Source organism: Achromobacter sp. GbtcB20, from assembly GCF_019091095.1.
In the GTDB taxonomy this organism is placed as follows: Bacteria; Pseudomonadota; Gammaproteobacteria; order Burkholderiales; family Burkholderiaceae_B; genus Achromobacter; species Achromobacter mucicolens.
In genome coordinates this window covers 1-55,985 of sequence record NZ_JAGXJZ010000025.1, presented here as the reverse complement: position 1 = coordinate 55,985, position 55,985 = coordinate 1, and the positions used below count along the sequence as shown (strand labels likewise).

At 65.4% G+C, this 55,985-nt stretch carries 51 protein-coding genes (1 of these 51 running past the window's edge); 32 read left to right on the top strand and 19 right to left on the bottom strand.

Annotated features, from left to right (window positions below):
• Nucleotides 1-806: the 3' portion of an amidohydrolase family protein gene (locus KVT32_RS24400; RefSeq protein WP_056327762.1), read on the top strand. It extends 403 nt beyond the left edge of the window; 806 of the gene's 1,209 nt are visible here — the last part of the coding sequence; its start codon lies off the left edge, out of view; its stop codon occupies nt 804-806.
• 3 nt (nt 807-809) lie between these two features.
• Here KVT32_RS24400 and KVT32_RS24395 read toward each other — a convergent pair whose 3' ends face one another.
• Both KVT32_RS24395 and KVT32_RS24390 read right to left on the bottom strand, forming a co-directional pair.
• Nucleotides 810-2,261 carry a YdgA family protein gene (locus KVT32_RS24395; protein ID WP_217618950.1) on the bottom strand — a complete coding sequence of 484 codons (1,452 nt, stop codon included), beginning with the start codon at nt 2,259-2,261 and terminating at the stop codon, nt 810-812.
• 131 nt (nt 2,262-2,392) lie between these two features.
• Nucleotides 2,393-3,865 (bottom strand): YdgA family protein, encoded by a 1,473-nt coding sequence (locus tag KVT32_RS24390; RefSeq protein ID WP_217618949.1) that lies wholly within the window; start codon nt 3,863-3,865, stop codon nt 2,393-2,395.
• A 305-nt stretch (nt 3,866-4,170) separates the two neighbouring features.
• On the opposite strand from KVT32_RS24390, the gene KVT32_RS24385 reads away from it, so the two are divergent.
• The 4 genes from KVT32_RS24385 to KVT32_RS24370 all read left to right on the top strand — a co-directional run bounded on the left by KVT32_RS24385 (nt 4,171) and on the right by KVT32_RS24370 (nt 8,810).
• A complete protein-coding gene (locus tag KVT32_RS24385) occupies nt 4,171-5,706 on the top strand; it encodes a DEAD/DEAH box helicase (protein WP_175156347.1) in 1,536 nt (511 codons plus the stop codon).
• Between the two features lie 45 nt (nt 5,707-5,751).
• The gene (locus tag KVT32_RS24380; protein WP_062840156.1) at nt 5,752-6,381 is read left to right on the top strand and encodes a LysE family translocator; all 630 of its coding nucleotides are present in this window, start codon (nt 5,752-5,754) and stop codon (nt 6,379-6,381) included.
• A gap of 109 nt (nt 6,382-6,490) precedes the next feature.
• Nucleotides 6,491-8,098: a peptide chain release factor 3 gene (locus KVT32_RS24375; protein WP_217618948.1), complete on the top strand. Its 1,608-nt coding sequence runs from the start codon at nt 6,491-6,493 to the stop codon at nt 8,096-8,098.
• A 37-nt stretch (nt 8,099-8,135) separates the two neighbouring features.
• The gene (locus KVT32_RS24370) at nt 8,136-8,810 is read left to right on the top strand and encodes a hypothetical protein (RefSeq protein WP_056327756.1); all 675 of its coding nucleotides are present in this window, start codon (nt 8,136-8,138) and stop codon (nt 8,808-8,810) included.
• A 93-nt stretch (nt 8,811-8,903) separates the two neighbouring features.
• Here KVT32_RS24370 and bfr read toward each other — a convergent pair whose 3' ends face one another.
• A complete protein-coding gene (gene bfr, locus KVT32_RS24365) occupies nt 8,904-9,380 on the bottom strand; it encodes a bacterioferritin (RefSeq protein WP_056327755.1) in 477 nt (158 codons plus the stop codon).
• Between the two features lie 375 nt (nt 9,381-9,755).
• Nucleotides 9,756-10,667, bottom strand: a complete 912-nt coding sequence (locus tag KVT32_RS24360; protein ID WP_056327754.1) for a DMT family transporter — start codon at nt 10,665-10,667, stop codon at nt 9,756-9,758.
• Nucleotides 10,668-10,800: 133 nt separating this feature from the next.
• Between KVT32_RS24360 and KVT32_RS24355 the strand changes: the two genes are divergently transcribed.
• Nucleotides 10,801-11,664, top strand: a complete 864-nt coding sequence (locus KVT32_RS24355) for a LysR substrate-binding domain-containing protein (RefSeq protein WP_217618947.1) — start codon at nt 10,801-10,803, stop codon at nt 11,662-11,664.
• A 29-nt stretch (nt 11,665-11,693) separates the two neighbouring features.
• Here KVT32_RS24355 and KVT32_RS24350 read toward each other — a convergent pair whose 3' ends face one another.
• Together KVT32_RS24350 and rpoN are read right to left on the bottom strand one after the other, a co-directional pair.
• A complete protein-coding gene (locus KVT32_RS24350) occupies nt 11,694-11,972 on the bottom strand; it encodes a bacterioferritin-associated ferredoxin (RefSeq protein WP_056327752.1) in 279 nt (92 codons plus the stop codon).
• Between the two features lie 121 nt (nt 11,973-12,093).
• On the bottom strand, nt 12,094-13,539 hold the full coding sequence (rpoN, locus tag KVT32_RS24345; RefSeq protein WP_056327751.1) for an RNA polymerase factor sigma-54: 1,446 nt from the start codon (nt 13,537-13,539) through the stop codon (nt 12,094-12,096).
• Here rpoN and KVT32_RS24340 point away from each other — a divergent pair.
• Entirely contained in the window at nt 13,538-14,200 is a 663-nt protein-coding gene (locus KVT32_RS24340; RefSeq protein WP_217618946.1) for a hypothetical protein, read from the top strand. The two genes, rpoN and KVT32_RS24340, sit on opposite strands and share 2 nt — an antisense overlap.
• Nucleotides 14,201-14,718: 518 nt before the next feature.
• Entirely contained in the window at nt 14,719-16,428 is a 1,710-nt protein-coding gene (gene leuA, locus KVT32_RS24335) for a 2-isopropylmalate synthase (RefSeq protein ID WP_062840150.1), read from the top strand.
• A 196-nt stretch (nt 16,429-16,624) separates the two neighbouring features.
• Here the strand turns inward: leuA and KVT32_RS24330 are convergent, their stop codons facing one another.
• Complete coding sequence (locus KVT32_RS24330) at nt 16,625-17,953, bottom strand: amidase (protein WP_217618945.1); 1,329 nt, start codon at nt 17,951-17,953, stop codon at nt 16,625-16,627.
• A gap of 316 nt (nt 17,954-18,269) precedes the next feature.
• Between KVT32_RS24330 and KVT32_RS24325 the strand changes: the two genes are divergently transcribed.
• From KVT32_RS24325 to KVT32_RS24300, 6 genes are all read left to right on the top strand, one after another.
• A complete protein-coding gene (locus KVT32_RS24325; protein ID WP_056327747.1) occupies nt 18,270-19,283 on the top strand; it encodes a LacI family DNA-binding transcriptional regulator in 1,014 nt (337 codons plus the stop codon).
• Between the two features lie 46 nt (nt 19,284-19,329).
• Nucleotides 19,330-20,127 (top strand): phosphodiesterase, encoded by a 798-nt coding sequence (locus tag KVT32_RS24320; protein WP_175236669.1) that lies wholly within the window; start codon nt 19,330-19,332, stop codon nt 20,125-20,127.
• A gap of 115 nt (nt 20,128-20,242) precedes the next feature.
• Nucleotides 20,243-21,298, top strand: coding sequence for an ABC transporter ATP-binding protein (locus KVT32_RS24315; protein ID WP_152383116.1), 1,056 nt, complete (start codon nt 20,243-20,245; stop codon nt 21,296-21,298).
• Between the two features lie 33 nt (nt 21,299-21,331).
• Entirely contained in the window at nt 21,332-22,627 is a 1,296-nt protein-coding gene (locus KVT32_RS24310) for an ABC transporter substrate-binding protein (RefSeq protein WP_128829723.1), read from the top strand.
• Between the two features lie 15 nt (nt 22,628-22,642).
• Nucleotides 22,643-23,518: a carbohydrate ABC transporter permease gene (locus KVT32_RS24305; RefSeq protein ID WP_062840145.1), complete on the top strand. Its 876-nt coding sequence runs from the start codon at nt 22,643-22,645 to the stop codon at nt 23,516-23,518.
• Nucleotides 23,515-24,315, top strand: coding sequence for a carbohydrate ABC transporter permease (locus KVT32_RS24300; RefSeq protein WP_056327742.1), 801 nt, complete (start codon nt 23,515-23,517; stop codon nt 24,313-24,315). The genes KVT32_RS24305 and KVT32_RS24300 overlap by 4 nt, the downstream gene beginning before the upstream one ends.
• 71 nt (nt 24,316-24,386) lie before the next feature.
• Here KVT32_RS24300 and KVT32_RS24295 read toward each other — a convergent pair whose 3' ends face one another.
• Both KVT32_RS24295 and KVT32_RS24290 read right to left on the bottom strand, forming a co-directional pair.
• The gene (locus KVT32_RS24295; protein ID WP_175156340.1) at nt 24,387-24,704 is read right to left on the bottom strand and encodes a hypothetical protein; all 318 of its coding nucleotides are present in this window, start codon (nt 24,702-24,704) and stop codon (nt 24,387-24,389) included.
• Nucleotides 24,705-24,785: 81 nt separating this feature from the next.
• Nucleotides 24,786-25,133: a DUF1840 domain-containing protein gene (locus KVT32_RS24290; protein ID WP_056327740.1), complete on the bottom strand. Its 348-nt coding sequence runs from the start codon at nt 25,131-25,133 to the stop codon at nt 24,786-24,788.
• A gap of 269 nt (nt 25,134-25,402) precedes the next feature.
• Here KVT32_RS24290 and argS point away from each other — a divergent pair, with 269 nt between their 5' ends.
• From argS to KVT32_RS24265, 5 genes are all read left to right on the top strand, one after another.
• Nucleotides 25,403-27,088: an arginine--tRNA ligase gene (gene argS, locus KVT32_RS24285; protein WP_217618944.1), complete on the top strand. Its 1,686-nt coding sequence runs from the start codon at nt 25,403-25,405 to the stop codon at nt 27,086-27,088.
• A 9-nt stretch (nt 27,089-27,097) separates the two neighbouring features.
• The gene (locus tag KVT32_RS24280; RefSeq protein ID WP_217618943.1) at nt 27,098-27,814 is read left to right on the top strand and encodes an SPOR domain-containing protein; all 717 of its coding nucleotides are present in this window, start codon (nt 27,098-27,100) and stop codon (nt 27,812-27,814) included.
• A gap of 79 nt (nt 27,815-27,893) precedes the next feature.
• Nucleotides 27,894-28,526 (top strand): thiol:disulfide interchange protein DsbA/DsbL, encoded by a 633-nt coding sequence (locus tag KVT32_RS24275; RefSeq protein ID WP_056327737.1) that lies wholly within the window; start codon nt 27,894-27,896, stop codon nt 28,524-28,526.
• A gap of 161 nt (nt 28,527-28,687) precedes the next feature.
• A complete protein-coding gene (locus tag KVT32_RS24270) occupies nt 28,688-29,899 on the top strand; it encodes an ABC transporter substrate-binding protein (RefSeq protein WP_217618942.1) in 1,212 nt (403 codons plus the stop codon).
• Nucleotides 29,878-30,843: an alpha/beta fold hydrolase gene (locus KVT32_RS24265; RefSeq protein ID WP_217618941.1), complete on the top strand. Its 966-nt coding sequence runs from the start codon at nt 29,878-29,880 to the stop codon at nt 30,841-30,843. Before KVT32_RS24270 ends, KVT32_RS24265 begins: the two co-directional genes overlap by 22 nt.
• 109 nt (nt 30,844-30,952) lie before the next feature.
• Here KVT32_RS24265 and metC read toward each other — a convergent pair whose 3' ends face one another.
• Both metC and KVT32_RS24255 read right to left on the bottom strand, forming a co-directional pair.
• Complete coding sequence (metC, locus tag KVT32_RS24260) at nt 30,953-32,146, bottom strand: cystathionine beta-lyase (protein ID WP_217618940.1); 1,194 nt, start codon at nt 32,144-32,146, stop codon at nt 30,953-30,955.
• Nucleotides 32,147-32,204: 58 nt separating this feature from the next.
• Nucleotides 32,205-32,924 carry a nitroreductase gene (locus tag KVT32_RS24255; RefSeq protein ID WP_217618939.1) on the bottom strand — a complete coding sequence of 240 codons (720 nt, stop codon included), beginning with the start codon at nt 32,922-32,924 and terminating at the stop codon, nt 32,205-32,207.
• A 183-nt stretch (nt 32,925-33,107) separates the two neighbouring features.
• Here KVT32_RS24255 and KVT32_RS24250 point away from each other — a divergent pair, with 183 nt between their 5' ends.
• On the top strand, nt 33,108-33,734 hold the full coding sequence (locus KVT32_RS24250) for a LysE family translocator (RefSeq protein WP_217618938.1): 627 nt from the start codon (nt 33,108-33,110) through the stop codon (nt 33,732-33,734).
• Between the two features lie 115 nt (nt 33,735-33,849).
• Here the strand turns inward: KVT32_RS24250 and KVT32_RS24245 are convergent, their stop codons facing one another.
• Nucleotides 33,850-34,917: an MBL fold metallo-hydrolase gene (locus KVT32_RS24245; RefSeq protein WP_063954170.1), complete on the bottom strand. Its 1,068-nt coding sequence runs from the start codon at nt 34,915-34,917 to the stop codon at nt 33,850-33,852.
• 73 nt (nt 34,918-34,990) lie between these two features.
• Between KVT32_RS24245 and KVT32_RS24240 the strand changes: the two genes are divergently transcribed.
• Both KVT32_RS24240 and KVT32_RS24235 read left to right on the top strand, forming a co-directional pair.
• Entirely contained in the window at nt 34,991-35,371 is a 381-nt protein-coding gene (locus KVT32_RS24240) for a MerR family DNA-binding transcriptional regulator (protein ID WP_056327734.1), read from the top strand.
• 5 nt (nt 35,372-35,376) lie between these two features.
• On the top strand, nt 35,377-35,709 hold the full coding sequence (locus KVT32_RS24235; protein WP_062839377.1) for a YnfA family protein: 333 nt from the start codon (nt 35,377-35,379) through the stop codon (nt 35,707-35,709).
• A 155-nt stretch (nt 35,710-35,864) separates the two neighbouring features.
• Here KVT32_RS24235 and KVT32_RS24230 read toward each other — a convergent pair whose 3' ends face one another.
• On the bottom strand, nt 35,865-36,836 hold the full coding sequence (locus tag KVT32_RS24230; RefSeq protein WP_062839376.1) for a tripartite tricarboxylate transporter substrate binding protein: 972 nt from the start codon (nt 36,834-36,836) through the stop codon (nt 35,865-35,867).
• Nucleotides 36,837-36,894: 58 nt separating this feature from the next.
• A complete protein-coding gene (locus tag KVT32_RS24225; RefSeq protein WP_175156331.1) occupies nt 36,895-38,070 on the bottom strand; it encodes a M20 aminoacylase family protein in 1,176 nt (391 codons plus the stop codon).
• A gap of 247 nt (nt 38,071-38,317) precedes the next feature.
• On the opposite strand from KVT32_RS24225, the gene KVT32_RS24220 reads away from it, so the two are divergent.
• From KVT32_RS24220 to KVT32_RS24195, 6 genes are all read left to right on the top strand, one after another.
• Nucleotides 38,318-39,496, top strand: coding sequence for an isovaleryl-CoA dehydrogenase (locus KVT32_RS24220; protein WP_217618937.1), 1,179 nt, complete (start codon nt 38,318-38,320; stop codon nt 39,494-39,496).
• Between the two features lie 22 nt (nt 39,497-39,518).
• A complete protein-coding gene (aceK, locus tag KVT32_RS24215; protein WP_217618936.1) occupies nt 39,519-41,399 on the top strand; it encodes a bifunctional isocitrate dehydrogenase kinase/phosphatase in 1,881 nt (626 codons plus the stop codon).
• A gap of 35 nt (nt 41,400-41,434) precedes the next feature.
• A complete protein-coding gene (locus KVT32_RS24210; RefSeq protein ID WP_217618935.1) occupies nt 41,435-42,616 on the top strand; it encodes an acetyl-CoA C-acetyltransferase in 1,182 nt (393 codons plus the stop codon).
• 229 nt (nt 42,617-42,845) lie between these two features.
• Entirely contained in the window at nt 42,846-44,453 is a 1,608-nt protein-coding gene (locus tag KVT32_RS24205) for a carboxyl transferase domain-containing protein (RefSeq protein ID WP_152383107.1), read from the top strand.
• A 56-nt stretch (nt 44,454-44,509) separates the two neighbouring features.
• Nucleotides 44,510-46,534, top strand: a complete 2,025-nt coding sequence (locus KVT32_RS24200; RefSeq protein ID WP_217618934.1) for an acetyl/propionyl/methylcrotonyl-CoA carboxylase subunit alpha — start codon at nt 44,510-44,512, stop codon at nt 46,532-46,534.
• A gap of 287 nt (nt 46,535-46,821) precedes the next feature.
• Entirely contained in the window at nt 46,822-48,057 is a 1,236-nt protein-coding gene (locus KVT32_RS24195) for an MFS transporter (protein ID WP_217618933.1), read from the top strand.
• Between the two features lie 143 nt (nt 48,058-48,200).
• On the opposite strand, the gene KVT32_RS24190 is transcribed toward KVT32_RS24195, so the two are convergent.
• Nucleotides 48,201-49,403: a hypothetical protein gene (locus KVT32_RS24190; protein ID WP_217618932.1), complete on the bottom strand. Its 1,203-nt coding sequence runs from the start codon at nt 49,401-49,403 to the stop codon at nt 48,201-48,203.
• Nucleotides 49,404-49,461: 58 nt separating this feature from the next.
• The gene (locus tag KVT32_RS24185; protein ID WP_217618931.1) at nt 49,462-50,526 is read right to left on the bottom strand and encodes a hypothetical protein; all 1,065 of its coding nucleotides are present in this window, start codon (nt 50,524-50,526) and stop codon (nt 49,462-49,464) included.
• 275 nt (nt 50,527-50,801) lie between these two features.
• Between KVT32_RS24185 and KVT32_RS24180 the strand changes: the two genes are divergently transcribed.
• A complete protein-coding gene (locus KVT32_RS24180; RefSeq protein WP_217618930.1) occupies nt 50,802-51,176 on the top strand; it encodes a glutathione S-transferase N-terminal domain-containing protein in 375 nt (124 codons plus the stop codon).
• 15 nt (nt 51,177-51,191) lie between these two features.
• Nucleotides 51,192-51,614, top strand: a complete 423-nt coding sequence (locus KVT32_RS24175; protein WP_217618959.1) for a hypothetical protein — start codon at nt 51,192-51,194, stop codon at nt 51,612-51,614.
• Between the two features lie 68 nt (nt 51,615-51,682).
• Here KVT32_RS24175 and KVT32_RS24170 read toward each other — a convergent pair whose 3' ends face one another.
• Both KVT32_RS24170 and KVT32_RS24165 read right to left on the bottom strand, forming a co-directional pair.
• Entirely contained in the window at nt 51,683-52,252 is a 570-nt protein-coding gene (locus KVT32_RS24170) for a cytochrome b (protein ID WP_217618929.1), read from the bottom strand.
• Entirely contained in the window at nt 52,249-53,472 is a 1,224-nt protein-coding gene (locus tag KVT32_RS24165) for a catalase family peroxidase (protein WP_217618928.1), read from the bottom strand. The genes KVT32_RS24170 and KVT32_RS24165 overlap by 4 nt, the downstream gene beginning before the upstream one ends.
• Nucleotides 53,473-53,671: 199 nt before the next feature.
• On the opposite strand from KVT32_RS24165, the gene KVT32_RS24160 reads away from it, so the two are divergent.
• Both KVT32_RS24160 and KVT32_RS24155 read left to right on the top strand, forming a co-directional pair.
• On the top strand, nt 53,672-54,187 hold the full coding sequence (locus tag KVT32_RS24160) for a sigma-70 family RNA polymerase sigma factor (RefSeq protein ID WP_217618958.1): 516 nt from the start codon (nt 53,672-53,674) through the stop codon (nt 54,185-54,187).
• A complete protein-coding gene (locus KVT32_RS24155; RefSeq protein WP_217618927.1) occupies nt 54,184-54,921 on the top strand; it encodes an anti-sigma factor in 738 nt (245 codons plus the stop codon). Before KVT32_RS24160 ends, KVT32_RS24155 begins: the two co-directional genes overlap by 4 nt.
• A 100-nt stretch (nt 54,922-55,021) precedes the next feature.
• Here the strand turns inward: KVT32_RS24155 and KVT32_RS24150 are convergent, their stop codons facing one another.
• A complete protein-coding gene (locus KVT32_RS24150; protein ID WP_217618926.1) occupies nt 55,022-55,354 on the bottom strand; it encodes a hypothetical protein in 333 nt (110 codons plus the stop codon).
• Between the last annotated feature and the right edge of the window lie 631 nt (nt 55,355-55,985).

The following is a 55,985-nucleotide window of genomic DNA, read 5'->3' as shown; positions in this document are numbered from 1 at the left end:
TCAAGGCCTCGGGCCGCATCATCTGCATGACGGGCGGCCACGGCAACCGCATCGGCCGCGTGGCCGACGGCTGCGAGGAAGTCGTCAAGGCGGTGCGCGAACAGGTCCACGCGGGCTGCGACCTCGTGAAGATCATGGCCACGGGCGGCGTCATGACGCCGGGCGTCAGCCCCATGGACGCGCACTACAGCTTCGACGAGATGAAAGCGGGCGTGCACGAGGCCAAGCGCTTTCGCAAAAGCACCGCCAGCCACGCGCAAGGCACGCAAGGCATCCTGAATGCGGTGCGCGCGGGCATCGATTCGATCGAGCACGGCATCTTCATGGACGACGACTGCCTGCGCGAAATGCTGGAGGCCGAGACCTACCTGGTGCCGACCATCGCCGCCGTGCGCAACATCATCGCCAATGCCGACAACGGCATTCCCGCCTACGCGGTGGAAAAGGCCCGCGCGGTGGAACAGCGGCATCGCGAGTCGTTCCAGATGTACTACAAGGCGGGCGGGCGCATCGCGCTGGGCACCGACGCGGGCACGCCGTTCAATCTGCACGGCGAGAACGCGATGGAGCTGGCGTACATGGTGGAGTTTGGCATGACGCCGGTGGACGCGTTGATCGCCGGCACGTCACGCGGCCATGACCTGATGGGCATGACCGATCACGGCGTAATTGCCGAGGGCAAGGTGGCCGACCTGCTGCTGGTGCAGGGCGACCCCGCCGAAGACATCATGAAGGCCGCCGACAAGCGCTTTCACGTGGCCGTGCTGCGCAACGGTGAACTTGCGGCGGGAGCCTTGCCGTTCTGAACCTCAGGGCGCCGGTGCGGCGCCCTGCGAGTTGCGCATGAACATCTGGCCCAGGAACATTTCGATGGGTATGCGCTTTCCGTTGATGTCGACTTGACCATCGCGGTAGTCCGCCTCGAACTGGATCACGCCGTCCTCGATACGGGCCCAGGATGTTGCCGCGACCAGGCCGCGCACGCCTGCGGCTTCCCGCTCGGCCGCCGACCGGGCTGCCTCACGCGTGGCGCCCTTCAGTTCCGCCCGTGCCGCGATCACATCGGCCATGTTCTCCGGCGACAGCTTCAGCCGCACGCTCACGTTGCGCACGACTTCCTTGATGATGGCGATAGGGTCTCGCTTCCAGAATGACGGCGCGTCCAGACCGATATCCAGGCTGAGCGTCGACGTGCCACGCGCCGTGTCGACCTGCAGCGTCGACAGCGCGAAGCTGGGGCGGGCCAGAAGAAACTTCAACATATGAGACGCGGCAAGCATTCCGTCGCCCGAAAGCGGATCGGCCTTTTGCGCTTGCAACGGCGAGCTTGCGGTGGCGTCCTGAAACGCCTTGAGCGACGCAACATCCAAGTCCTTGCCGCTCGCCGCCATCTGCAGCTTGGCCACATGCAGGTGGCGCACGCTGATGCTGCCGACATCGAGCGTCATCTTGCCGGTCATGCGCTCGGGGGTTCCGTCCGAACCCAGCGTCAGCGCAATGTCCTTCAGGCCCAATGGCAGCTTGTCCAGATCGGAAGCCCATTGCTTCACCGTCAGCGTCGTGCTGCTTGCGGTGGACTCGGGTGCGCCCGTCAGTTCATGCGATAACGCCAGATCATCCAGGGTCAGCGTGTAAGGGTTGCCCTTGATCACTTCGGTCAGCGAGGCCTTGCCGATGGCCAATGACACCGCGTCGCGCGTGCCGTCACCGGCATGTTCGACCTGCGCCTGCAAACCCGAGAAGTCGAACGTGATCGGAGCGTCGGCATACTTGACGGGCGCCAGCGCCACATTGCCGGAAAAGTCGCGGTCATACGCGACTAGAAAGTTCGCCGTTGCCGGCGCCGATCCGCCTGCGGCCGCGAACCAGGCGGCCGCATCGGGCGTCTGCGTCATGTGCAGCCGGCCCGCCGCCATCACGGGCGCGACGTCGCCTGACGCAAGCCGAGAGGCGGGAAACGGACCGTGTTCAATGTTGCTCGTGAACGCAAACGCCTTCTCGGCGGGTTTGCGGCCAGACGGCACGGTGACCTTCGCACCGAACCGCGCTTCGGAAGAAAACACGCCGCGTTCGAACGACAGCAGTTCCAGCGTCACGGGCACACCCACCTTCGCACCCAGGCGCTGCGCCTGCGCATTCAACACCTGCACGTCCTGCGCCAGCCGGGCTTCTATTTGCTTGCCGGTGTACCACGCGGTGCCGACCCACGCCGCGGCCACCACCGCCACCAACGCGCCACCCGCCACGATCCGCTTGTTCATGTTGCCCCTGTCCGTTTTTGAAACCCCGCCATTACCGCGATCGGTCGCGTCAAAGAAAAACGGGCTGTCGCAGGACAGCCCGTGTCAGGCGCGCCCAGACGATTGCGGCGCGCCATTCGTTTTGCGGCAGCTTAGCGCATGCCGCCCATCACGCCGCCCATCGCCATCATCAGGAACTGCTGCAGCGGCATCTTCTTGCCGTTGAAGTCCACCTGGCCGTCGGCGTAGTTCAGGTAGGTGACGATGTTGTTGTTCTCGACCTTGCCCAGACCCATCGCGGTGGCCATGGTGCCGACCATTTCCACCTGGCCCTTGGCGGTCTGCGCGGCCTGCTCGGGGGCCACGCCGCGCATTTGCGGTTCGATGGCCATCAGGTCCGCCAGGTTGCCCTTGGACAGCACCAGCTTGGCATCCAGCTTCTTCAAAGCCTGCAACGCCATGTCGGAGGCCTCACCTTCCAGCGCGGCCGGCTTGACCAGCGCCATGTTCAGGTTGAAGGTCGACGTGCCGTTGGCGGTGCGCACTTCCAGCGGGGACACGGCCAGCGTCGGATTGCCGGCCAAGAGCTGCTCGAAGTTGGTCTTGAGCGCGGCCTTTTCTTCTTCCGTGAACTGCGGCGTCTGCTCTTCACCATTACTTTGCAGCATGCGGCGCGAGGCGGCCTCATAGACGTCGTTCAGCGACTTCAGCGCCTTGGAGTCCAGGTTCTGCGCGTCGATGACCAGCTTCATGCCGGCCATGTCCTTGGCCTGCACGTTGATCATGCCGAAGTCCACCGCCATCTTGGCGCCCATGGCCGGACCGTTCTCGGTCATGTCCACGGCGATCGACGTGTCCTTGAGCTGGACGGGCGGCTTTTCGCGGGACGTGATCGTCCAGTCCTTGAACGTCAGCTTCTGGCTGCCGACGTACATCTCGTTGGCAGCCGGCTTCAGGTCGCTGGTCAGGCTGATGCCCTTGACCGCCATGGCGGTGATGTCGCTGTTTTCGGACGGGCCCGAGAGCTCCAGGCTGTCTGCCGCCACGTCGAAGACGCCGCGCTTGGTGGAGGTGGCGTATTCAAAGTCGCCCTTCATGCCCGAGAAGACGAGCTTGAGGGCGTCCTTGGCGACTTCGACCGGCGCCATGTTGAACTTGCCGGAAATGTCCTTGCCGTAGCTGACGCTGTAGTGGCCCGAGAGCGGCACGGCGCCCTTGGCGGCGGCGAACCAGTCCTTGACCGTGTCCGTCTCTTCCAGCGCGAAATCGCTGGCCACCATGGCCGGCATGAACTTGCCCGACTTCAGGTTGGAGAACGGCAGGGGACCATGGCTCAGGTGTTCGACGAACACCACGTCGCGCTCTTGCGCGGGCTTGCCGTCAGCGGCGGGCGTGGTGAACTTGATGCGGTAGCGCGACACCGAGGTGAAGACGCCGCGGTCGAACGAGACCAGTTCGGCGACGGCGTTGATGCCCCATTTGTCCGCAACCTTCTTGAGCTCGACGTTCGAGTCCTCGATGGCCTGCTTGACGAATTCCTCGGCCTTTTGGCCCGTGTACCAGGCCGTGCCGGTCCAGACCGCGCCCAGCGCGACGACGATGCCAACTATTGCCGATTTCTTCATTGCATCCCTTTTATTTTGAATAGATGAAAGCCGACGGATTATAGGGAGGGCCGACTAGGGAAAACACTTATTTTGTTCGAAGTTAATACGAAATATTGCTGTTTGATTCTATAGGGACCTTTTGACCACTTGCTGCGCCGCCACATCAGCTACAATCCGCTTCGTGCGCCAAGCCAATCTGCGCACGTCCGCTAGGCCCTTCGCTGCCAAGCTTCGCCCCTGATGGGCGCTTCCCTTTTCTCCTTATACCGACCGCCTGGATTGGAGTCTCTCAAATAGAGCGACAGGCTGCCGCTGGAGCTGTTTTGACTACCACTTCCCCTTTCGCCGACCTCGGGCTGGCTGATTCGCTGTTGCGCGCCATTGCCGATACCGGCTACACCGCGCCCACGCCCATTCAGGCCCAGGCCATTCCCCAAGTGCTGAAAGGCGGCGACCTGCTTGCAGCCGCCCAGACCGGCACCGGCAAGACCGCCGGTTTCACGCTGCCGATCCTGCACCTGTTGTCGCAGAAAAAGCCCGAGGCTCGCAAGCCCGGCCGCCCCCGTTGCCTGATCCTGACCCCGACGCGTGAACTGACCGCGCAGGTGGCCGAATCGGTGCAGACCTATGGCAAGTACACCTCGCTGACGTCCATGGTGATGTTCGGCGGCGTCAATATCAACCCCCAGATCTCCGCGCTGCGCAAGCCGCTGGACATCCTGGTCGCCACCCCGGGCCGCCTCTTGGACCACTGCGGCCAGAAGACGGTGGACCTGTCGGGCGTGGAAATCCTGGTGCTGGACGAAGCCGACCGCATGCTGGACATGGGCTTCATCCGCGACATCCGCAAGATTCTCGCCCTGCTGCCCAAGCAGCGCCAGAACCTGCTCTTCTCGGCGACGTTCTCCGACGAGATCCGTACGCTCGCGCGCGGCGTGCTGAACAATCCGGGCGAAGTCTCGGTCACCCCGCGCAACACCGCCACCGAACTCGTCACGCAGACCGTGCACCTGGTCGAGCAGCACCACAAGCGCGACCTGATCAGCCACATCATCCGTGAAAGCGGCTGGCACCAGGTGCTGGTCTTCACGCGCACCAAGCACGGCGCCAACCGCCTGGCCGAAAAGCTCGTCAAGGACGGCCTGACCGCCGCGGCCATCCACGGCAACAAGAGCCAGTCGGCCCGCACGCGCGCGCTGGCCGGCTTCAAGGACAGCTCCGTGACCGTGCTGGTCGCCACCGACATCGCAGCCCGTGGCCTGGACATCGACCAGCTGCCCCAGGTCGTGAACTTCGAGCTGCCCAACGTGCCGGAAGACTACGTCCACCGCATCGGCCGCACGGGCCGCGCGGGCGCCACCGGCGCCGCGGTTTCGCTGGTCGACAACAGCGAAATCAAGCTGCTCAAGGACATCGAGCGCCTGATCAAGAAGACCATCGAGCGCAAGCCGGTGGAAGGCTGGACGCCTCCGGCCACCAGCGCAGCATCGTTCGAGCGCCAGGAGCGCGACGAAGACACGCGCAACATGCGCGGCGGCCATCGCAATGGCGGCCGTGGCGGCAACGGCGGCTCGGGCCGCTCGCGTCCCGCCCAGGGCCAGCCGCGCGCGGCGGCAGGCGGCCGTGCGCCCGCGCCGGCCCGCACCGGTGAAGGCCGTGGCAATGCCGGTTCGCGCGAGGGCAAGCCCGCCGACCGTCCGGCTCACGCCGGCCGCGCCGAGGGCCGTCCCCAGCAGAACCGCCGTCCTGAAGGTTCGTCGCGCCCGGCCGGCAATGCGCCCGCCGGCCGCCCGGCCGAAGGCCGCTCGGGCCAAGGCCGTCCGGGCGGTGCCCCCCGCGCCGCGCTGCTGAGCAAGTAATATCACTGGCAACCCCGACACTGCGACCCACGGACCCGCGCCATCATGCCTTTATCCACCTGGTTGACGTTCTTCCTGGCCTCCTGGGCCATTTCGTTCTCACCGGGCGCCGGCGCGATCTCGGCCATGTCGTCAGGCCTGAAATACGGCTTTGCGCGCGGCTACTGGAACACGGCAGGCCTGATTCTGGGCATCCTGTTCCAGTTCGTCGTGGTGGCCGTGGGCCTGGGCGCCGTGCTCGCCACCTCGGAAATGGCGTTCAACGTCGTCAAATACCTGGGCGTGGCCTACCTGGTCTACCTCGGCGTGCGCCAGATCCGCACGGATGCCGCACCCGTTGCGGTGGACGCGGGCGATCCCCGCAAGGCGTCCATCCGTGATCTGGTGATGCGCGGTTTCCTGATCAACACCATGAACCCCAAGGGCACCGTGTTCCTGTTGGCCGTGGTGCCGCAATTCGTGGACCCCGCGCTCTCCTTGACGCCGCAGTACGCGGCGCTGGCGGCAACGCTGGCGTTCACCGACCTGGTGGCGATGGGCGTGTATACGCTGCTGGCGGCGCGCGTGTTGCGCCTCTTGCGCGATGCCAAGCACATCCGCTGGATGAACCGGACTTTCGGGTCGCTGTTCATCCTGGCGGGCGTGTTCCTGGCGACCTTCCGCCGCCACAACTGAATCAAAAAGCGTGGGGCACGTGCCGGCAACGGCGCGTGCCCCACATGTTTTCGTGCACGACACCGGACCGCGCCGGCCTGATTGACGGCGCCAAGCAGAAACCTCCGATATGAGCATTTCCAACGAAGTCGCACGGCGCCGTACGTTCGCCATCATTTCCCACCCTGACGCGGGCAAGACCACGCTGACGGAAAAGCTGCTGCTGTTCGCAGGCGCGATCCAGATCGCCGGCAGCGTCAAGGCGCGCAAGGCGTCGCGCCATGCCTCGTCCGACTGGATGGAAATCGAAAAGCAGCGCGGCATTTCCGTGGCGTCCTCGGTGATGCAGATGGAATACCGCGACTGCGTCATCAACCTGCTCGACACCCCGGGCCACCAGGACTTCTCCGAAGACACCTACCGCGTGCTGACAGCGGTGGACGCCGCGCTGATGGTGATCGACGCGGCCAACGGCGTCGAGCCGCAGACCATCCGCCTCCTGCAGGTCTGCCGCGCGCGCAACACGCCGATCATCACGTTCATCAACAAGATGGACCGCGAAGTGCGCGAGCCCCTGGAACTGCTGTCGGAAATCGAAGGGCACCTGGGCATGGACGCCGTGCCGTTCTCGTGGCCGGTGGGCATGGGCAAGTCGTTCGGCGGGGTGTTCGACATCCGCCGCGATCGCATGCGCGTGTTCCGTCCTGGCCAGGAGCGCCGCTCCGACAACGACGACTTCATCGAAGGCCTGACCAACCCCGAGATCGCCAAGCGCTTTGGCGGCGCGTTCGATCAGGCCAGCGGCGAGATCGAGCTCATCAACGAAGCAGCGCCGGCGTTCGACCGCGACCAGTTCGTGGCCGGCAAGCAGACGCCCGTGTTCTTCGGTTCCGCCATCAACAACTTCGGCGTGCAGGAAGTGCTGGACGCCCTGGTCGACCAGGCGCCGCCCCCGGGCCCGCGCACGGCCCTGCAACGCGAAGTACAGCCCGAAGAACCCAAGTTCACCGGCGTGGTCTTCAAGGTGCAGGCCAACATGGACCCGGCGCACCGCGACCGCGTTGCCTTCGTGCGCGTGAGCTCCGGCCGCTTTGAACGCGGCATGCGCCTTAAAGTGGCGCGCACCAGCAAGGAAATGCGACCGAACAACGTGGTGTCGTTCCTGTCGCAGCGCCGCGAACTCCTGGACGAGGCCTATGCCGGCGACGTCATCGGCATCCCCAACCACGGCGTGCTGCAACTGGGCGACGTGCTGACCGAAGGCGAGACCCTGCAGTTCACCGGGCTGCCGTTCTTCGCCCCGGAACTGTTCCAGGCGGTCGAAGTGAAAGACCCGCTGCGCACGAAGCAGCTGCGCACCGGCCTCACCCAATTGGGCGAGGAAGGCGCCATTCAGGTGTTCCGTCCCGATGTCGCCGGCGGCTCGCTGCTCTTGGGCGCGGTCGGCCAACTGCAGTTCGAAGTGGTCGCGCACCGTCTGAAGACCGAGTATGGCGTCGATGCCCGGATGCTGCCGTCGCGCTACACAATGGCACGTTGGATTACGTCTGAAAACCCCAAGGCGCTGCGCAAGTTCATGGATGCCAATGCCGCCCATATCGCCTATGATGTGGTCGATGCTGCGGCGTTTTTGATCGGTTCTCCCGCGCAGTTGCGCGTCGCCGAGGAACTGTATCCCGATGTGAAATTCCATGCCATGCGGGAGCACGGCGGCAAGGTTTTCGGAGACAAAGCGTAGACCCGTTCGGGTTCCGCACGGCAGATTGAGGGTAGCAATGTCTTGGCGTTTTTTGATCGCAACGCTCCTGATCGCGCTCGGCGCGTCGGCTTGGGGCGGTATTCAACTGGGTGACTGGCTGGTGGCGCACGCGCCCGCGGCCGCGCCCGCTCCTGGGCAGGACGCCGCCGCGTCCCAGCAGCCCGTGCTGGACGCCAATGGCCGTCCGTACGTGGCGCAGCCGCCGCAACCGCGCATCGATGGCACGCTGGGCGTGCCGGACAAGCCGGCCGACCGCGAATGGCAGGTCAATACCGTGTCGCTGTTCGACACGGTCAGCGACCCCGCTGTCCAGATCTCGCGCGAACGCATCAGCCCCGAACAGGCGCGCGAAATCGCTGCCTCGTCGCACGTGCCGCTGCCCTCGGGCACGTCGGACGTCAGCACCATGGACCTGCTGGTTCCGGGCACGTCGACCGCCATCAATGGCGGCGTGGCCGCCGGCGGCAGCTACGGCACGCCGCAAATGGTGCAGGCGCCCCCGCCGCCGCCCAACACGGCGCCGGCACCCGGCGCCCAGGGCTGGCAGGATGCGCTGCGGCGCGAACTGGCCCAATGCGCCACGCAAGGCTTCTTCGAGCGTCCCTCGTGTTCCTGGAACGCGCGCAACAAGTACTGCGCGCCGAACCGCGCCTGGGGCACGATGGCCGAATGCCCGGCCCGTCCGCAGTAAGGTCTCTGCAGCGGCATATCAGCCTGCCTGTACAGCTTTCCAGCATAAAAAATGGCGCCCCGCGGGGCGCCATTTCTTTTGCAGCCAAGTGCCTTATTCGGGCACGGACATCTGGCTTTGCAGGTAGTTCTGGATGCCGACCTTGTCGATCAGGTCGATCTGGGTTTCCAGGTAGTCGATGTGCTCTTCGGTGTCGTCCAGGATGTCCTGGAAGAGATCGCGCGACACGTAGTCCCGCACCGATTCGCAATACGCAATGGCTTCCTTGACGGTTGCCTGGGCAGCCGTCTCGAGCTTCAGGTCACAGGCCAGCAGTTCCGGCACGTCTTCACCGATCAGCAGCTTGTGCAGGTCTTGCAGATTGGGCAGGCCGTCCAGCATGAAAATGCGGGCGATCAGACGATCGGCATGCTTCATTTCGCCGATCGATTCTTCGTACTCGTGCTTGCCCAGCTTGTCGAAGCCCCAATGGTTCAGCATGCGGGCATGCAGGAAGTATTGGTTGATGGCCGTCAGCTCATTGGTCAGTTGCTTGTTGAGAAACTGGATGACGGTTTTGTCGCCTTTCATGATGGACTCCTTGCAGTCAGGCGCGACGCGAGCGCATCGCGACAAAGGAGCGCACGATGCCGCGCGTACGCAACCCGTGCAGACTACCATTCGGCGGAGGGCCGCGCCTAGCCTTGCGCTGCATTTGGTAAACGGCTTTAGGAGCGCAACAAGAAAGCGACAGGCTAATGAGAATGAGTATGCGTGCGTGAGGCCTTGCACGCTCGGGGACGGATTGGCGCGGCTTTGCGATGCGCGTCACGCCGAATGGGGCGCGCGCATGCCGGGACTTTGTGCGCGGGATGCGCATTGATGGTGTGCGATCCCTCCCTGCCAGCGCAACGCGCGCCCGTTGCATATCAGCAACCGCAGCGGGCCGTATTGACCGCTCTCAACTTACGCGGTGCGCCGCGTCGCGAGCCAGATGCCGAACGCGATGGGAACGATGCCCAGCAGGTCCAGCCAAGAAACGGGCTCGCGCAGCACTACCCATCCAAAGAGCAGGCCCAATGGCGGCATCAGGAAATGCAGCGCGCTCGCCGACGTGGCGCTGGCGCGGCCCAGGATCATGAACCACAGGTAGTAGCCGCCCATCGACACCGCCACGATCATGTAGGCCATGCTCCAGATCAGGCTCGTGGTCAGGCGCGCATCGCCCAGGCTCTCGGTGGCCAGCGCAAATGGCAGCAGCGCCGCGGCGCCGGCCAGCGACTGAATGCCGGTCGACGTCCACAGACCGGAAGTGGGCTTGAGCCGCTTGTAGAGCAGCGTGCCGGCCACCAGCGCCACCAGGCCACCCGTGACGAGCAGCGTCCCGTGCAGGTCTTCCTGCATGCCGGTCAAACGCGACCGCAACACCAGGGCGACGCCCGCCAGGCCCAGACACAGCCCGAGCATTTTGCGCCAGCTCAGACGCTCGCCCAGCATCGGCCCGGCCAGCACGCCGATGAGCAGCGGATTCGTGCTGATGAGCACGGCCGTGAACGCGGACGACACCGTGGTCATCCCCGACCAGCTCAGGCCCAGATACAGCGCGTTGTTGAGCACCCCCAGCAGGACCAGCGCCGCCAGGTCGCGGCCGGAAGGCAGCTTCCAGCGGCCGCTGGCCGCTGCCAGTCCCAGCATCAGCGCGCCCGCAATCAGGAAACGGATCGTCAGCAGCGTGAGCGGCGGACAATCGCGCACCGCGATCTTCGCGGCGGCAAAGGCCGAACTCCACAGAAAGCAGAACGCGGCGATCGGCGCCAGGCTGATGCCAGGGCGGTCGTTCGCGGGCAAGGCGCAAGCAGGGGTGGAGAGAGCCTTCATGGCGGGTCCGGCAATGTGGGACTGCGGCCGCGGTGGCGGCGGGATGCAGGCATTCTCCTCGCGGCCCCATTCATTGACAAACTCTTTATTCGGATCGAAAGTATTTGAAAATCAAATGGCTCGGGGGTGCCCCATGCTTGATCTCGATCTTTTGCACAGCTTTGTGTCGGTGGTGGATGCCGGCGGATTCACAGCCGCCGGCGAACGCGTGCACCGCAGCCAGTCCACCGTCAGCCAGCAGATCCGCAAGCTTGAAGACACGCTGGAATGCCCGCTGTTTCTGCGCGAGGGCCGCCAGGTTCAGCTCACCGAGGAAGGCGAACGCCTGTTGGGTTACGCGCGCCGGATGCTGGCGTTATCCACCGAGGTCCGCGAAGCCGTCAGCGGCCGCAAGCGCGTGGACGTGATCCGCCTGGGCATTCCGGACGATTTCGCGGTTGACGCGCTGACGGCGGTCGTCGCCCAATTCGCGCGGACACGGCCGGGCGTGCAGTTGTCGGTGCGTTGCGATCTGACCGCCGTCCTGACCCGCAGCCTGGAGCGCGGGGATCTGGACGTGGCGTTGCTCAAGCGGGAGCCGGGTGCGGGCGCGGCGTTGGCGGCATGGCCGGAACGGCTGCACTGGATCGGTAGCGATTCGGTGCAGCTTGCCCTGGGCGCGGAGGCGCCAGTGCCCCTGGTCGCCTTTCCGCAGGGCTGCATCTACCGCAACCGCGCGATCCACGCGCTGGAATCGGCCGGGCGACGTTGGCGCATCGCCTATGAAAGCCCCAACCTGTCGGGGGTGCAGGCCGCTCTGGCCGGCGGCCTGGGCATCGCGCTGCTGGAACGCCGCTGCATCGGCGCCGGCCACCGGATCCTGGACGTGGGCCTGCCCGCGGTGCCGCCTTCGGAATTGGCGTTATGCGTGGCCAGCCCCGCACGTGAACCCGCGCGTCAGCTGGCGATGGATATCAGGGATTTTTGCGAGAAGGAAATGACGCGGCTCGCCGCATGAAGGCAGCGAGCCGGTAAAGACACCAATGCTCAGGCGATGGCAACCAGCGGAATCGGGAAGCTGCTGTTGGCAGCCGGCGTGTCCGATTCGACAAGGGCGGGAGCATTGACCGGAACCGCGATGGAGCGCACGTCGCACACGCTGGAGCAGCGGCCGCCCGGCAGGTATTCGGCGGCGGTTGCCGCGCAGCAGCCGCAGCACGTGGCCACGCCCAGCTCGAACTGCAGGTCGGAAAGCGTCGTCGCGCCGGCGTCCACGCTGGCGCGGACTTGGCGTTCGGTGATGGCATTACATACGCAAATGTACATGCGAATGATTATCGAAAAATATTGATGCCCTGACAAGCCCTTTGCGCAAATAAATTTGCAACCGGCCTGTCACGCAAGCCGTTGAAAACAGGGACGAATTTGCCGAAGCGCGTCCCTTATTTCAGCGCGCGGAGGCCTGCGCCTTGCGCAGCGCGGCGGGGGCAATCCGCAGCGCTTCGCGGTACTTTGCCACCGTCCGGCGCGCAATCACTATCCCCTGATCGGCCAGTTTTTGCATGATCTGGCTATCCGACAACGGCTTGGCGCGATTCTCGTCGGCCACCATTTGGCGGATGTAGGTCTGCACGGCAGTGGCCGACGTGGCGTCGCCGCCTTCTGTCGACACGCCCGTTCCAAAGAAGCGCTTGAGCTCCAGCGTGCCGAATGGAGTGAGCATGTACTTCTGTGTTGTGGCCCGGGAAATGGTCGATTCATGCAAACCCAGCTCGCCGGCGATGTCCTTCAGGATGAGCGGACGCATCGCCGCCGGCCCCTGGCTGAAGAAAGCCGTCTGACGCTCGACGATGGCCTGCGACACGCGCAGGATCGTGTCAAAGCGCTGCTCCACGTTGCGGATCATCCATTTGGCCTGCTGCAGCTGGGCCTGCAGGCCGGCGTGGGCGGATTCCTTCTGGTTGCCCAGCATCTGGGCGTACAGCCCATTGATCTGCAGCCGCGGCACCGCGGCGCTATTCAGCGTGGCCTGCCAGCCGCGCCGCGTCTTGCGGACGATGACGTCCGGCACTGCGTACTCGGCCGCCGGCACGGTCCAGGCCCGACCCGGCCGGGGTTCCAGGCGCAAGATCAGCGAATGCGCCGCGCGGAACGTGGTCTCGTCGCAGCCGACGGCCGCACACAGGCGCGCGGCGTTGCCGGTTGCCAACAGCGGCAGGTGCTCGGCGCAGATCCGGCGCGCACAGGCCAGCACGACGGGGTCAGCCGCCTCCGGCAGCAAGGTGAGATCGGGATTGCGCAGTTGCAGTTGCAGGCATTCAGCCATGTCGCGCGCGCCGATGCCCACCGGGTCGAACGATTGCAGAAGCGACAGGGCGGCGCGCAGCTCGTCCATGTCGGGCTCCATTTCGGCAGGGAGCCAACCCAGGATTTCGTCCAGCGGCGAACCCAGGTAGCCGTTTTCGTCCAGTTCGTCGATCAACAGGGACGCCAGCGCGGCATCGCGCGGCGCGGCGCGCGTCAGGGCAAGCTGACCCAGCAGATGTTCGCGCAGCGTGTCCGGCCGCGCCGCCTCGGGCAGGCTGGCGTCGTCGTCGGGATACACCCCGCCCGAGCCAGGCATCTCGTCGATGGCGGTCTCGCGCTCGGCCGCCGGTTCGTCGTCCTGAACCGAAGATTCGCGCTCGGATTCGGCGCGATCCTCCGCCGTCGCCGGCTCGTCCTCGCGATCCAGCAGGGGATTCTCGGCCAGCACTTGCGAGATTTCCGCTTCAAGGTCGAGCGTGGACAACTGCAACAATCGGATCGATTGTTGCAGTTGTGGGGTCAGCGTCAGGTGCTGGCCAGGCCGCAGTTCTAAAATTGGACGGGTCATAGGTACAATATTTTGCATGATGAATCTGACTTCGCCCGCAAGCGTTCGCCAGGACTGCCGATTGATCGGTCAGACCCTGCTCAAACTGGCGCTTCCCCGACTCGTTCTGCGCGCGATCGTCATCGCCGTCGCCCTGGTTGTCTGGTATCTCGTTGCCACGTGGATACTGGATTTCGGCAAGCGCATGAACTATGACTTTCTGCACACGCTGGGCCAGCCGACCATGGACATGGCGCAGCGAATCAACCCCTATCTATGGTGGGTGGTTGCCGGCATCTGGACGCTGATCGTCTTCTTCTCGGTGCGCGCGTGGTTCTACGCCAGCCTGGCTTCCGGCGCCGCAACCCCCGTCGGCACGGATACGCTGGCCGAACTGGCGCCGAACCTGTCCGAGGAATCGCTGGGCGTGCTGCGCTGGACGTGGGGCGACCGCCAGGAACCCTTCACCGTCGGCGACCTGCGCCGCTCGCTGTACGAGCTGCGCCACAACCGCGTCGGCAAGATCGACATGGTGGCCGAGCAGGCCCGGATTCTTGAAGGCGGCGCCAACCGGCCGACCCGGGATCCTCGGGATGACGGCCGCCGCAGTGACGACCGACGCATTGATCCCCGGGTTGACGGTCCGCGCGAACCGCGTGGCGATCGTTTCGTCGAACCCCGCATCGGCCCAGCCCGTTAATTTCACTTATCCAGATCCGACTCAAGGCCGCCGCAAGGCGGCCTTGCTGTTTGCGCCGCCAATCCCCGCCAACGTTCGCGATCGACCGATAAAATAGCCGCAAGCTCCCGGCTCAAGCGCCCTTATCGCGCTGCCATCGATCCCGCGCAAACGCCAGCAACGCGATCCGTCCCTCGCTTTTTCCGTTTGCGCTTCCCGAAAAAGTGTGTTTGACTAGCACCCTATGGCCGCTCACCGCACCCCCTTCGCGATTGCCACCGGACGCTCCGCCGCTCCGGTCGCCGGCCTGCGCGCTCGTACCTCCTTCATCGCGCTATCGCTATTGCTACCGATCGGTTGCCGGGCCTAGTGTCCCCGTGGTAGCTCGGCAGCCACGCTTGCCACACGCGATTTTCCCATTTTATCTCTGAATCCTGCCGTCCATCACGGCAAACCCTGGCACAAGACCGTCATCCGGTCGCGATGCCGACGAGCGCCAAGCGCGCCGGGATTCACAAGAAACCGATCGAGGTGTAGTGATGATGCTTGCCAACCCCGCCACCAAATACGTCCCCTTCGCGCCCTTTGCCCGCGATTTTTCCGAACGCACCTGGCCCAGCCGCCGCATCACCAAGGCGCCGATCTGGATGAGCACGGACCTGCGCGACGGCAACCAGGCGTTGATCGAGCCGATGAGCGTGGAACGCAAGGTCCGCTTCTTCGAGCAGCTCGTGAAGATCGGCTTCAAGGAAATCGAAGTGGGCTTTCCGTCCGCGTCGCAGACCGACTTCGATTTCGTGCGCAAGCTCATCGACGAAAAACGCATTCCCGACGACGTGACCATCATCGTGCTGACCCAGTCGCGCGAAGACCTGATCAGCCGCACCGTGGAAGCCGCCGCCGGCGCCAAGCAGGCCATCGTCCACATGTACAACGCCTGCGCGCCCGCCTTCCGCAAGGTGGTGTTCAACATGTCCAAGGACGAGATCAAGAACATCGCCACGACCGGCACGCGCCTCATCAAGCAGTACACATCGCAACGCCCCGAAACGAAGTGGGGCTACGAATACTCGCCCGAGGTCTTCAGCACGACCGAACCCGAATTCGCGCTGGAAGTGTCCAACGCCGTGGCCGACGTCTGGCAGCCCACGCCCGACGCCAAGATGGTGCTGAACCTGCCCGCCACGATCGAAGCCACCACGCCCAACCTGTACGCCGACCAGATCGAGTGGATGCACAAGAACCTGGCCCGTCGCGACAGCATCGTGCTCAGCGTCCACCCGCACAATGACCGTGGCACCGCTGTTGCCGCCGCCGAATTCGCGGTGATGGCTGGCGCCGACCGCATCGAGGGTTGTCTCTTTGGCAGCGGCGAGCGCACCGGCAACGTCGACCTCGTCACGCTGGCCCTGAACCTCTACACGCAAGGCGTGCATCCCGGCCTGGACTTCTCGGACATCGACGAAGTGCGCCGCTGCGCCGAATACTGCAACCAGTTGCCCGTCCATCCGCGCCATCCGTACGCGGGCGACCTCGTCTTTACCGCATTCTCGGGCTCGCACCAGGACGCCATCAAGAAGGGCTTTGCATTGCAGAAGCCGGACGCAGTCTGGGAAGTGCCTTACTTGCCGATCGACCCCGCCGACCTCGGCCGCAGCTACGACGCCGTGATCCGCGTGAACAGCCAGTCGGGCAAGGGCGGCGTGTCGTACCTGCTTGAGCAGGAACACGGCCTGGTGTTGCCGCGCCGCCTGCAGATCGAATTCAGCCGCGCCATCCAGCGCGTCACGGACGAGACCGGCCGCGAAGTCACCGCCGACGACGTGCACACGATCTTCAACCGCGAATACCTTGAACAAAAGGCGCCGTGGAAGCTGATCCGCCATCGCATCGACGGCGATCCGTCGGCCGGCGAAGGCCAGCACTTCAGCATCGAAGCCGAACTTGAATTCAACGGCGAGCGCCGTGTGGTGCGCGGCAAGGGCGACGGCGCGATTTCCGCCTTCGTGGCCGCGCTGGACGTGCCGGTTCGCATCATGGACTACCACGAGCACGCCATCGGCACCGGCACCGGCACGCGCGCCGCGTCCTACGTCGAACTGCGCGTCGGCGAATCCGCCACGGGCTTTGGCGTGGGCATCGACCGCGACATCGTGACGGCGTCGTTCCAGGCCGTGCTGAGCGCCGTGAATCGCCACATCAATTCGGGCGCCGTCACCGCCGAACAGGAAACCGCCGAAGCCGTGTGATCCACGACCAGGCCTGAAGCCCCCGACAACGGGGCACAAAATGAAGCCCGCCTTATCCGGCGGGCTTTTTCATTGCGTGTGATTCGTCTCTGAAGGGCAAGGTGAAGCACGGCGTGGCAAGGTGTCTGACACCCTTGGTAGGCCGGCTTGGCATGACGACGATTTCGCCAGGGTGTCAGACACCCCTCCGCAGCATTCAGCCGCGCGGCCACATGTCCGACGCGCCGATGTCCGGCGCCGTGGCGGCCAGCAGGCGCGCGTGGATCCACGCGCCGATGGCAAGCAGGCGATGGTCTTCATGACGCGCGCCGACCAGTTGCAATCCCACCGGCAGACCCTGCGGGCCGGTGGCAAACGGCAGGTTCAGGCAAGGCAGGCCAAACAGCGTCCACGCGCGCGAGAACTGCGGATCACCCGTGCCGAGGTCGGCGAAGGGCGCCTCGCCGCTGGCGCTGGGCGCAAGCAGCACGTCGTACTGTTGGAACCACGTATCGACCCGCGCACGCGATTCGGCTGCGCGCGCCAGGTTCTTGATGTGCTGTTCGGCGCTGATCTGCGCGCCGGACTCCAGGATCGCCTGCAGTTTGGAACTCAGCTGCGCGGCATGCTCCAGCCGTTCATAGGCAAGCGCCTGCGAGGCCTCGAACGCCATGATGTCCGAATGCAGTTGCACCAGCACGCAATGCTCCGGCGGCAGCGGCACTTCCTCGACCTTGGCGCCCGCGCGGGACAGGATCGCCGCGGCCTGCGCGAACGCCTCCTTGGTTTCGGGCTGCGCGTGGCGCCACTGCAAGCTGCGGTACATGCCCACGCGCGGCGCGTCGTGATAGGACAGGTCCAGCACGCGGGGATCGCGCATCAGGACCGACGAGAACAGCGCCACGTCTTCCACGGACCGCGCAAAGCCGCCCAGGGTGTCCAGCGATTCGGCCAGGCTCTTCACGCCCGCGCGGGGGATCCGGCCAAAGGTGGGCTTGAAGCCGACGACGCCACAGTAGGAGGCCGGCCGGATGATGGAACCGGCCGTCTGCGACCCCAGCGCGAAGGGCACCATGTCGTCCGCCACGGCAGCCGCCGAGCCGCTGGACGAGCCGCCGGGCGTGTAGGCCTCGTTGCGCGGATTGCGCGTGGGACCGGCCTGGTAGGTCGCGAATTCGGTGGTGACGGTCTTGCCGATGACGAGGGCGCCGGCGCCGCGGCACAGCGCCACCGAGGCGGCGTCCAGGCCGGGACAGTGCCGGTCGTAAATGGGGGAGCCGTAGCGGGTGGGCAGATCGGCGGTGTCGAACAGGTCTTTCACGCCGATGGGCAGGCCGTGCAGCGGGCCGCGCAACGCGCCTTTGTCCAGCGCTTCGGCCTGCTCGAGCGCAGCCTGTTTTTGCAAGGCCGTCCAGGCATGGACGGTGCTTTCGCGCTGTTCGATTCGCGCAAAGCAGGCGCGCACCAATTGCACTGCGGTCAATTCGCGCCGTTGCAGCTTGTGCGCGGCTTGGACCGCGCCCAGTCTGTTCAAGGCAATAGACATGATTCTTTCCTCTTTGCCGGTGCCGCGACAAGCGCGGATGATCCTTCGCACCCGGTCCCCTTGACCGAGGGTATGCCGGACATGCCCACCGCCCACTCAAGCAAGCGCCATGCCCGCACACACCGACCCTGCCATTGTGCGCTTCGCGTCAATTGGGAAAAACACCGAAAACGCCGGGTTTTCCGCGAAAACACGCGCCGCGCCGTGGCTTTGTGTTGTTGCGTTCGCACCAGCATAGCGCAAACCCGTGCAATACAAAGGTCATATTCCTCAAGTAAGATGAAATCGTTTTCAGCAAACTTGCAGCGATTCATTCATGGCCACGCGCCCGTCGCCCCGCTTTTCCATCATCGAAGTGGCTCGCAAGGCAGGCGTCTCGCCGGCGACGGTGTCGCGCGCGTTCAACCAGCCCGAGATCGTGCATCCCGACACGCTGGCGCACATCCGCAACATCGCCAAGCGCGCGGGCTTCCGTCCCAACCGCGTCGGCCGCAGCCTGCGTTCGGGCAGCACCCGCACCATCGGGCTGATCCTGCCCACGCTGTCCAATCCCGTGTTCGCGGAGTGCTTTGAAGGCGCGGAGCGGCGCGCTCGCGAATCGGGCTACAGCGTCATGCTGACCGCCACCGGCTATGACCCCGCCGTGGAATCGGCCGCGGTGCAGGGACTGATCGACCATCAGGTCGATGGCCTCATCCTGACCGTGGCCGACGTGGGCAAAAGCGCCACCCTGGACGATCTGGACCGCAGCGGCATTCCCTATGTGCTGGTCTACAACGAATCGAACGACCACCCCTTTGCCTCCGTCGACAATCGCGCCGCGGCAAGCGACATGGTCGCGCATCTGGCGGCGATGGGGCACAAGCGCATCGCGCTGGTGACCGGCCCGCTGACGGCATCGGACCGCGCCCGCCGCCGCCTGATGGGCGCTCGCGCCAGCGCTAAGAAGCTGGGCCTGGACGCGATCCAGCATATCTCCATGAGTTCGCACACGGGCAGCGACGTGGACGCGCTGAAGGCCGCGTTGCGCGGCAAGCAGGCGCCCACGGCGCTTTTCTGTTCCAACGACCTGCTGGCCACCGCCGTCATCGCCGATCTGGTGGGGCTGGGGCTGTCCGTGCCGGCCGACATCTCGGTGTGCGGCTTTGACGGCATGCGCTTTGGCGCCCTGCTGACGCCGCCGCTGACCACCGTCGCGCAGCCCAGCGACGGCATCGGGCAGACGGCCTGCTCCAACCTGCTGGCGCAGATTCATGGCCAGCCGCCGCAATCGAACCGTCTGCCGCACTGCATCGTCGTGGGCGGCACCGCGGCGTCCGTGCGCCGCTAGGCGCAGCCTGCTCAACAATCCAACCATTTCCAGATTTCCACGCGCCATGCTCATCGCTCAGATCACCGACCTTCACATGCGCACCCCGGGAGACAAGGCCTACGGCGTCATCGATCCCGAGGCGTTCCTGGCGCCGGCGGTTCGCGCCCTCAATGCCCTGACGCCGCGGCCCGACTGCGTGCTGATCACCGGCGACCTGACGGACCTGGGCAAGCCCATCGAATACCAGACGCTGCGCGAACACCTGCAGGCGCTGGAGATTCCGTATTTCCTGATGCCCGGCAATCACGACGATCGCGCGCAGTTGCGCGCCGCGTTTCCCGACCACGCCTACCTGCAGGACGGCGGACCGTTCGTCCAGTACGCCGTCGAGACCTATCCGCTGCGCCTGTTGGCGCTGGACACCGTCGTGCCGATGAAGAGCCACGGTGAACTGTGCCAGACGCGCCTGGACTGGCTGGCCGAACGCCTGGCCGAACAGCCCGGCCGGCCCACGCTGGTGCTGATGCACCACCCTCCGTTCTTGACCGGCATCGAGCACATGGACGACATCGGCCTTCTGGCTGGCGCGCCCGAGCTGGAGCGCATCGTTGCCCGCTACCCCAACGTGGAGCGCGTGCTTTGCGGCCACCTGCACCGCACGATCTTCCAGCGCTTTGGCGGCACCATCGCCTCGACCTGTCCGGGCACGGCGCATCAGCTTGCGCTGGAGCTGGGTCCGCGCCCCACGCTGCAATACATCATGGAACCGCCCGGCTACCAGCTGCATTGGTGGCAGGGCGGCAATCTGGTCACGCACCACGCCGTTCTGGGGGATTACCCCGGGCCGTATCCCTTCGGCTGACGTCCGGGACCAGGAAACACGCATTGCCACATATCCGTCATGTTTGCGCTGCACAATGAAAAGGTTTTCATAACAGGCAACAATGCGGATCTAACAATTAGATCTACGAGACAGCATGTCATCCATCGTTCTGGATAACCTCACCAAACAGTATGCCGGCGCGGCGGCGATTCAAGGCGTGAGCTTCACGGTTCCGGCCGGCAGCTTCACCGTCCTGCTCGGTCCGTCCGGTTGCGGCAAGTCAACGACGCTGCGCATGATCGCCGGCCTGGATACGCCCACATCGGGCAGCATCCGCATCGGCGACCGCGACGTCACGCAATTGCCGCCGGCCAAGCGGCGCATTTCCATGGTTTTCCAGTCGTACGCGTTGTTTCCGCACCTGACAGTGCGCGAGAACATCCTGTTCGGCCTGAAGGTGCGCAAGGAGCCCGCCAAGGACTTCGACCGGCGCCTGCAGCGCGTGGCCAGTCTGCTGGGCCTGACCCACCTCCTGGACCGCAAGCCGTCGCAATTGTCGGGCGGGCAGCAGCAGCGCGTGGCGCTGGGCCGCGCCGTGATCTCCGAGGCGCCGGTCTGCCTGATGGACGAACCCCTTTCCAACCTGGATGCGCAGCTGCGCCACGAAATGCGCCGCGAGATCCGCGCGCTGCAGCAGAGCCTGGGCATCACCATGGTCTACGTGACGCACGACCAGACCGAAGCCATGAGCATGGCCGACCAGGTGGTGCTGCTGCGCGGCGGCCAGATCGAACAGCACGACACGCCCGACGGCCTGTATGCGCGGCCCGCCAGCGAGTTCGCGGCGCGCTTCATCGGCACGCCGCCCATGAACCTGATCAACCTGGCGCAGCAAGCAGGCGGCACGGTGATCGCCGGCACGCAAGGCCCGGTCATCGCAAACGCCCCGGCCGGCGCCGTGAAGCTTGGCGTGCGTCCGGAACATATCCGCATCGACGGCGACGGCATCGCCGCCACCGTGGAAAGCGTCGAGTACTTCGGTGCGGACTCCATCGTGGTGTGCCGCATCGGCGACACGAGCGGCGTGGCCGTGCGGGTCGGCGGCCACCTGCGCGCCAGCGCCGGCGAGCCGCTGCGCCTGTCCTGGCCGGACGGGCAACAGCATTTCTTTGCCGCCGATTCGGCGGTCATCAACACCGACGGGCACTAGAACGAATAGCCCACACAGGAAAGGAAACACACCATGCGACGCATCGTACTCAAGACCCTGGCCGCCAGCCTGGCCGCCGCCTGCCTGTCTCTGCCTGTGCAGGCGCAGAACAAGCCCGTCGAGGTCGAGTTCTACTACCCGGTTGCCGTCGGCGGCCCGATCACCAAAATCGTTGATGACATGGTGACGGACTTCCAGAAGGAAAACCCCAACATCAAGATCAAGCCGATCTATGCCGGTTCGTACCAGGACTCCATCGCCAAGGCGCTGACCGCGCTCAAGGGCGGCACCCCGCCGCAACTGGCGGTGCTGCTGTCCACCGACATGTTCACGCTGATCGACGAGGACGCCATCGTCCCGATCGACGGCCTGGCCAAGACCGACGCCGACAAGAAGTGGCTGGGCGGCTTCTATGACGCCTTCATGCAGAACAGCCGCACCGGCGGCCACACCTGGGGCGTGCCGTTCCAGCGTTCGACGATCGTCATGTACTACAACAAGGATCTCTTCAAGGCCGCCGGCCTGGATCCCGAAAAGCCGCCCAAGACCTGGGCCGAGCTGGTCGAATACGGCAAGAAGCTGACCAAGCAGGACGCCTCGGGCAACACCACGCAGTGGGGCATCGAGATTCCGTCGGGCGGCGCGTTCGCGTACTGGCTGTTCCAGGCGCTGACCACGCCCAACGGCGCGATCCTGATGAACGAAGCCGGCAACGAGGTCTACCTGGACAAGCCGGCCGTGGTCGAAGCGGCCCAGTTCTGGCGCGACCTGTCGGCCAAGCACAAGATCATGCCGACCGGCACGATCGACTGGGGCACCACGCCCAAGGACTTCCTGGAAAAGAAGGCGGCCATGGTGTGGACCACCACCGGCAACCTGACCAACATCCGCAAGAACGCCGACTTCCCGTTTGGCGTGGCGATGATGCCGCAGCAAAAGCGCGGCGGCAGCCCCACGGGCGGCGGCAACTTCTACATCTTCAAGAGCGGCACGCCGGAGCAGCAGGCAGCGGCGCTGAAGTTCGCGCAGTGGGCCACCACGCCCGAGCGCGCTGCCGACTGGAGCATCGCCACAGGCTACGTGGCCGTGACGCCGGCCGCCTGGGAAACCGAGAAGATGAAGAAGTACGCGCAGGAAGTGCCGGCCGCCACGGTCGCGCGCGACCAGCTGGAAGTCAGCGTGGCCGAATTCTCCACGCATGAGAACCAGCGCGTGACCAAGACCTTGAACGACGCCCTGCAGGCGGCGCTGACGGGTTCGAAGACGCCTCAGCAGGCCCTGACCGACGCGCAGCGCGAGTCCGATCGCATACTGCGTTCCTACAAGTAACCGACCCCAAGCACGATGAGCCGCTCTTTGAATGCGCTTTATGGCTGGCTGCTTCTGCTGCCAGCCATCGTGCTGCTCGCCGCCTTCACGCATTACCCGGCGGTGGCGACGCTATGGCACAGCTTTTTCTCCACGCCCAAGGGTGCGCGCCCGGCCCGCTTCGTCGGGCTGGAGAACTACGCCGTCATGCGCGACGATCCGGTGTTCTGGCAGTCGCTGTGGAACAACCTGTGGTTCGCGCTGGGCACCATTCCCACCTCGATCGGCATTGCGCTGATCATGGCACTGTGGGTGAACCGCAACCTTACCGGCCGCGGCTTTCTGCGCATGGCGTATTTCACGCCGACGGTGCTGCCCATGGTGGCGGTGGCCAACATCTGGCTGTTCTTCTACACGCCGCAATACGGGCTGATCGCGCAGGTGATGGGCTGGTTCGGATCGCCCGGTCCCAACTGGCTGGGCAACCGCGAGACTGCGCTGCCCGCCCTGATGCTGGTGACCGTGTGGAAGGAATCCGGCTTTTTCATGATCTTCTATCTGGCGGCGTTGCAGACGGTGTCGCCGTCGCTGCGTGAAGCGGCCATGCTGGAAGGCGCATCGCGCTGGCAGTACTTCCGGCGTGTGCTGTGGCCGCTCTTGATGCCGACGACGCTTTTCGTGCTGATCAACGCACTGATCAACGCGTTCCGGCTGGTCGACCATGTGGTGGTGATGACGCGCGGCGGCCCCGACAACGCCAGCACGCTGCTTCTGTACTACATCTACCAGGTGGGATTCAGCTTCTGGGACACGGCCTACGCCGCGACCCTGACCGTCGTGTTGCTGGTGGTGCTGGCGCTGACCGCGCTGATCAAGTTCCGCTGGCTGGACCGCAGGACGCACTACCAATGAAAGACAAGCTCGATACCCTGGGCGCCTGGGCGCTGGGCCTGTTGTGGATCCTGCCGCTGGCGTACGCCATGTGGGCGGCCTTCCATCCGCCCGCCTACGCGACGCGCTTTGACCTCTTTGCGCCGCTGACGCTGGACAACTTCGTGCGGGCCTGGAATGCGGCGCCGTTTCCGCGCTACTTCCTGAACACGTTCGTGCTGGTCACGATGGTGCTGGCCGCGCAGCTCGTGCTGTCGACGCTGGCCGGCTACGCGTTTGCGCGCTTCGAGTTCCGCGGCCGCGACTTCGTCTTCATGCTGGTGCTGCTGCAGCTGATGATCATGCCGGACGTGCTGCTGGTGGAGAACTACCGGTCGATGAGTCTCCTGGGCGTGCGCGACACGGTGTTTGCCATCGGCCTGCCGTACTTCGCGTCGGCCTTCGGCATCTTCCTGTTGCGCCAGACCTTCAAGACGGTGCCGCGCGAACTCGAGGAAGCGGCGCGCATGGAAGGCGCGAACCCGCTGCAGGTGCTCTGGAAGGTGTACGTGCCGCTCGCCAAGCCGATCTATGTGGCCTACGGGCTGGTGTCGGTCAGCCATCACTGGAACAACTTCCTGTGGCCGCTGATCATCACCAACTCGGTCGAGTCCCGGCCACTGACGGTCGGCCTGCAGGTGTTCTCGTCCACGGACCAGGGCATCGACTGGTCCGTGATCACCGCCGCGACCCTGATGTCGGCCGCGCCGCTGCTGATCGCGTTCCTGCTGTTCCAGCGCCAGTTCGTGCAGTCGTTCATGCGGGCGGGGATCCGCTAAGGACCGTCAGCCGGATGCGCCGCAAAAAAAACCCCGCTCAGGCGGGGTTTCTCGTTGGATGGGGCGGCGTTTCAGTACCCCACAGTCAGGCCCGGCAGGTCCACCGTGATACGCGGACGCTCCAGCGCCAGCGCCAGGTGCTCGGCAAATTCGCGGGCTTCCTTTTCGTCGGTGGACAGCGTGCCGTAGCCCAGCGCGTCGGCCACACCTAGCACCTTGTCCAGCAACAGGACTTTGCCGCTGGGGCGCAGCGGCTCGCAGCCCAGGGTTTCCCAGGCGCTGTCGAACCAGTCGCGTGCATCGGCCTGGCGTTGCGGGGAGGGCTCGACGTTCGCGGACAGGTCCAGCGAACGGCGGGGGTCGAAAACGATGGTGATGTCGCTGCGCATGGGAAAAACTCCGTCAGAAGGCGTCAGGCCAACAGGGTAGGCAAAAAACGCCGGACAGATTGTCCGTCCGGCGACATATCCTTACCAGCCCCGAGACACTTCCCAGGTGACTTCGGCGCCCGCGGCTTGCGACTGGCGCATCATGTCCAGCAGCGGAAAAGCGCGTTCCTTCAGGCCCACCATGCGCGCCATCGGAGCGACGGCGGGCTTGTCGTCGTCTTCCTCGTCCTGGCCTTCGTGGGCGTGCTGGTACTCGTCGATCGCGCGTTCGATGCCGCTGATGGCCGGTCCCAGTTGCTCGACGGTGAAGACGCCGCGTTCGGGGATCTTGTCGCCGACGGACTTGCCGGCCGCCTGCAGCAGGGGCCCGGCGTGGTCGGTCAGCATCAGGACTTCGGCCACGACCTTGGAGTGAAAAGTGATCAGCATATTCTGGTCTCCCACAATGATTACCTTAGCTACGTACACTACCGCAACGTCCCCATGATGCCAACTGGCGCCCCCAAATCAACTATGATTCAGGGGTTTCCCGTGACAGCAGGCGCCGCGCCGGCCCTGATTCCGGCATGCGCGCGCCGGCTTGCCGGCCACCCGCCGGACGGCACCGTGCCCCGCGCCCGTCGGCGCGACGCGGATCGCCGGCAGGCCGCAAGCGCCGTGCCGCCATCGTCACTCACCCAGAACCACGCCAGACGCCCATGCTCCTCGAGCAACAGAAACAGCTAATCTCCCTGATCCAGGCCGCCGTCGCGCAAAGCCTGCCCGACGCCCAGCCCAACGTGCTGCTGGAGCGCCCCAAGGTTGCCGCCCACGGCGACGTCGCCACCAACGTGGCCATGCAGCTTGCCAAGCCCGCGCGCCGCAATCCCCGCGAACTGGCCCAGGGCATCGTCGACGCCGTGATGGCCAATCCCGACGCCGCCGCACTGGTCGAGAGCGCCGAAGTGGCCGGTCCCGGCTTCATCAACCTGCGCATCACCCCGGCCGCGCGCCAAGCCGTGATCGCCGCGGTGGCCCAGCAGGGCGAGGCCTACGGTCGCGCCCCGCGCCTGGGCGAAAAGATCCTGGTCGAATTTGTGTCGGCCAACCCCACCGGACCGCTGCACGTGGGCCATGCCCGCCAGGCCGCGCTGGGCGACGCGCTGTGCCGCCTGTACGACGCCGTGGGCTGGGACGTCACCCGCGAGTTCTACTACAACGACGCCGGCAACCAGATCCAGAACCTGGCGATCAGCGTGCAGGCCCGCGCCCGCGGCCTGACCACCGATTCCCCCGATTGGCCCGAAGACGGCTACAAGGGCGACTACATCGCCGATATCGCCCGCGACTTCCAGGACGGCAAGACCATCCAGGCGTCCGACGGCGAGCCCGTCACCGCCACGGGCAACATCGACAACCTGGACGACATCCGCGCCTTCGCCGTGGCCTACCTGCGCCGCGAACAGGACCTGGACCTGCAGGCGTTCGGCCTGGCGTTCGACAACTACTACCTCGAAAGCTCGCTCTACACGTCCGGCCGCGTCGAAGCGACGGTCAAGGCGCTGATTGCCGGCGGCCACACCTACGAGGAAGGCGGCGCGCTGTGGCTGCGCACCACCGAACTGGGCACGGGCGACGACAAAGACCGCGTCATGCGTAAAAGCGAGGGCGGCTACACCTATTTCGTCCCGGACGTGGCCTATCACAAGGCCAAATGGGAGCGCGGCTTTCACCGCGCCGTGAACATCCAGGGCAGCGACCACCACGGCACCGTGGCCCGCGTGCGCGCCGGCCTGCAGGCGCTGGAAGAAGGCATCCCGAAGGATTACCCGTCGTACGTCCTGCACAAGATGGTCAAGGTCATGCGCGGCGGCGAAGAGGTCAAGATCTCCAAGCGCGCCGGCAGCTACGTGACCATGCGCGACCTGATCGACTGGGTGGGCCGCGACGCGGTGCGCTACTTCCTGATCCAGCGCCGCGCCGACACGGAATTCGTGTTCGACGTGGACCTGGCCCTGTCCAAGAGCGACGAGAACCCGGTCTATTACATCCAGTACGCCCACGCGCGCATCTGCTCGGTCATCAACAACGCCGGCATGCCGGCCGCCGACGTGGCCCAGGCCGACGCCGCGCTGCTGACCGCGCCGACCGAATTCGCGCTGATGCAGCGCCTGGCCGAATTCCCGCAGGTGGTGGCGCTGGCCGCCCAGGACCTGTCGCCGCACCACATTGCGTTCTGGCTGCGCGACTGCGCGTCCGACTTCCACGCCTGGTACAACGCCGAGCGCGTGTTGGTCGAAGACACCGCCGTGAAGCTGGCCCGCCTGCGCCTGGCCGCCACCACCCGCCAGGTGCTGGCAAACGGCCTGGCGCTCTTGGGCGTTTCCGCGCCCGAGCGGATGTAACATCGGTTCATGGCCACCAAGCGCAAATCCACCCGCCGTTCCTCCGGCGAAAGCGGCAGCACCCTGTACGGGGCGCTGGCCGGTCTGCTGATCGGGCTGATCGTCGCCGCCGTCGTCGCGTTCTATGTCACCAAGGCGCCCGTTCCCTTCGTGGACCGGGCCAGCCGCCAGGGCGATACGGGCAAGCTGCCCGATCCGCGCTCGGCGCCGGACCCCAACGCGGGCCTCTACGGCCGCGACGGGGCGGCGGGCGCCCCGCCCACCGGTCCCACCGCCACCGCGCCGGCCCCGCTGCCGGGCGCAGGCGCGCCGGGCAAGGGCGACGAAACGCCCGCCAAGCTGGACGACCTGGGCGCGCTGATCGCCACGCTGCCGACTTCCCGGGCGCCGGCCGCTGCCCCGGCAGCGCCCCCCGCCACCGCGTCCGCGCCCACGCCCATCTCCAAGGCCGCCCCCACGGCCACGGCCTCGGCCAAGCCTGCCGCCCCCGCTGCCACGGGCACGTACTACCTGCAAGCGGGCGCCTTCCGCGGCGAAAACGACGCCGAATCGCTCAAGGCGCGCATCATTCTGCTGGGTCTGCCGGTCGCGGTGCAGAAGGCGGAACTGAACGGCAAGCCCATCAATCGCGTCCGCGTCGGCCCGTTTGCCCGCCTGGACGACATGAACCGGGCACGTGGCCGCCTGGGCGAGAACAAGATCGAAACCGCCGTGGTGCGCCAGTAGGTGCACGCGGCGGATCGTTTTGCATTGAACTAATCCGGCCCCGGGCCTGTCTGTAGCCTTTTATTCAGGAACCTCACCCATGCTGTCCCCCAAGCTCATCCGCATCCTGGCAGCCGCCGCGCTGACCGCCACCGCGTTCTTCAGCCCGGCCAGCCACGCGCAAGGCGCCCAGCAGTACGTGCCCATCAACCCGCCGCTGCCGTCGGACACCCCGGGCAAGGTCGAGGTCCTGGAATTCTTTGCCTATTCGTGCCCGCACTGCGCCGCCATGGAACCCATGGTGGAAGACTGGGTCAAGACCGCGCCGTCCGACGTCGTCCTCAAGCAAGTGCCGATCGCCTTCAACGCCGGCATGAAGCCGCTGCAACAGCTGTACTACACGCTGCAGGCCCTGGACCGTCCCGACCTGCACGCCAAGGTCTTCACGGCCATCCACGGCGAGCACAAGCGCCTGTTCGACAAGAAGGCCATGGGCGAGTGGATTGCGACCCAGGGCGTGGACCGCGCCAAGTTCGACTCGGTGTTCGATTCGTTCAGCGTCCAGACCCAGGTGCAGCGCGCCAACCAGCTCGCCGACGCCTACCGCATCGAAGGCACCCCGTCGTTCGCCGTGGGCGGCAAGTTCATGACCTCGCCGGTCATGGCGGGCAACAGCTACGAAGGCGCCTTGAAGCAGGTGAACGCGCTGATCCCGATGGCGCGCGCCAAGTAATCCGCGCAAGATCCCGCGCAACCGCGGCATCGCAAACGCCCCGAGCCTCTCCGGCCGGGGCGTTTTCATTCAGGCTTCGTTCAGCCGCGTCTCCAGGGGGACGGGCTACACTTTCGCCATAAAAATCGCCGCACGCACGGCATCAAAAGGGTGGAAGACAAATGAAGAAGCACTTCTCGCGCAGCAGCGCGGCGCTGGGCCTGTGCCTGTCGCTCGCAACGGGCCTGGCCCACGCCAACGCCACCGACGGCGTCAAGATCGGCGTCTTGACGGACATGGCGGGCGTTACCGCCGATGCCACGGGCAAGGGGTCGGTGGAAGCCGCCCGGCTCGCCATCGAAGAGATGGGCGGCACGTTGCTCGGCAAGACCCTCACGCTTGTGTCCGGCGACCACCAGCATCGCCCCGACATCGGCAGCAGCATGGTCCGCAAGTGGTACGACACCGATGGCGTGGACGTGGTGGTGGACGTGCCCAACTCGTCCGTCGCGCTGGCCGTGCAAGGCATCGCGCGCGAAAAGAAGAAGCTGGTGCTGTTCTCCAGCCCCGGCACCACCGCGCTGACGCAGGCGCAATGCTCGCCCTACGGCGTGCAGTGGACCTACACCACCTATGCGCTGTCGCGCGGCACCGCCACCGCCGTCGTGAAAGAGGGCGGCAAGCGCTGGTTCATCCTGGCGTCCGATTACGCATTCGGCAAGCAGCTCGCTGTGGACACGGAAACGGTCGTCAAGGCCAACGGCGGCGAAATCGCCGGCACCGTCTTTCATCCGCTCAATGCGCCGGACTTCGCGTCCTTCCTGCTGCAGGCGCAGGGCTCCAAGGCCCAGATCATCGCGATTGCCAACGCGGGCGGCGACACCATCTCGGCCATCAAGCAGGCCGCGGAATTCGGCATCGGCGGCGCGCAGCAACTGGCCGCGATGCTGCTGCTGTTGACCGACGTGCATAGCCTTGGGCTGGCTGCCGCGCAAAAGACCTACCTGACCGTGCCGTCCTATTGGGACATGAACGACGGCACCCGCGCCTTCACCAAGAAGTTCGAGGCGCGCGTGGGCCGTCCGCCCACCTTCCTGCAGGCCGGCGTCTACAGTTCGGTGCGCCATTACCTCCAGGCGGTGAAGGCGGCTGGCTCAGTCGACGCGGACGCTGTGATGGCCAAGATGAAGTCCATGCCGATCGACGATCCCTTCAGCCTGAACGCGCATATCCGCGCCGATGGCCTGGTGGTGCGCGACATGATGCTGGCGCAGGTCAAGACGCCCGAGCAGTCCAAGGCGCCTTGGGACTACTACAACATCGTGCGCACCATCCCCGGCGAGTCGCTGGCATGGCCGCTGTCCGACAGCCAATGCCCGCTGGTCAAGCCATGACGCAGGCGCTGGCGCTGGCCGACTTCGGCAGCTTCTACGCGGGGGGCCGGCCTGTACGCATCGAAGGGCAGCCAAAGCGCGACATCGCCTTCACGCAGTCGGCGTCGCTGGCCTACGATCCCAACGGCCTCTATCACTTCGAGCAGGCCTACGTGCAGTACTTCATCCCCGCGCGCCTGGCGCATCCGCTGCCCATCGTACTGCTGCACGGCGGCGGGATGACCGGCGCGATGTGGGAACAGACGCCAGATGGGCGGCCCGGCTGGATGCAGCATTTTCTGCGACAGGGCCATGCGGTCTATGTGGTGGACAACGTGGAGCGCGGGCGCGCCGGGTGGGCGCCGTTTGCGCAGGTCTGGCCCGAGCCGCCCATCATCCGCAACGCCGAGGAAAGCTGGTCGCTGTTCCGGTTTGGCCGCGCGGAGGATTTCGCGGCGCGGCAGGCGTTTGCGGGACAGCGCTTTCCAGTTGGCCATTTCGACGACTTCATCCGCCACGCCGTGCCGCGCTGGCTGGGCAATAACGATGCCGCATTGCACGGCTTTTGCGCGGTGCTGGACCGCGTCGGACCGTGCCTGGTGCTGGCGCACAGCCACGGTGGTGAAGTGGCCTACCGGGCGCTGCACGCGCGGCCGGAGCTGGTGCGCGGGGTGATCGGCATCGAGCCGTCCGGGTTTTCCAGCGAGGTTGCCACCGACTGCGTGGCGGACAAGCCGTTTCTGTTCGTCTATGGCGATTATCTGGATGCCACGCCGCTGTGGGAAAAGCTCGGCGAATCCGGTACCGCCTACGCCGATGCGCTGGCGCGCCACGGCGGGCGGGTGCAGACGTGGCGGCTTGCGGAAATGGGCATTGCAGGCAATTCGCACATGCCCATGATGGACGACAACAGCGACGACATCGCGGCGCGCATCGGCGCGTGGATCCGCGAGACGGCGGGGTGATTTGGCGCGTGGGCCAACGGGGAGGTTACTCGGCTGCTGGGCCGCGCGCCTGTGCCCGCTAGCGCGCTTCGGGGCAGCCGTCCGGCAGCCGCCCCCCACCGGACGCCGCCTATTCCTTGACGTCCGCCGCCTGCTCGAAGGCCTGCGTCAGGTCCGCAATGATGTCCTCGGGCGACTCCAGCCCGATGTGCAGACGCACGACCGGGTTCTCGCCTTCACCCCAATAGCGGTGATGGGAAAGGTCCTTGGACGAAACCAACTGCACCAGGCTTTCATAGCCCCCCCACGAGAAGCCGATACCAAATAGCGTCAGCGCATCGACAAAACGGCGCGCCGCGGCCGGGGACAGGGCCAGTTCAGCCGACAGCATGCCGTTCGACCCCGTGCAATCGCGCTTCCACAAATCGTGGCCGGGATCCTTCGGCCAGGCCGGATGGAAGAGGCGCACGGTCTCGGGACGGGCGTTCAGGAATTCGCACACCTGCATGGCATGGCGCGCATGCTGAGCCATGCGGATGGGCATGGTGCGCACGCCGCGCAATGCCAGCCAGGCGTCGTCCGCGCTGATGGAGTAGCCCATCGCGTACTGCGTGCGGTTCAGCTTGCGGGCGATGCCCTCGTCGTTGGTGACCACAGCGCCCAGCATCAGGTCGGAGTGCCCGCCCACATACTTGGTGCCCGCGATGACCGAGACCTGCGCGCCCAGCGTCAGCGGCCGGTAGATGTAGCCCGACCCCCAGGTGTTGTCGGTGGCCAGCACCAGCCCGTGACGCTGCGCGATGGCGGCCATCGCGCCCATGTCCAGCATCTCGAAGAGCAGGGAACCCGGCGATTCCACGTACAGCAGCGTGGTGTTGGGCCGCACCAGCGCATCGATGTCCTCACCCGCCGCAAAGTACGTGATCTCGATGTTCATGCGCTTGAGCACCGCGTCGTCCAGCTCGCGCATCGGACCGTACACGCTGTCCGAGATCAATGCATGGTCGCCGGCCGAGCACAGCGCCATCATGACCATGGTCATGGCCGACAGACCCGAGGACGCCAGATAGCAGTGCGTGCCGCCTTCCAGTTGCGTGAACACCTCTTCCAGCGCGGCATGCGTGTCCATGCCCATACGGCCGTACGTGGATGCGCGCCCCCCGGCCGCCTTGCTGCGCTGCGCGTTTTCCAGTGCGGCGAGATTGGCAAAGCGCACCGTGCTGGCCCGCATGGGCGGCAACGGCACCGGCGCCGTGCCGGTCTCGGGATTGAACGGGGCGGTGCCCGCGTGCTGGAGAACCGTATCGATGTGTTTGGTAGGCATCTTGTAGAGGTGCGTCAAAGCCGGGAAAACCAAACCATATCAGGACGCGGCGGGAATTTCAGCCGATCCATTGAACCGTCTCGGACAAATCCGCACGGCGGGTGCGGTAGCTGTTGGCCGGATGCGCCGTGTCCTCAAACCCGAACGAGATGCCGCAGACCACGCGCCGGCCGGGTCCGATGCCCAGCACTTCGCGCAGCACCTCGGGATACATCGCCAGAGACGCCTGGGCCACGGTTGCCACGCCGTTGGCTTGCGCGGCCAGCAGGAAATTGGCGACATAGCCGCCGCAGTCCATCGCGCCGTATTCGCCCAGCGCCTCGTCGGTCGTGATGATCGCGACATGCGGCGCGTCGAAGAGGGCGAAGTTGCGCATCTCCTGCCGCCGATAGGCCTCGCGGTCGCCGCGCGGCACGCCCACGGCGCCGTACAGCTGAAAGCCGGACTCGCGGCGGCGGGCCAGGTATTCGTCGCGGTATTCGCGCGGGAACGGGAAATCAGGCTTGAAGCCTTCGACCTGCGCGCGGCGCTCGAGCGCGTCGCGCAGGCGCCGGGTGGCGTCGCCCTCGGTGATCGTCACCTGCCAAGGCTGGCAGTTGCACCAGGACGCCGTGCGCTGCGCGAGCGTCAGGATGCGTTCGATGGTGGCGCGGGGCACGGGCTCTGGCAGAAAGGCGCGGCAACTGTGGCGGGCGAGCAGCCATTCTTCGAGCGCGGCATCAGGCCGGGCGTCGTCGGCGTTATGGGCGCTTTTAGCGTGCTGAGCGGCAACGGTCATGATCAGTCTGTCTCCTGTCGTGGTCGGCTTTGCCCTTATCATGCCACTTGCTGTCCGGCGCTGTCCGGGCGACGCTGTCCTCGCGCCAATGGCGCGGTGGCTTCAACGCTACGCCGCTGACCGAATGGACTTGTCGCTTCCACCGCCCCGTCGCATCCGCTGCTCCGATACCGAAGAGACTCCATGCTGCCCCTCGACACCCTGATCGCATTCTTTGGCATTGCCGTACTGCTGGCGCTGACGCCGGGGCCGGACAATCTCTTTGTGCTGATGCAGTCCGCCATCTGGGGACGCAAGGCTGGCATGTTCGTGGTGCTGGGGCTGTGCACCGGCTTGCTGGGACACACGGCGGCGGTTGCGGTCGGCCTGGCCGCCGTGTTCGCCGCTTCGCCCGTCGCGTTCACGGTGCTCAAGCTGGCGGGCGCGGCCTATCTGGCGTACCTGGCCTGGCAGATCCTGCGCGCCCCCCTCGAATCCGAAGACGGAAAACCTCCCGAACCCATGCGGCCCGGCGCCTTGTACCGCCGCGGCATCGTCATGAACCTTACCAATCCGAAGGTGCTGCTGTTCTTCTTCGCCTTCCTGCCGCAATTCACGTCGCCGCGGCTCGGGCCGGTGGGTTTGCAGACGATGCAACTGGGTGCGGTGTTTATCGTGTCGACGCTGCTGGTGTTCGGGGCGATCGCGTTCTTCTCGGGTGCGTTCGGGGAATTGCTGCAGCGTTCGGTGACGGCCAAGCGCTGGTTGAATCGCATTGCCGCGCTGGTGTTCGTCGGGCTCGCCGTCAGGCTGGCGACGGCTTCCCGCTAGACACCGCTAATCGACGCGCTGGTGCTGATCCCCAGCGGCGGCACGCGATCAGCGGGACACCGGCAGCCGGACACGAGCAGCGATGCTCGCATCCCCCGGCCGGCCATCATGCCAATCAAGCCGCCTTGAACCGCACGATGCCGTCCGCATCCTGCGCCCGTGTGAGCTTGCCTTCGAAGTACAGCGCATGCAGATGCGCCAGCGCCTCGCCCATTGCGAAGGTCAGCTGGTGCAGGTCCAGCTTGCGCTTGAACAGCACCGGCACGATGTCAGAGGTCGATTGCGGCTGCACCGCACAGGCTTCCAGCACCTCGGCCAGCCGGTCGCGATGATGCTCGTGCTGCTGCGTGATGCGTTCATGCAGGCCCTTGAACGGGCGGCCGTGCGACGGCAGCACCAGCGTGTCGCGGGGCAGGCCGTCATAGCCGTGCAGCGAGCGCAGATACAAAGGCAGCGGATTGGCGTCGGGTTCGTAATCGAACACGCTGACGTTGGTGGAAATGCGCGGCAGCACCATGTCGCCGGAGATCAGCACGCCAAGATCAGGCGAAAACAGCGACGCGTGTTCCGGCGCGTGCCCGTAGCCCACGATGACACGCCAGTCGCGCCCGCCGATGCGAACCTGGTCGCCGTCCATGATGCGGGTGTACCGCGACGGCACGGCGGGCACCAGGTTGGGGTAGTAGCTTGCGCGCTGGCGGATCTGCTCCTGCGAGTCCGGGTCGGTCAGGCCGTGGCGCGCGAAATGCTCGACCGCCGACTGCCCGCCAGGGCCCGCCCCCGCGTCAGTGCGGCGCGACGACCACAGCGACGCCACCATGTAGTCGGTCATCGTCATCCACAGCCGCGCGTTCCAGCGCTCGCACAGCCAGTGGGCAAGGCCGATGTGGTCCGGGTGCATGTGCGTGACCAGCACGCGCAACACGGGCAGGCCGTCCAGCTCGTTCTTGAACACGTCTTCCCACAGCGTCTTCACCTCGTCGCGCGAAATGCCGCAGTCGACGATGGTCCAGCCGTCCTGGCCGTCGATGTTGTCGCGCAGCAGCCAGAGGTTGATATGATCCAGCGCGAACGGCAGCGGCATCCGGATCCATTTGACGCCCTCCGCCACCGCATGCGCGCGGCCGGCCTCGGGCTGGAAATCGGCCCAGGGATACTGAAGCTTCTGCTCGTTGGGGTTCATTGCCTATCGCTCCACGCTTGACGATCACGTCAAGTCATCATAATTTACGTTTACGTAAACTGCCACACGTCGCATGCCCTCGTCAACCTGGACCATCTCCGAGCTCGCCCGCGAGTTCGACGTCACGCCCCGCACGATCCGCTTCTACGAAGACCAGGGAATCGTGAGCCCGGCGCGCGAGGGCCGCAACCGCATCTTCGGACCGCGCGACCGCACGCGCCTGAAACTTGCCCTGCGCGGCAAGCGGCTGGGCCTGCAACTGTCCGAGATCCTGACGCTGATCGACATGTACGACGGACCCGGCGACACCGAAGTCCAGCTGCGCCAGTACCTGTCCGTGCTGGAGCAGCACCGCGCCACGCTGGAGCAGCAACGCCGCGACATCGACGACACGCTGCAGGAAATCAGCGAACAGGAGCGCCAGTGCCGCGCCCTGCTGGCGCAGAAGCCGTAGTCCGCATGGCAGCACTTCAAACGCTGGGCCTGTTCGTCCTGACCGCCCTGGCCGAAATCATCGGCTGCTACCTGCCTTACCTTTGGCTGCGCAAAGGACACTCCATCTGGCTGCTGGCGCCCGCCGCGCTGAGTCTGGCGCTATTTGCCTGGCTGCTGACGCTGCACCCGACGGCGTCCGGCCGCGTCTATGCCGCGTACGGCGGCGTCTACATCGGCATGGCGCTGCTGTGGCTGTGGGCGGTGGACGGCGTGCGTCCCAGCGCCAGCGACTGGATCGGCGTGGGCCTGTGCATCGCCGGGATGCTCGTGATCATGTTCGGGCCGCGCGGGAGCTGATCCGGGCTGCCGAACGGGCAAGAAGAAGCGCGCGTACCCGTAAAGGGCCGCGCGCTTTGCATTGGTGCTGGTCTTTTGACGCAGGCTGCGTCTCGGCGCATCTGCGCGCGGCGGATCGACCGCCGTCGCGCCGAAGTGCCACCACAAACCGCCGATCACTCCGCCTTGATATTGCCTTCCTTGATGAGGCGGGCGTTGTTCGTGAACTCGGCCTGCACCTGCTTGGCAAAGGCCTCACCCGACGCCGTGCCCGGCTGCAGGAACGACTTGGCCAGAAGCTCCTGGAACTCGGCGCTGGCCACGGCCTTGGTCAACGCGGCCTGCAACGGCTGCGACACCGTGGGCGGCAGGTTGGCCGGCGCGAAGATGCCGAAGTTCGAGTAGTACTGCGCCTGCGGCAGCTTCAGCTCGGCCATCGTCGGCACGTCGGGCCACGCGGCCAGGCGTTGCGGCGCCATCACCGCCAGCGGCTTGAGCGCGCCGTTGGCCACGTGCGGCAACACCACGTCGCTGTTGACCACCAGCAGTTCCACCACGCCGCCCAGGCCGTCGGTCAGCGCCTGGCTGTTGCCGCGGTAGGGAACATGCAGCATCTTGGTCCCCGTCTGCGCGGTGACCGCCGCCATGCCGATGTGCGCAACCGTGCCCTGACCGGGCGTGCCATAGCGCACGCCTTCGGGATGCGCCTTGGCGTATTCCACGAGTCCCGCAAAATCCTTCACGGGCAGCGCCTTGGTCGCCACGATGGCCACCGGCGCGACGGCCACGCTGGCCACCGGCGTCAGATCCTTCATCGGGTCGTAGTTGGTCTTGGCCAGATGCGGAAAGATAGTCAACGGGCTGGTCGAGGCCAAGAGCAGCGTGGTGCCGTCCGGCTGCGCGCGCGCCACGTAGTCCGTGCCCACGGACGCGCCCGCGCCGGGCTTGTTCTCGACGATGACCGTGATGTTCGCTTCCTTGCGCAGCGCGTCGCCCAGACGCCGCGCGATCGCATCGGCGCTGCCGCCGGCCGTGTACGGCACGACCACGGTGACCGGCTTGGCCGGCCAGGTCTGCGCCATCGCGCCGCTTGCCATGATTGCCAGGGCCGCCCCCGCGGCCTTGATGAACAACGTCTTCTTTTTCATATCGTCCTGGTGATGTTGCGTAGCACTGCGTGGGTAAAACGGATTGCGGTAAAGCCCATCAGGCAAGGTAGCGTTGCGCCAGGCGAACCCAGTACGACGCCCCCGCGGGAATCAAGGAATCATTGAAGTCATAGCTGGCGTTGTGCAGCATGCAGGGGCCCAGCCCGTGGCCCGCCATGCGGTGCTCGCCATCGCCGTTGCCCAGGAACACATAGCACCCCGGCTTTTCCTGCAGCAGGAAGGCAAAGTCTTCCGACGCCATCGCCGGTTCGATGGTCAGCGCGCGGTCCTCGCCCACGACCTCGCGCATCACGCCCATGCAGAATTCCGTTTCGGCCACGGTGTTGACCAGCGCCGGGTAGCGGCGCTCGAAATACACCTCGGCCTCGCAGCCATGCGCCGCGGCGATGCTGGGCGCGATCTCCTGCATGCGCCGCTCGATCAAATCAACCACGTCGGTGCTGTAGGCGCGCACCGAGCCGCCGAGCCACGCGGTATTGGGAATCACGTTGATGACGCTGCCGCCCGCCTGCACCTGCGTGATCGACAGCACCGCCGCATCCAGCGGACGCTTGCTGCGCGTCAGGATCGTCTGCAACGACTGGCCGATGGCAAAGAGCGCCGGCACCGGATCACTGCAGTCCTGCGGCGCGGCAGCATGGCCGCCCTTGCCCTTGACCGTGATCTTGAAGCCATTCGCTGCCGCCATCATGGGGCCGGCACAGACGCCGAACGCGCCAGCCGGCAGGCCTGGCCAGTTGTGCATGCCGAAGACCGCCTCGCACGGAAACCGCGTAAACAGCCCATCCTGGATCATGGCCCGGCCGCCCGCGCCGCCTTCCTCGGCCGGCTGAAAGCACAGGTAGACGGTGCCGTCGAAGCCGCCCGCTGTCTGCAAATGCTGCGCCGCAGCCAGCAGCATCGCGGTGTGGCCGTCATGGCCGCAGCCGTGCATCTTGCCGTCGTGACGCGAGCGGTGCTCGAACTGGTTCTCTTCCTGCATCGGCAGCGCATCCATGTCGGCGCGCAGCATGATGGCCCGGTCCGACGTGCCCCGCTTGATCACACCCACCACGCCCGTCTTGGCAATGCCCGTGTGCGTTTCGATGCCCCAGCCGCGCAGCGTGTCGGCCACCACCTTGGCTGTGCGGTGCTCTTCATAGCAAAGCTCCGGGTGCATGTGGATGTCACGGCGCAGCGCCACGATGTCGTCCAGGTTGGATAGTTCAAGCACAGCTGACTCCGTCGGATATTTCAGGATTAAAGGGTCATATCAAGTATTGCCCATCGTTCCTGTCGCAGCAGTGCGCCACGCGCTAGGGATAACCCTCATCCAATTTACGTTTACGTAAACGTAATATTTGCACTGCATCATTGCGCAGCGCCGGATGAACGGCGCATCATGGATCACCCCGCGACGGCGGCCAAGACACGCCCGCGCAGGTTCATGAATGTAAGCACCTACTATCACGGAGACACTGATGAATCTTCCCGGCCTGAACTTCGACCTGGGCGAAGACCTGGACATGCTGCGCGACGCCGTCCGCAATTTCGCGCAGGCCGAGATCGCGCCGCGCGCCGCCCAAGTCGATCGCAGCGACCAGTTCCCCATGGACCTGTGGCGCAAATTCGGTGACCTCGGCGTGCTGGGCATGACCGCCGACGAGGAATACGGCGGCGCCAACATGGGCTATCTGGCCCACATGGTCGTCATGGAAGAAATCTCCCGCGCCAGCGCCTCCATCGGCCTGTCGTACGGCGCGCACTCCAACCTGTGCGTGAACCAGATCAACCGCAACGGCACCGCCGCCCAGAAGGCCAAGTATCTGCCCAAGCTGATCTCCGGCGAACACGTCGGCGCGCTGGCCATGAGCGAGCCGGGCGCCGGCTCCGACGTCGTCAGCATGAAGCTGCGCGCGGAAAAGAAGGGCGACCGCTACGTGCTGAACGGCACCAAGATGTGGATCACCAACGGCCCGGACGCCGACACCCTGGTCGTCTACGCCAAGACCGACCCCGAGGCCCACCAGCGCGGCATCACCGCCTTTCTGGTCGAAAAGGGTTTCAAGGGCTTTTCCGTGGCGCAGAAGCTGGACAAGCTGGGCATGCGCGGCAGCCACACCGGCGAACTGGTGTTCCAGGACTGCGAGATCCCCGAGGAAAACGTGCTGGGCCAGGTCAACGGCGGCGTGAAGGTGCTGATGAGCGGCCTGGACTACGAGCGCGCCGTGCTGTCCGGCGGCCCGCTGGGCATCATGCAGGCCGTGATGGACGTGGTGGTGCCCTACATCCACGACCGCAAGCAGTTCGGCCAGGCCATCGGCGAATTCCAGCTCATCCAGGGCAAGGTCGCCGACCTGTACACCACGCTGCAAGCCAGCCGCGCCTTCTGCTATCAGGTCGGCAAGAACCTGGACAAACTGGGGTCCGACCACGTGCGCCAGGTGCGCAAGGACTGCGCCGCGCTCATCCTGTACACCGCCGAAAAGGCCACGTGGATGGCGGGCGAAGGCGTGCAGATCCTGGGCGGCAACGGCTACATCAACGAATACCCGGTCGGCCGCCTGTGGCGCGACGCCAAGCTGTATGAAATTGGCGCCGGCACCAGCGAAATCCGCCGCATGCTGATCGGCCGCGAACTCTTCAACGAAACCGCCTGACGCCTTATCCACAGCCCGCGCCATGATCCGCACGTCCGACATCCAGCACATTGAGCAGGCTCCCGCGCCGGGACCCTCGCCGCTGGAGGTCGCGCGCCTGATCCTGGCGGGGTTTGACCGGCACTACGCGCTGTTCCGCTATAGCGCGCAGCGCGCCAAGGCGCTGTTCGAATCCGGCGACTGGCACGGCATCCAGCACCTGTCGCGCGAACGCATCGAGTACTACGACATGCGCGTGCGCGAATGCGCCACGCAACTGGAAGGCGTGCTGCGCGGGCGGCCGGAAGGCGCGGTGGGTGGAAACGGCGCGGGCAACGGTGGCGGCGATGGCGCCGACACCCCGTCCCTGACCGACGCGCAGACCGCCTACTGGCAAGACATCAAGCAGGAGTTCGTCGGCCTCCTGGGCGAACACCGCCAGCCCGAGTGCGCCGAGACCTTCTTTAACTCGGTGTCGTGCCGGCTGCTGCACCGCGACTACTTCCACAACGATTTCCTGTTCGTCCGGCCGGCCGTCGCCACTGACTACCTGGACAGCAGCATCCCGTCCTACCGCGTGTACTACCCGGTGACCGACGGCCTGGAAAAAAGCCTGATCCGCATGGTGGCCGACTTCGGTCTGGCGCTGCCCTTCGAGGACCTGCCGCGCGACACGCGCCTGCTGGCGCGCGCGGCCGTGTCCAAGCTGCGTGCCGTGCTGCCCCGCCACGTCGGCCGGCGCATTGCCACCGACTGCCAGATCCATGCGCTGGGCTCGCTTTTCTTTCGCAACAAGGGCGCCTACATCGTCGGCCGCCTGATCAACCAGACCACCGTCTATCCCTTTGCCATCGCGCTGACGCGCAATCCGGCGGGACAGGTGACGCTGGACGCGCTGCTCCTGGGCGCGGACGACCTGAGCACGCTGTTCAGCTTTACCCGCGCATATTTCCTGGTGGACATGGAAACGCCCGCGGCCGTGGTCAACTTCCTGTCGAGCCTCTTGCCGCGCAAGCCCAAGGCCGAGCTCTACACCATGATCGGCCTGCAAAAGCAGGGCAAGACGCTGTTCTATCGCGACTTCCTGCACCACCTGGCGCATTCGCGCGACGCGTTCGACATCGCCCCCGGCATCAAGGGCATGGTGATGTGCGTGTTCACGCTGCCGTCCTACCCGTACGTGTTCAAGCTCATCAAGGACCGCATCGACAAGGACGGCATGGACCACGCCACCGTGCGGCGCAAGTACCAGATGGTCAAGCTGCACGACCGCGTCGGCCGCATGGCCGACACCTGGGAATATTCACAGGTCGCCCTGCCGCGCGCCCGCTTCGCGCCCCCGCTGCTCGATGAACTGCGCCGGCTGGTGCCCAGCCTTATCGAGGAAACCGCCGACACCGTCGTCATCCGCCATGTCTACATCGAACGCCGGATGACGCCGCTGAACCTGTACCTGCAGCAGGCGCCGGACGCGTTGCTGGACCACGCGGTGCGCGAATACGGGGACGCCATCCGGCAACTGGCCGCAGCCAATATCTTCCCCGGCGACATGCTTTACAAGAATTTCGGCGTCACGCGCCTGGGCCGGGTCGTCTTTTATGACTACGACGAAATCCAGCGCATGACCGAAATGAACTTCCGGCGCATCCCGCCGGCCCCGAATGAAGAAGCGGAGATGGCCGCCGAACCCTGGTACGCCATCGGTCCGAACGACGTCTTCCCCGAGGAATTCGGCCGCTTCCTGCTGGGCGATGCGCGGGTGCGCGGCGCCTTCATGCGTCACCATGCCGACCTCCTGGAACCGGACTGGTGGCAGGCCTGCCGCGCCCACGTGGCGCAAGGCCGGATCGAAGAATTTTTCCCTTACGATAAGGACAGACGCCTGCGTTCAGACCGCCCGTCAAACGGCAACGCGGTGTTGTAACCCAATCGCTGTCCCGACCCTCACAGGAGCAAGTCATGTCAGATCCCATCGTCATCGTTTCCGTCGCCCGCACGCCCATGGGCGGCATGCTGGGCAACCTGTCCGGCCTGGCCGCGCACGAGCTGGGCTCCGTCGCCATCAAGGCCGCGGTCGAACGCGCCGGCATCAAGCCGGAGCAGGTCGATGAAGTCATCATGGGCAACGTGCTGCAAGCTGGCCAAGGCCAGGCGCCCGCCCGCCAGGCCGCGCTGGGCGCTGGCCTGCCGCTGGGCGTGGCGTGCACCACCATTCACAAGGTTTGCGGCTCGGGCCTGAAGGCCGCGATGTTCGGCCATGACCTGCTGGCTTCGGGCAGCGCCGAAATCGTCGTGGCCGGCGGCCAGGAAAGCATGAGCAACGCGCCCTACCTGCTGCTCAAGGGCCGCCAGGGCTACCGCTACGGCCACAACACCGTGTACGACCACATGGCGCTGGACGGCCTGGAAGACGCGTACGACAAGGGCAAGGCCATGGGCGTCTTCGCCGAAGACTGCGCCTCCAAGTATTCGTTCACGCGCGAACAGCAGGACGAATTCTCGCTGGAATCGCTGCGCCGCGCGCGCGCCGCGTCGGAGGACGGCAGCTTCAAGTGGGAAATCGCCCCCGTCACCGTCGCCGGCCGCAAGGGCGACACCGTGATCGACACCGACGAAGCGCCCACCAAGGCCATGCCGGAAAAGATCCCGACGCTCAAGCCTGCCTTCAAGAAAGACGGCACCGTCACCGCCGCGAACTCGTCGTCGATCTCCGACGGCGCCGCCGCCATGGTGCTGATGCGCGCGTCCACCGCCGAAAAGCTCGGCGTCAAACCGCTGGCCCGCATCGTCGCGCACTCGCAGCATTCGCAGGAACCCAACTGGTTCACCACCGCCCCCGTCGGCGCGCTGAAGAACCTGTTCAAGAAGGCCGGCTGGACGGCCGAGGACGTGGACCTGTACGAGATCAACGAAGCCTTCGCGGTGGTCACCATGGCCGCCATGACCGACTTCAAGCTCCCGCATGACAAGGTCAACATCCACGGCGGCGCCACCGCCCTGGGCCACCCGATCGGCGCTTCGGGCGCGCGCCTGATGGCCACCCTGATCGGCGCACTGCGCAAGACCGGCGGCAAGCGCGGCGTGGCCACGCTGTGCATCGGCGGCGGCGAAGCCGTCGCGATGGCCATCGAAATGGTCTAAGCGGCTGCCTGCTTGGGGCGCGGGCTTTGTCCGTCCCCCGAGCAGGATTTCGCTGCGCCTTTCTGGCAGGGCAATCACCGCGACGGGTCGGTCGCGGGCCAGGCAGGAAAGGCGCAACGAAATCCTGATTTACCACATCGACAAGAATGCCCGGCCCACCGGGCAGCGAGACAACCCGCTCTTTTTCGAGCGCCTTCAAATTCCAATCAAGCAGGACGGGTGGTACCCCATGCCCATCATCGAATCCCGCATCAATCCGCGGTCGCAGGACTACATCGACAACGCCAGCGCCATGCAGGCGCAACTGGACGATCTGAACCAGCAGCTGGCGCAGACGGCCCTGGGCGGCAGCGAATCCGCCCGCGCCAAGCACACCGCGCGCGGCAAGCTCTTGCCGCGTGACCGCGTGGAAAACCTGATCGATCCGGGCACCCCGTTCCTGGAACTGTCGCCGATGGCGGCGCATGGCATGTACGACGGCGATGCGCCCGGCGCGGGCGTCATCACCGGCATCGGCCGGGTGTCCGGCACCGAGTGCGTCATCGTCTGCAACGACGCCACGGTCAAGGGCGGCACCTACTATCCGATGACCGTCAAAAAGCACCTGCGCGCGCAGGAGATCGCCGCGCAGAACCATCTGCCCTGCGTGTATCTGGTGGATTCGGGCGGCGCCAACCTGCCGCAGCAGGACGAGGTCTTTCCCGACCGCGAACACTTCGGCCGCATCTTCTACAACCAGGCGCAGATGTCGGCGCAGGGCATCGCGCAGATCGCCGTGGTGATGGGCTCTTGCACCGCCGGCGGCGCGTACGTGCCCGCCATGAGCGACGAGTCCATCATCGTGCGCAACCAGGGCACCATCTTCCTGGGCGGCCCGCCGCTGGTCAAGGCCGCCACCGGCGAAGAAGTCAGCGCCGAAGACCTGGGCGGCGGCGACGTGCACACGCGCCTGTCGGGCGTGGTCGACCACCTGGCCGCCAACGACATGCACGCGCTGCAACTGGCGCGCAATGCGGTTGCGCGCCTGAACCGCAAGAAACCCCAGCCGCTGGTCACCATCCCTGTGCGCGAGCCGCGCTTCGATCCCAGCGAACTGAACGGCATCATTCCCGCCGACACCCGCAAGCCCTACGACGTACGCGAAGTCATCGCGCGCATCGTCGACGGCTCCGAGTTCGACGAGTTCAAGGCCCGCTTCGGCCCCACGCTGGTCACGGGCTTCGCGCACATCCACGGCATGCCCGTCGGCATCGTCGCCAACAACGGCATCCTGTTCTCCGAGTCCGCGCAAAAAGGCGCGCACTTCATCGAACTGTGCGCGCAGCGCAAGATTCCGCTGGTGTTCCTGCAGAACATCACCGGCTTCATGGTCGGCCGCAAATACGAAAACGAAGGCATCGCGCGCCACGGCGCCAAGATGGTGACGGCCGTGGCCACCGCCAACGTGCCCAAGTTCACCGTCCTGATCGGCGGCTCGTTCGGCGCCGGCAACTACGGCATGTGCGGCCGCGCCTATTCGCCGCGCATGCTCTTCATGTGGCCCAACGCCCGCATCTCGGTCATGGGCGGCGAGCAGGCGGCCAGCGTGCTGGCGACTGTGAAGCGCGACGGCATCGAAGCGCGCGGCGGCCAATGGTCGGCGGACGAAGAAAATGCGTTCAAGGCCCCGATCCGCGAGCAGTACGAACGCGAAGGCCATCCGTATTACGCCACCGCGAGGTTGTGGGACGACGGCATCATCGCGCCCGCCGACACGCGCCGCGTGTTGGGACTGGCGTTGTCTGCCGCGCTGAATGCGCCCATCGAAGACACCAAGTTCGGTGTCTTCCGGATGTAGAGCCCACCCCCTACGCGCTTCGCGCCCTTTCCGAACACTTCAGCTTGGATAACGCAATGTTCGATACTGTGCTGATTGCCAACCGCGGCGAAATCGCCTGCCGCGTCGCCGCCACCGCGCGCCGCATGGGACTGCGCACCGTCGCCGTCTATTCCGACGCGGACGCCAACGCCCGCCACGTCGCCGCGTGCGACCAGGCCGTCTATATCGGTGGCTCCGAGCCGCGCGCCAGCTACCTGCGCGCCGACGCCATCCTGCAAGCCGCGCGCGACACCGGCGCCGGCGCCATCCACCCCGGCTACGGCTTCCTGTCCGAGAACGAAGCTTTCGCCCAGGCCGCGCAGGACGCCGGCATCGCCTTCGTCGGCCCGCCGGCATCGGCCATCGCCGCCATGGGCAGCAAGTCCGCCGCCAAGACCCTCATGGAAAAGGCCGGCGTGCCGCTCGTGCCCGGCTACCACGGCGACAACCAGGACCCGCAGTTCCTCAAATCGCAGGCCGACGGCATCGGCTATCCCGTCCTCATCAAGGCCAGCGCGGGCGGCGGCGGCAAGGGCATGCGCATCGTCGAATCGTCCGGCGCATTTCTTGATGCACTGGCCTCGTGCCAGCGCGAAGCCGCCTCCAGTTTCGGCGACGACCGCGTCCTGATCGAACGCTACCTGCAAAAGCCGCGCCACATCGAAATCCAGGTGTTCGCCGACACGCACGGCAACTGCGTGTACCTCTTCGAACGCGACTGCTCCGTGCAGCGCCGCCACCAGAAAGTCATCGAAGAAGCGCCCGCCCCCGGCATGACCGAAGAACGCCGCCGCGCCATGGGCGAAGCCGCCGTCGCCGCCGCGCGCGCCGTCGGCTACGTGGGCGCGGGCACGGTCGAATTCATCGCCGAGCCCGACGGCCGCTTCTACTTCATGGAAATGAACACGCGCCTGCAGGTCGAGCACCCGGTCACCGAAATGATCACCGGCCACGACCTCGTCGAATGGCAACTGCGCGTCGCCGCCGGCCAGCCGCTGCCCGCGCGCCAGGAAGACCTGCGCATCAACGGCCACGCCATCGAAGCCCGCATCTACGCCGAGAACCCCGAGAAGGGCTTTCTGCCGTCCATCGGTACGCTTGCCTATCTGGGCCTGCCGGCGCACACCGCCTTTGCCAACGGCGACATCCGCGTCGACGGCGGCGTGCGGATGGGCGACACCATCACCCCGTTCTACGACCCGATGATCGCCAAGCTCATCGTGCACGGCGCCGATCGCGACCAGGCCCGCGCCCGCATGCTGCAAGCCTTGGCGCAGACGCAGGCGGTGGGCGTGCAGACCAACGTCGCGTTCCTGTCGCGCCTGATGAAGGACAGCGCCTTTGCGGCCGCTGATCTGGACACCGGCCTCATCGAACGCCAACGCGCCACGCTGCTGCCCGACCCGCAACCCGCCGACGCCGACGCGCTGGCCCTTGCCACCGCCGCCGTGCTGGTTCGCCAAGGCCTTGCTCAACCGGGCGCGCAAGGCGCAGGCAAAGGCCCCACCGACCCGTGGGACGCGCGCGACGGCTGGCGGCTGGGCGGCCAGTATCGGCGTCAACTGCAATGGACCGACAACGACGAAGCCCGTCACGTCACCGTCGCCCGTCAGGGCGGCGCGTGGACGCTGGACACCGGCGACGGCGCGCGCCCCTTCCTGTGGCGCTCGCACGCCAGCGCCAACCCCAACCTGGCCTACGGCCTGCGCATCACGCTGCAAGGCCATGAAAGCGCCGGCACCGTCGTCCTGCACGGCGACCGCGCCTACGTCTTCCGCGAGGACGGCTCGCACGTTCTGGAGCTGTATGACGCGCTGACGCACTCGCAGGACACGCAGGGCGAGCACGGCGCGGGTCTGGCCGCGCCCATGCCAGGCAAGATCATCTCGATCTCGGTCAAGTCCGGCGACAAGGTCGAAAAGGGCCAGCCGCTGCTCGTGATGGAAGCGATGAAGATGGAGCACACCATTTCTGCCACCGCAGACGGTACGGTGGGGGAAGTGTTCTATGGGGTAGGGGATCAGGTGACGGAAGGCGCCGAGCTGGTGTCGATCGAGTAACGACCGGTTGAGAACGTACCCGACGGCTTCCGGCGGTATCGCCGGGAGCCGTTTTGTTTTGAAAGTTCGGCCCATCGAATCGGGGCAGTCACAGACAGTCGAAGCTACGGTTTGGCTGCACGCCAGCCGACCTGCGGCTACTTGGCGCACGTTGTGAAGGGCGTCAGTGCGGTTGCATTCAGCTCGCTCCGCGGGGACCGCATTGCGCGGTGCGCCAACGACCTCGGTTTAGCTATCCGTCAGCGCCCCGCGCCTAGAATCGGCTCTTCCCCCGCGCCACGCCCACCATGTCCGCCGCCGACACGCCCAGTCCGCTTTCCCGTCCGCCGTTCCTGCATTTCCTCTGCGGCCGGGTCGCCGCGTCACTGGCGTTCCAGATCGTCTCCGTCGCCGTGGGCTGGCAGATCTATGCGCTCTCCGGCAGCGCGCTAGACCTGGGCCTCATCGGCCTCGCCCAATTCCTGCCCATGGCCGCGCTCACGCTCGTCGTCGGCCACGTCGCCGACCGCTACGACCGCCGCAAGATCGTCGCCCTCTGCATGGCGCTAGAAGCCCTGGCCACGCTGGTCCTCGCCATCGCCGCGCTGCACGGCGTCGGCGGCAAGACGCTCATCTACGCCACCATCATCATCATGAGCTCGGCCCGCGCCTTCGAAGCGCCGACGCTCTCCACGCTCATCCCCGCCGTCGTCCCGCGCGAATGGCTCCCTCGCGCCACCGCGCTGTCCTCATCCGGCGGCCAGATCGCGCAGATCGCCGGCCCCGCGCTCGGCGGCGTCGGCTACAGCCTCGGGGCTGGGTGGATCTACTGCGTCGCCGCTGCGTTGTATCTGACGGCCTTCATCGCCATCGCCACCCTCGTCATCGAACGCGCGCCGCCGCGCAAGGAACCTACTACCTGGCGCACGCTGTTCGGCGGCATCACCTTCATCTTCCAGCGGCGGTTGCTGCTGGGCACGCTGTCGTTGGATTTGTTTGCGGTGCTGCTGGGCGGGGCGACGGCGCTGCTGCCGATCTTTGCAAAGGACATTCTCAATGCCGGGCCTTGGGCGCTTGGCGCATTGCGCGCTGCGCCGGCTTGCGGTGCGGCATTGATGTCGTTGACGCTGGCGCGTTTGAGCCTGGGTGAGAACGTTGGCCGGCTGCTGTTCGGTTCGCTCATCGTATTCGGCCTGGCGACCACGGTGTTCGGGCTGTCGACCTCGATTCTGGTGTCGATTGCCGCGCTGGTCGTGCTGGGCGCAGCAGACGCGGTCAGCGTCGTCGTGCGGTCATCGCTGGTGCAGTTGAAGACGCCCGATCACATGCTGGGGCGGGTCAGCGCGGTGAACACCTTGTTTGTCGGTGCGTCGAACCAGCTTGGGGAGTTTGAATCTGGGCTCACCGCCCAATTGTTCGGTGCGGTGCCAGCCGTGGTGATTGGCGGGGTGGGGACGATTGCGGTCGCAGCGCTGTGGATGCGGTGGTTCCCGGAGTTGAGGCGGCTTCGGACGTTGAATGGGAATGAGGTGGGGCAAGGCTGAGGGAATCATCCATGTTGGACGGGAGACTTTGACGATCGCAGTGATGCGCTGGAGCACGCAATCTCGAGTCAATCGATGTGTAGGCCACCAGTCTCTCATCAGACTGTTGATAAGCGTCCGCCGATCCTGCCCGGAGCAGGAGATCACCTCAACGCCGTAGCAAGGTTCAGCCACTCATCGAAGTTAGTCCTTGCTGGAATGCCCCAATCCTCCACCGCACCGCCATTGAGCTGCCTCATTGCCAGATGCTTAGTACCAGAAGCGACTTCAATCAGTTCAGGCAGCACGCTCCACAACTGCTCTATTAGCTGGGAGTCGGGTATGACTCCTTCATGCGCTAGGTCATTGCGCTTTTGCCGCGCAAGGCTAAGAGCTTGGAAGCAAGCCTCGCTGAAAATATTCGCTAAGCGCAATAGTTCGTGCTTTGTGGATATGCGGCCAAGCGTCTTCGCTAGCTTCAAATGAGCTTCCGCGACATTGTTGGGAAAGCTGCTCCTGTGCTTCAAGTACTTCTCACCCCATAGATGCTCTGTAAGCTGTTCCACAGTTATCCAGAGGTTGTTAAGTGCATCGCTGTTATTCCGATACACCGTTGCCGTATAGCCACTCAGCAGAAATAGCGGCGAGAAAGAGGCCATCGATTGAATGACCCGTTGCCCTTGGCGAAATGCATTGATCATCTCATCCACCATGAGGACTCGCGGGCTCATCAAAGGCAAGCAACGATCTGCCGGAGCTGCCCAATTCCAACGAAGATTCGCATGGAGTGATGGGGTATATGCAAAAAGACTAGTTTTGTCGTGCAACGCTCCGATTATGAGTTCCTCGGAATGAAGAACCTCAACATGAACGCCACCCAGAAGAAAGCTACAGAGTATCTCGTTGAGCTTGCGCACCCCATCGACCCGACTAGGGTAATCGCTGCATTGGGGAATAGCTATAGCTCCATCGTAACTAACCAGGGCCGGGATTCCGCTTGAATTGTTCAGAGGTAGTGACGCGACCACCTCCGCAAGTTTTCTTCCGTCATAGGAGTTCGCGTTGATCTGGTCTAGCGTAACGTTCAAACCTGAGAAAGCGTCTCGATGGACAGCACTGTAGGGACGCAAATGAGCCATCCACGCGGGGTTGTTCGAGGGGACACTGGATACTGGAGGCGTATGGCCAGCCGGAGCATGCTCTTGTTCGATCCAAGCACCTTGGTACCAGACATGAGAATCGTCAGGCCGCAGTTTGACAGTAGTTGTAAGCGTCTTAGGAATGTTCCTATTGTTCGCTGTGAGGGGATCGTAATCGTCCTCGAACGCATAGATCATCCCAGTTTCGGTGTCTTGATATTGCTTCATAGAGCTATCGACGTACCCCAAAAGGTCTTGTTAGTCACTGGGCCAAACCACCCCAAACCTACTTCCTCATCTCAAACCGATTCGCCGCCCCAGCCGCCGGATCGAAGTAATACTTCGGTTCCCGATAAACCAGCTCCTTCAACGCGGCATCCAGCTTAGGCAGCTTGAAACTCGCAGCAGAAGGCGCCTTCCGAAAATCCTCCAGACTGGCGGGCAGCCGCTCAAGCGTCATCGACTCCAGCAAACACACCCATTCCCGCGCCAACACCCCGCACGAATCCTTTACCATGACCGGCTGATCATCCGGCATCTTGTACCCATCCATAAGCACCACATCACCCGCTTTCAGCGTGACCGTGGCCAACGGCGTAAAGAGCAGTTCCGTGTCAACGCCGGCAACCGGCAACATCTCTGCCTCGCGATTGTGGAACGCGCGCTTGGCCCCTTCCACCCACCGATACTCCCGCGCCGCCTCATTGCAGCCGTCCCCGATGCGCAATGTGACCTCGCAGCCTGCGCCCAGCCCATCCTCACTTGGCGTTATTGGCGTCCAGGGGCCTTCCTTCTTGAAGTCGATATCCGGCGTCTCGGTCAGCGTCGCCATGCCGAGGTCTTTCTGATAGTCCATCGATTTTGCACGCGCGTCCGAGTCCGGCAACGCCGTGCGCGGCTGGTGGTAGGTAATGCGATTGAGCCGGTACTCGCCGGGCCACACCGGGATCACCTGATACGCCAATGCGCCGCGCGTCGTCTGGAACAGCGGGCCCGTGTCGGAGAAATCAAACTTGTGCTTGCCTTGCCCCACGGTCATCGCGAAGCCCTTCTCGGTCTTGTGCTGCCAATGCATGAGGGTGCTGCGCTGCCGAGTGAACTTATCCCGCGTGGCCGCATCGTCGAAGTTGCGCGGCGGTCCCGCATCCAAATTGACGGTTGGGATCACCACTATCGCCATGTCCTTGCGGGCTTGGTCGAACAGCTTGTCGGTGTTCTCAAGATGCCGCTTCCACATGGCTGCCGCCTCGGCTTGTGTTGCTTTATCGTTTGTCGACTGCGCCCAGCCGGCAACCGGGGCGGACAGGGCGGACACGCATACAAGGGCAAGCACGCGGCGAGACAGCGTCATCGGTCTTCGTTCCTTTATGAGTTGGGTTGTTGAGCCTATCGGCGTCAGTCGCCCCTGCGGCTGAACAAGGCCCGGGGCGAAGACACCAGGGCATGATATCGCGGCGAACCTTCACGCGATGGGACGAGCGGCATCCGCTTCCTGATCACGTCTCGGGATAGATGCCGCCCCGCGCAGGTGGGGATTATGTGCCTGCCCCGTAGACGGCCCGTAGTCGGTAGCGTCGCCGCTCAGAGTAGACTGGCAGCCTTCTTCAACATTCCGAGTCCACATCCATGCTCGTCAAAGCCCTGCGTGTCGGCCTGGGTCAAATCATTGTCCTGGGCGACGCACTGACCCGTCCGCGTCCGCAGAAGCGCTCGCCGCAAGGCCAGGCCGCCGTCAACGCGGACGCCGCCGCACTCTCGCTGTATCAATTCCAGGCCTGCCCCTTCTGCGTGAAGACACGCCGCGCCATGCATCGGCTCAATGTGCCGGTCGCGCTGAAGGACGCCAAGCATGACCCCGACGCGCGCGCCGCGTTGCTGGCGGGCGGCGGCAAGGTGAAGGTGCCTTGCTTGCGCATCGAAGACGCCGAGGGCACGCGCTGGATGTACGAGTCCAACGACATCATCGCGTACCTTGAAAAGCGGTTTGCCAACGTCGCGTAATTGAGCCGCACGATCATGATGCCTGCCGTGATTCGGATGACCATCGCGCTATGCGCCACCAGCCTGCTCGCCGCATGCGAACCGTCGCTGCCGCCACCGCCGGCCGGATCCAAACTCACCGCCGAAACCATCGCCACGCGCGAGGCGCCGCCCGAACATCAGTTCAAGGGCGTACTTGCCGGAAAGCCCATTCATCTGCTTGCGCATAACTGCAAGGTGTATCGGGTCGATCCCGCTGAAGGCGAGAACGTGAGCTGGACGTTGGTGCTGGAAGGCGATTTCTATCCCTTGCCGACGTCGTGCTTGCGTCAGTCGCTTACGGAAGAGAAGGGCGGCGTCACGGCGTTCATTGGGCGGCAGGCGCTTGGGGCGGGGGGATGCTGCACGGGGACGCCGGAGTATCGGACGAAGGATGGCGTGACCTGGAAGCCGAATTGAATCCGTGTCACGCCGGCACCCGTGTCACGTGCGCCATGGAAATCGCCTGGCAGCGCCCCTTTCCTGATTCAGCGCGATGACACCGAACGACCCCGCGTCATCGATTCCAGCACGCCATCCCGCCGCACCGAGCAATGAAACAACGCCGCGGCCAGATGCAACAGCACCGTCGCGAACAGCAGAAAGGCCAGATAGCGATGCGCACCGCGCAGCCAACTGAATAAGGCTGCATCCGCAGGCGCAATCGGCGGCAACTGCCAACCGGCCGCCACGACCGGATACCCCCCCGCCGACAGCATCGCCCAGCCGATCAGCGGCATCGCGACCATCAGCGCATATAGCAGGACGTGCGAAGCCAACGCCGCATGACGCTGCCAGGCTGGCAGATCGGCCGGCAACGCAGGCGCGCCCTTGAGCACACGTCTGGCCAGCCGTATGCACACCAGCGCCAGCAACGCCAAGCCCAACGGCTTATGTATCTGCACCAGCCACTGATGCCGCTCGGACACAGACGCCACCATGCCCACGCCGATGAACAGCATCGCCAGTATGCCGACTGCCATCGACCAATGCAGCACGCGTGCGAACAGGCTGAACGTGGCGGGCGGCCGGCGGGTTTGATTGGGCGACGGGATCATTGGGCGCGCTCCGGTTGGGTCGAAGGGGATGACGCCGCGGTGGCGTGAGGCGGCCCTTCGCCCGTGCGGCGTTCATAAGAGGCCGCGTAGGCTGCGGAACGCGCCGCCAGCAGCGGGTCGTCGGACACGGCGATCCCTTGCGGTAATACGGTCGGGTCGTAGTTCACGTCGCGGCACGGGCCGTCGCTTTGCGGTGCGCTGCTGGTTATCACCACCGTGCCGGCTTCAATGGTCGGCCGGTCCGCCGGCCACTGGCGGGTTGCGTCGCTGGTGGAATCGCCGGGCTGGCCCAGCGTAAGCAGCAGACGCCAGCGCAACGGCCCTTGCGTCAGGCGCTGTTGCAGATCTGTTTGCAGGTAGTCCGCATCGTGCCCCGGCTGCGCCGCAGGCGCTGCCGCCGCGTCCAACGGCGCCAACTGCCAGCGCACCGGCTGCCGCTTTCCGTTCCCATCGATCAGGTAGAACGCGTTCAGGCCGTAATAGTCTTCGGTCGCGTAGCTGGCCGACGGCTTGGCGGTCTTGGCCCACGCGCGGAATGCGCCCGTTTCCGGATGCGCCGCGAAGAACGCCTGCATGCGCTGCGGATCGGGCTTGCCCGTCTTGGGGTCGGGGCGACCGGCTAGCTGCTGATCGTAGAACGCCTGCGGGGTCGACAGCGGAAACACCGGCATGCTGTTCATGCCGGTTCGCCATTGCTCGCCGTTGGCGGACGTGAACATCAACGCAAAGCTGCGGATCGGGACACTGGAGTCCGAGGCATAAGGATTGCCGCCGGGCAGGGCCAATCGTCCGATCACCGGCGTGCTGCCCGAGGCGAATACCGCAGCGGTGGATAACTCGTGCGCCGCGCCGCTGCTTTCAAAGCGGCCGATCACACAGACGCCTTTGGCGTGGTTGCGCCGAAAGCCCTCGTGGACGCCGCTGTTGGCCTCCAGGGCGTTCACGATGCGGTCGGGCGTCAGGCGCTGCGGATCGAGCCAGCCGCCCACGTAGGCGAACGCAGCGCCAGAGGCGAGGACGATGGCGCCGATGGCGGTGAGGCGAAAAAGGGTTTGAGCGGTGGTGAGCGGCCGGGGCTTCTGGGACCGGTCTTCGGGCGACCGGCCGTCTTGATGCCCTGCACCCGTCGGGTGGCGATTCGGCCGCAGGTGGCCCGGCGGCTGGCTTCCCGGTGGCGTTTGACCCGGCGGCGGGCCGTTGCGGTCAGATCCTTGTTGCATAAGGCTCCTTGCCCATGGGGCGATGAATACCCCTGTAGGACGTCGCGCAAAAAAAGTTATTCCCCGATGGAATAAACCCGCCGGCGCGGCGTCTTACAGCATTGACCTGTAAGCTGGTTGCGCAGGCCTGTCCCAGGAACCCGCCATGATTCAACCGGTCCGCGTGCCGCCCGACGCGCCGGCATCCACCGACGACGAGATGCCAGCGGAAGAACTCTCCGACGCCGTGCTGCGCCAACTACTGCCGCGCCTGCGGCGTTTTGCGCTGCGCCTCACGCGCGACGCAGTCGCGGCCGACGACCTGGTGCAATCCACCCTGGAAAGAGCGCTCACCCGCTGGCGCGGCCGCCGCCCGCAAGGCGACGTGCGCGCGTGGCTCTTCACCATCCTGTACCGCCAATTCCTGGACGCCCAACGCCGCTCGCGCCGCTATGCGCGGCTGCTGTCATGGTTTGCCGGGTCCGACGCGGCTGCGCCGTCGGCCGAGCGCCAGGTCATCGCGCGATCTTCCCTGGATGTCTTCGAACGCCTGCCCGAAGCGCAGCGCACGCTGTTGTGGCTGGTCAGCGTGGAAGGCATGAGCTACAAGGCCGTCGCCGATGTTTTAGACGTACCGCTGGGCACCGTCATGTCGCGCCTGTCCCGCGCGCGGAGTGCCTTGCGTGAACTGCATGAGGGACAGGCCGGCGAGGCTCGTCTGAGGATATTGAAATGAAAGAACGCGCTATTGATGATCTGACGCGTAATGCGTATGTGGATGGACAGTTGGATCCGTCGCAGTTGCAGGCGCTGCAGGCGTACTTGCGGGCGCATCCTGATGAGGCGCAGGAGCTGGAGGCTTGGCGGCGGGATGCGCAGCGGCTGCGGGAAGGGGCTGGCGGGGACAGTTTGCCGGGTAATCCTGCGTTGGATCCTGCTGCGGTGCGTGCGGGGTTAAGAGTTCGCACGCGGCGGCGGATGGTGATGGCGGCTAGTCTCGTTGTGGCGGTGGCGATTGGCGGCGTTACGGGATGGAGTGTTCGGGATACGGCCTTGGCGAATCGGGTGTTGCCGATGCAGGATGCGATGCAGGCTTATCGGTTGTTTGCGTCTGCCGATGCGCCGCAGCCGGATGTGCGGGCCGATGCTGGGGATCTGCAGGGGTGGCTGGATGCGTATTTTGCGCATGCCGAGCGGTTGCCTAATTTGAGCGATAGCGGGTTTAGGCCTGTTGCTGCGCGATTGTTGGCTACCGATCAGGGGCCGGCGGCACTTGTTATCTATGAGAACGTGGGGCAGCGCGCCACGTTTTATATTCGGCCGCCTGGACCGGGGGGGCAGTTTCTGGCGCGAGGGAGCCGGAGGGATGGTGAGCTGCTGGCGCGGTATTGGTCGGGGCAGGGGTACAACTATGCGTTGGTGACCGCGGGGGATGGGCACGGTCAGACAGCGCAAATGGGCGAGTCGTGACGGCCAGCTATCTAAGGCCCCGAGCTCGGGGTACGTAACCGCCGAAATCGAAAGACTCGGGCCTGTCGTATATCGCGGCAGGCCCGAGCCGCTATTGCGCTTATTGAATCGACGCGGGCGCGTCGTGCGTGGGATCGGCGCAGTCGGCGTCTTGTGCGCACGCTCGTGCCGTTTCCAACATGGCCTCTGTCATGACGCCCACGTGCTCACACAACCCTTCCACGCCGCCCAACAACGCGGCCACGGTCCACGCGTCCAGCGGCTGCGCGCCGGTGGCGTCGGGCTCGGAGGCGCTGTTGCCGACAAGACGCGCGATGGACGCGATGGCGCAGCAAGCGCGGTCGATGTTGTAGAGGTGGGATAAAGGCACCACGCCGAGTTCGGGATTAGTGTCTACGGACCAGGGGCTTTCAGTGAGGGGATGGGACTGCATGGATTTCCTCCGACGATATGGAAATCCCGCTGCCCCACTTCCAAATGGGGCGGGCGGGCACAGGACAAGGTTGGAAGACCGGATCGTCGGAACCGGCGTGCGACTAGCGCACCCCTGCCAAGGCCCGCCCATTGAGCGTGCGAAGGCGTGCTGACTGGGAGGTCAACACCGACGAATTTACCGGCTTCCACACCGGGCTACCGTTCGTGGCGGTAGTCGGGGGAGTATACGGCGCGGAGCGACTCTAGCCGGAAAGAGAGAGATAAATCGGCGACTGGGCAATGGGGCGGAAATCAACCTATGTGCGCGTCCCGAGCGAAAGCATGCCCCTAGAATCCCAATGCTTTGCTTCGGCATTGCTTGGGTTCGCGGCCCACACCGTGAGTCCGATACTGCCGCGTTCAAGGCGCCCTAACAGAGGCAGTCGTGCGATCTCACGGTCAGCCACGCCTTGGGGTCAGTAAATTTTTCGCATTTGTCCGTGATGCACACGGCCTGAAGCGGAAGGTGTTTGTGCGGACAATGCGTGCAGGTCCTAATACTGCTAGGGATCGTTCGATACGCGGACTGAGGATGATGGGCCTTGCCTCCGGCACGAATCCAGAAGCACACATCGCCGAATTCAGCGATA

What these genes read in the sequence shown, in the direction of transcription:
- KVT32_RS24235 (WP_062839377.1), top strand. Translation starts at nt 35,377, where the DNA reads ATGGCAGCACTTCAAACGCTGGGCCTGTTCGTCCTGACCGCCCTGGCC.
- argS (WP_217618944.1), top strand. Translation starts at nt 25,403, where the DNA reads ATGCTCCTCGAGCAACAGAAACAGCTAATCTCCCTGATCCAGGCCGCC.
- KVT32_RS24370 (WP_056327756.1), top strand. Translation starts at nt 8,136, where the DNA reads ATGTCTTGGCGTTTTTTGATCGCAACGCTCCTGATCGCGCTCGGCGCG.
- KVT32_RS24295 (WP_175156340.1), bottom strand. Translation starts at nt 24,704, where the DNA reads ATGCGCAGCGACATCACCATCGTTTTCGACCCCCGCCGTTCGCTGGAC.
- KVT32_RS24150 (WP_217618926.1), bottom strand. Translation starts at nt 55,354, where the DNA reads ATGCAGTCCCATCCCCTCACTGAAAGCCCCTGGTCCGTAGACACTAAT.
- KVT32_RS24255 (WP_217618939.1), bottom strand. Translation starts at nt 32,924, where the DNA reads ATGACCGTTGCCGCTCAGCACGCTAAAAGCGCCCATAACGCCGACGAC.
- KVT32_RS24290 (WP_056327740.1), bottom strand. Translation starts at nt 25,133, where the DNA reads ATGCTGATCACTTTTCACTCCAAGGTCGTGGCCGAAGTCCTGATGCTG.
- KVT32_RS24250 (WP_217618938.1), top strand. Translation starts at nt 33,108, where the DNA reads ATGCTGCCCCTCGACACCCTGATCGCATTCTTTGGCATTGCCGTACTG.
- KVT32_RS24265 (WP_217618941.1), top strand. Translation starts at nt 29,878, where the DNA reads ATGCCCGCTGGTCAAGCCATGACGCAGGCGCTGGCGCTGGCCGACTTC.
- bfr (WP_056327755.1), bottom strand. Translation starts at nt 9,380, where the DNA reads ATGAAAGGCGACAAAACCGTCATCCAGTTTCTCAACAAGCAACTGACC.
- KVT32_RS24210 (WP_217618935.1), top strand. Translation starts at nt 41,435, where the DNA reads ATGTCAGATCCCATCGTCATCGTTTCCGTCGCCCGCACGCCCATGGGC.
- KVT32_RS24395 (WP_217618950.1), bottom strand. Translation starts at nt 2,261, where the DNA reads ATGAACAAGCGGATCGTGGCGGGTGGCGCGTTGGTGGCGGTGGTGGCC.
- KVT32_RS24350 (WP_056327752.1), bottom strand. Translation starts at nt 11,972, where the DNA reads ATGTACATTTGCGTATGTAATGCCATCACCGAACGCCAAGTCCGCGCC.
- KVT32_RS24155 (WP_217618927.1), top strand. Translation starts at nt 54,184, where the DNA reads ATGAAAGAACGCGCTATTGATGATCTGACGCGTAATGCGTATGTGGAT.
- KVT32_RS24355 (WP_217618947.1), top strand. Translation starts at nt 10,801, where the DNA reads ATGCTTGATCTCGATCTTTTGCACAGCTTTGTGTCGGTGGTGGATGCC.
- KVT32_RS24195 (WP_217618933.1), top strand. Translation starts at nt 46,822, where the DNA reads ATGTCCGCCGCCGACACGCCCAGTCCGCTTTCCCGTCCGCCGTTCCTG.
- KVT32_RS24175 (WP_217618959.1), top strand. Translation starts at nt 51,192, where the DNA reads ATGATGCCTGCCGTGATTCGGATGACCATCGCGCTATGCGCCACCAGC.
- KVT32_RS24300 (WP_056327742.1), top strand. Translation starts at nt 23,515, where the DNA reads ATGAAAGACAAGCTCGATACCCTGGGCGCCTGGGCGCTGGGCCTGTTG.
- KVT32_RS24305 (WP_062840145.1), top strand. Translation starts at nt 22,643, where the DNA reads ATGAGCCGCTCTTTGAATGCGCTTTATGGCTGGCTGCTTCTGCTGCCA.
- rpoN (WP_056327751.1), bottom strand. Translation starts at nt 13,539, where the DNA reads ATGCAAAATATTGTACCTATGACCCGTCCAATTTTAGAACTGCGGCCT.
- KVT32_RS24275 (WP_056327737.1), top strand. Translation starts at nt 27,894, where the DNA reads ATGCTGTCCCCCAAGCTCATCCGCATCCTGGCAGCCGCCGCGCTGACC.
- KVT32_RS24170 (WP_217618929.1), bottom strand. Translation starts at nt 52,252, where the DNA reads ATGATCCCGTCGCCCAATCAAACCCGCCGGCCGCCCGCCACGTTCAGC.
- KVT32_RS24165 (WP_217618928.1), bottom strand. Translation starts at nt 53,472, where the DNA reads ATGCAACAAGGATCTGACCGCAACGGCCCGCCGCCGGGTCAAACGCCA.
- KVT32_RS24320 (WP_175236669.1), top strand. Translation starts at nt 19,330, where the DNA reads ATGCTCATCGCTCAGATCACCGACCTTCACATGCGCACCCCGGGAGAC.
- KVT32_RS24310 (WP_128829723.1), top strand. Translation starts at nt 21,332, where the DNA reads ATGCGACGCATCGTACTCAAGACCCTGGCCGCCAGCCTGGCCGCCGCC.
- KVT32_RS24200 (WP_217618934.1), top strand. Translation starts at nt 44,510, where the DNA reads ATGTTCGATACTGTGCTGATTGCCAACCGCGGCGAAATCGCCTGCCGC.
- KVT32_RS24185 (WP_217618931.1), bottom strand. Translation starts at nt 50,526, where the DNA reads ATGACGCTGTCTCGCCGCGTGCTTGCCCTTGTATGCGTGTCCGCCCTG.
- KVT32_RS24375 (WP_217618948.1), top strand. Translation starts at nt 6,491, where the DNA reads ATGAGCATTTCCAACGAAGTCGCACGGCGCCGTACGTTCGCCATCATT.
- KVT32_RS24315 (WP_152383116.1), top strand. Translation starts at nt 20,243, where the DNA reads ATGTCATCCATCGTTCTGGATAACCTCACCAAACAGTATGCCGGCGCG.
- KVT32_RS24270 (WP_217618942.1), top strand. Translation starts at nt 28,688, where the DNA reads ATGAAGAAGCACTTCTCGCGCAGCAGCGCGGCGCTGGGCCTGTGCCTG.
- KVT32_RS24205 (WP_152383107.1), top strand. Translation starts at nt 42,846, where the DNA reads ATGCCCATCATCGAATCCCGCATCAATCCGCGGTCGCAGGACTACATC.
- KVT32_RS24230 (WP_062839376.1), bottom strand. Translation starts at nt 36,836, where the DNA reads ATGAAAAAGAAGACGTTGTTCATCAAGGCCGCGGGGGCGGCCCTGGCA.
- KVT32_RS24190 (WP_217618932.1), bottom strand. Translation starts at nt 49,403, where the DNA reads ATGAAGCAATATCAAGACACCGAAACTGGGATGATCTATGCGTTCGAG.
- KVT32_RS24380 (WP_062840156.1), top strand. Translation starts at nt 5,752, where the DNA reads ATGCCTTTATCCACCTGGTTGACGTTCTTCCTGGCCTCCTGGGCCATT.
- metC (WP_217618940.1), bottom strand. Translation starts at nt 32,146, where the DNA reads ATGCCTACCAAACACATCGATACGGTTCTCCAGCACGCGGGCACCGCC.
- KVT32_RS24390 (WP_217618949.1), bottom strand. Translation starts at nt 3,865, where the DNA reads ATGAAGAAATCGGCAATAGTTGGCATCGTCGTCGCGCTGGGCGCGGTC.
- KVT32_RS24160 (WP_217618958.1), top strand. Translation starts at nt 53,672, where the DNA reads ATGCCAGCGGAAGAACTCTCCGACGCCGTGCTGCGCCAACTACTGCCG.
- KVT32_RS24340 (WP_217618946.1), top strand. Translation starts at nt 13,538, where the DNA reads ATGATGAATCTGACTTCGCCCGCAAGCGTTCGCCAGGACTGCCGATTG.
- leuA (WP_062840150.1), top strand. Translation starts at nt 14,719, where the DNA reads ATGATGCTTGCCAACCCCGCCACCAAATACGTCCCCTTCGCGCCCTTT.
- KVT32_RS24180 (WP_217618930.1), top strand. Translation starts at nt 50,802, where the DNA reads ATGCTCGTCAAAGCCCTGCGTGTCGGCCTGGGTCAAATCATTGTCCTG.
- KVT32_RS24330 (WP_217618945.1), bottom strand. Translation starts at nt 17,953, where the DNA reads ATGTCTATTGCCTTGAACAGACTGGGCGCGGTCCAAGCCGCGCACAAG.
- KVT32_RS24360 (WP_056327754.1), bottom strand. Translation starts at nt 10,667, where the DNA reads ATGAAGGCTCTCTCCACCCCTGCTTGCGCCTTGCCCGCGAACGACCGC.
- aceK (WP_217618936.1), top strand. Translation starts at nt 39,519, where the DNA reads ATGATCCGCACGTCCGACATCCAGCACATTGAGCAGGCTCCCGCGCCG.
- KVT32_RS24280 (WP_217618943.1), top strand. Translation starts at nt 27,098, where the DNA reads ATGGCCACCAAGCGCAAATCCACCCGCCGTTCCTCCGGCGAAAGCGGC.
- KVT32_RS24220 (WP_217618937.1), top strand. Translation starts at nt 38,318, where the DNA reads ATGAATCTTCCCGGCCTGAACTTCGACCTGGGCGAAGACCTGGACATG.
- KVT32_RS24325 (WP_056327747.1), top strand. Translation starts at nt 18,270, where the DNA reads ATGGCCACGCGCCCGTCGCCCCGCTTTTCCATCATCGAAGTGGCTCGC.
- KVT32_RS24245 (WP_063954170.1), bottom strand. Translation starts at nt 34,917, where the DNA reads ATGAACCCCAACGAGCAGAAGCTTCAGTATCCCTGGGCCGATTTCCAG.
- KVT32_RS24240 (WP_056327734.1), top strand. Translation starts at nt 34,991, where the DNA reads ATGCCCTCGTCAACCTGGACCATCTCCGAGCTCGCCCGCGAGTTCGAC.